Raw genomic sequence first — 55,605 nt, 5'->3', positions numbered from 1 at the left:
TGTCGAACGCGTTGGCCTTGAGCACGTTGGGGATCAGCCCCAGCTTTTCGGTGCAGATATCGAAATATTTCTGGGTGTCCTCGGGCAGCGGGTCGACCATCGGTAGGTCAAGTGCGGTAGGTGGTCTGCTGTCGGTCATGTGCGGGTCTCCTCCCCTTGCAAGATGCGGTAGTGATACTGGCCCACTACGGACATCCCAAGACCGGAATACAAGGCATTCGCCGCGTCATTTTCCCGCGTGCAAACCACGGCGAGCGTATCGGCCCCCTGTTTTGCCGCCCAATGGGCCGCGCCGCGCATCATCCATTTGCCGAGCCCCTGCTGGCGCTGATGCGGCAGGATCTCCAGCGCGTGCACCATCGCCACGCCGGTGTGGATGGCGACAAAAGCGGCGCCGCCCGGCTTGTCATTGAAGCGCGCCAAAAGCCCGGTCCGGGGCCCCTCGGCGCGGGCCATCACCGCCAGACGCGCCGGTCCGATCCCGGCCTCGGCCCAGATCTCGCGCATGATTGCCAGCGGCTCCCAGACCTCCAGCACGGTTACCCGTGGCATCGCGACATCGGTGAGTTGCGCCACCGGACAGGCATAGGCCGTCACCGGATCCTTGATCGCATAGCCGCGCGCCTGCAGCTGCGCATCAAGGGCGTCATCCCCCGGGCGGATCATGAAAAGCGGGCGCTGATCCATTGCGCGCATCGCCTCTTCCGCTGCCGTGATCTCGTTGTCGTCCACCGGCCGCTCGGCCGAGGCTGCCGACACCCGACTGCCGCCGCCCTGCCCCGTGCGCAAAAGCCAAGGCCCCTGTTCGTGATAACTGGCAGCCGGCCATGTGCCGTCGATCACATCGAACAGCCAGGGGGCGGTTTCAACGCTCATACATCCAGCTCCTGCGAAAGACGGGTCACAGCGGCATTCACCCTTGCGCCATCGCTGCCGCGCACGACGATATTGGCGCCGTACACCCCGTCTGTATGGAACGGGTAACAGCCGATCGACAGGTCCGAGAACTCTGCCGCCAGCGCGCCCAGCGTTCCGGCAATCTCGCCCTCGCCGCGCATCACCCGCACGCTTTGCGACATGAGCGGCGCACCGCCGATCAGCGTCGGCAGCAGGCCCGCCACCATCGCTTCGAACACCGCCGGAACACCGGCCATGACATGCACGTTTTCGATCGTGAATCCGGGCGCGGTAGACACCGGGTTGTCGATCAACACCGCCCCGTCCGGGATGCGCGCCATACGCAGCCGCGCCGTATTCAGCTCCAGCCCCGTGGCCTTGTAATGCGCCTCAAGCAGCGCGCGGGCATCGGCGCGCACGTCAATATGCGCGTCAAAGGCCGCTGCGATGCAATCGGCGGTGATGTCGTCATGGGTGGGGCCGATCCCGCCGCTGGTAAAGACGTGGTCAAAGCGCGCCGACAGCGCCTGCACGGCATTAATGATCGCCGGCGCGTCGTCGTTGACCACGCGCACCTCTTTCAGGTCGATCCCATGTTTGGTGAGTTCGCCAGCAAGGAAATACATGTTAGAGTCGCGCGTACGCCCGGACAGGATTTCATCCCCGATCACAAGCATTGCGGCAGTTGGATTAGCCATGGTGCCCCTTCCCTCGTTTCGCGGTCTTGAAGGGCCGCGTCGGCAGGTATAGGCCGGGTTTCATGCGCTTTCAAACCCCTCTTGTCCCGGCCCGGCTGATCCGCCGCTACAAGCGGTTCCTGGCCGATTGCACCCTTGCCGACGGACGCGAGGTGACAGCCCATTGCGCCAATCCCGGCTCGATGTTGGGTCTGGCCGAGCCCGGCATGAAAATCTGGCTAGAGCCGAACGACGACCCGAAGAAGAAACTGAAATTCGGCTGGCGGCTGGTCGATCATGAGAATGGCCACTTTACCGGGGTCGACACCTCGGTGCCCAACCGCGCGCTGCGCGCCGCGCTTGAGGCGCGCCAGATCGCGCCGCTGGCCGCCTACGGAACTGTACGACCCGAGGTGAAATATGGACAATCGAGCCGCATCGATTTCCTGCTCAGCGAGCCGGGCCTGCCCGACGCCTATGTCGAGGTGAAATCGGTGACGCTTTCGCGGGTGCCGGGGCTGGTCGAATTTCCCGACAGCAAAACCCTGCGCGGCACCAAACATCTGGAGGAATTGTCCGACATGGTGCGGGCCGGCCACCGGGCGGTAATGCTGTATCTGGTGCAGCGCACGGATTGCACCCGGTTCGATCTGGCCCGCGACATCGACCCTGTCTATGACTCGGCGTTTGAGCGGGCCCGCGCGGCCGGGGTCGAGAAACTGGTCTATACCACCCGGATCAGCCCCGAGGAAATCACCGTGAACACCCTGCTATAGCGCGCAAAACGGCCACCTCTGGCAACTTTGCTGCAAACGCATTAAATACGGCGCAACGGCAAAAGAATGGAGCCTCAATTGAATAACGAACTTCGGGGCCGCCTGACCAAAGACGGCATTCAAATACACGATCAGAGTGATTTCGCTGGCATGCACAAGGCCGGGCATCTGGCCGCGCAAATTCTGGACGAAATGGCCGAGCACGTGTTTCCCGGCCAGACCACCGGGGCAATCGACCGCATCATCGAAGACAAGGTGAACGCGGCTGGCGCAACCTCGGCCACGATCGGCTACAAAGGGTACAAGCACGCGAGCTGTATCAGCGTCAATCACGTGGTCTGCCACGGCATCCCCGGCGACAAAAAGCTGAAGGACGGCGATATCCTGAACATCGACGTGACCGTGATCGTCGATGGCTGGTTCGGCGATACCAGCCGGATGTATGTGGCCGGCAAGCTTAGCCGCAAATCCGAGCGGCTGATCCAGGTCACCCATGACTCGCTGATGAAGGGCATCGAAACCGTCAAGCCCGGCAATACCTTCGGCGATATCGGTCACGCGATCCAGGTCTATGTCGAAAGCCAGCGGATGAGCGTTGTGCGCGATTTCTGCGGCCACGGGCTTGGCCGGGTGTTCCATAGCCAACCCAACGTGCTGCACTATGGTCGCCCCGGCACCGGCGCGGTGTTGGAGGAAGGCATGTTCTTTACCATCGAACCGATGGTCAACCTTGGCCGCCCCGAGACCAAGACGCTGGCCGATGAGTGGACAGCGGTCACCCGCGACAAGTCGCTTTCGGCGCAGTTCGAGCATTCGGTGGGCGTGACGGCGGATGGTGTCGAGATCTTCACCCTGTCGCCGGCCGGAACATTTCACCCGACCTACGGCTGATCCACTGGCGCGGGGCCGCGTTCAGAACGCGTAGACCAGACCGATCTGAACCGACCCGCCCAGATCGGGATAGTATTTCGCGATCGTCCGCAGACCCAGGTGCGTGTCCCGCGACTGTCCCACCGCTAACCCGACCTGGATCGCGGTATAGACATAATCGCTTTGGTCGCTGCTTTTCGACGACAAGCGGATCAAGGCCGACGACAAGGTGGTGCGCGTATCGGTAAAGGTCCGACCTCCGCCCACTTCGATGACGGATTCCACCCTTCGTCCCGCATGATAGGAAACGCCGGCCTCGATCTCGACGCCTGTCGTGTTGAAAGAGATCGTCATCGGATCAACCAGAATACCGACCCCCTTTGGCAGAAAATACCTGCTTTTCCCCGCAAAAACGGACCCCCGCCCAAGGACCGAGAAACGGCGAGAAACCGATTTCTCCAGACTGACACTGGCCTGAAGCTTCCTGCTTTTCGTCCGCTGATAGGCCACGCCGCTTGCTGAACTGAGTGTGTCCTTGTCGATATTCAGGAACCCGGGGGGCGATGCGGCACTGGCAGGAGCAGCACTGGCAGGAACAGATCTGGCACCTCCACCGCTTGACCCCGCCAAAAACCGAGAGCCCGCAGTGTCGAGAGAGGGCGGGATGATATGCATGTCGTCTTCCAGCACCGAAACGGCATAGTCGATCCGGGCCGGATGATGCTGCAGGGAACACCCTGAGACAAAAGAAAAAGCCCCCAAAAGAAGCAAAAAAAATTTCATGTCAAAATTGTATGATGAGATAAAACTTTCAACAAACGGGTTTTTGGCTATCCTCTCCCAAATACTTGGCACTGGGAAGAGATTGAAATGGTTGACATCAGAGCGCGCGCCGGCTTTGCGAATTTTTTTGACACCGGTCGACTGACCGACTTCACGGCCCTCAACGACGTGAACAATGCCAGCTACCTGGAGGCGTTTGGGGTCTTCTCCGAATCTGGAAATTGGTCGGTAACCACCCTGTCCTCCAGCAAGATCGTCCTCGCGGCTGAAGATCCCTGGCTATCCGGTCTTTCGCTAGAGGCGCAGATCCTCGGCACGGGAATCGGCCCTGTCAGCAGTTTGGCAGCGCTTGACGACGCGATCAGGTCCGGGGTTGCAACCGGGGATTTCACGCAGATCAAGATATCCGGGTCCAAGTCCGCGCTCTGGGACGGCGATGACACGCTCAAGAACAAGACGTTCCTGACATTCGATTTCGCCGACGATGGCTATACCGTCACGTCCGGAAATCTTCGGATCGAGATACCGGGCACCCTGCCCAGCAGTCTGCAGGACATCTTCGCCATCGGACAGGTCGCCGACCAGGTCGCGGGCTACTCAAGCCTCACACCCGCGCAGCAGGCCAATGTCATCGCCCAAATGAACACGCTCGCCTCCGGCGGTTTTTCTGTCATCCTCAACGGTACGACCGTTCTTGAACTCGCTGTTTCGGCAACCGAAATATCGTTGTCCCAGATGGGCTATTCGCTCGTCCTTGAGGGCAGTTTCCCGACCATGGTCGGAGATGCCTTTGCCCTGCTGACAGACCTTTCCGCAGCGCTGGACAGCGGTGCGGATATCGATATCAGCAGGCCCACGGGGTATTCCATTGACGTCGTGAAGATCACCGACCCCGACAACAAGGTCGTGCTGACGACCGTCGGCGACCTCGGGACCTCCGACACCATTTCACTCGATACGATCCGGCTTGACGGCAAGACGGTCAACAATCTGGTGATGGGCGACAATACGGAAAACTACGTGAGCACATCCTTCGGGATGGACACCTGGACCCCCTACATCCCCGGAGATTACCTGGACGGCACAGCAGGCAGGGATCATATCTTCGGCCTCGGCGGAAACGATACCCTGTTTGGGCACAAGGGCAACGATGTCCTGTTCGGCGGCACGGGCAACGATTACTTGGATGGGGGCGCGGGGAATGATGTGCTCAACCCAGGCAGCAATCTGTCTGGTGACATGACGTGGGGATCGAAAGGCAACGACACCATTATCCTGACCGATTCCGGCATGGGGTTTCAGGAGATTACCTACCGGACCTTTGATCGCGGTGTCGACATCTCGATCAACGGAAAAACCAACACCGGCACGGTGACAAAGGGGGGCGCGGGAACGGATACGATCGTGGACGTCGCGGTCCCGATGAAGGCAGGCTGGACATCCGTTGCCGGTGGTTTCTCCGTGACTGGCTCAGATTTCGATGACAGTTTCGACATCGTAACAGCCCCGAAGAGTTGGACCGACGTGCATGGTTTTGATGGCAGCGACAGTTTCGATCTGACGCTTTCAGCGAACTCCATCTTGCGGCTTTCTTTTGTGGGGGGGCAGGGCGCCGAAGTCAATTTGAAGACCGGCGTCATCGCCAACGACAGTTGGGGCAACAGCGAAACCGTGAGCGTTCAAAACAAGGGGGGCCAGATCGAACTGAATGGCACCTACCACAACGACACGCTTGTTGGCGACAAATTCAGCAACAGGTTCATTTTGGGTCAAGGCGACGACGTGGCGAACGGGCTGGGCGGGCAGGATATGGTGCGCTATGACCGTTCGGGTGTCGGCTCGGTCGAAGTAAACCTGACCACGGGCACCGCAACCGGGACATGGTGGGACGGGGCCTTCACCCACACCTTGCTGAAAATCGAGGATGTCCGAGGCTCACACGACGGGAACGATACCCTTATCGGGAGCGCGGTCGCCAACAGGCTGGAGGGGCGCGGCGGGCGCGATACGCTTATCGGACGTGGCGGCAACGATATACTTCTGGGCGAAGACGGTCACGACCAATTGCTCGGCGGCGCTGGCCGGGACAAATTGTTTGGTGGCGCGGGCAACGACCGGCTGGATGGCGGCAACGGCAACGACATCCTGAAGGGAAACCTTGGGGCCGACGACTTTGTCTTCTCGGCCGGAAACGACCGCGTGTTCGGGTTTGGTGGCAAGGATCAGGTCGATCTTGGCAACGCGGTGGGCATCACCGGCTTTGTGGACCTCAAAAACCACCATATGGAGGAAAAGGCTGGCGACGTCATCATTACCGACGCCGATGGCAACACCATGACGCTGCTGAACACCGGTCTCGACACCCTCGACAAAGGTGATTTTATTTTCTGATGCCTCGGGGATGAAATGTCATCGTGGGCGGCTTTGCGTGATCGAGGTTCAAGCCCGGTTTCACGGAAGGACCGCCACGATCGGCATTTCAAAACCCGCAAAACCTGCCGCCCCTTAGCGAACCGTCAGCGACATCGCCTTTTGCACGTGATAGGGGGCGTCAGAAAGCCACGAATCGTTCTGTCCGTCACCAGAGGCATAAAGCGCCACAGCGCCCGCGAACAGGGTCGTAAGGGCAATCGCACCCAGCAGAGACACACGCAAACCAGTCATTATTCTCGCTCGTCTTGTTTTTGTTTTTCGGTCGTTTTTTGATCAGAAAGCTGAAATAGACATCTTTGTTGCAGGATACGAGGGGGGACGCGCCTGCCGTCGCGTCACAAAATCGTTACGCGCTCGATGCTCAGGGCGCACACAGGCCTTCTGCCCGGCCTTGGCATGCGTACAGAGGCTATCACCCCCCAACTTTCAGCGCATTGAAACCGACCACGGGCCAAGACGGGCGCCGGGACGGTGGGCTAGCTGCCCACCTCAAGCAGGGTTACATGGGTCTCGCCATAGCTCCGCCGCTCCAACAAGGTGAATCCCTCGGGCGGCTCCATCGGCGCGCTTTCTTCCCAGACCACCAGCGCCCCGGGGGCGAACCACCCCCCCGCCAGCGCCGCCGTCAGCGCCTTTTGCCCCATCCCCTTACTATAGGGCGGATCGAGGAAGATCAGATCAAAGCCGGGCGTATCGCAGGCGCCCAAACGGGTGGCATCGCGCCGGATCAGCCGGGTCTCATCCTGGCTGCGGGTCAGCTCGACGTTCTTGCCGATCAGCCCCTGTGCCACACGCCCGCTCTCGACGAAGGAGACATGCGCGGCCCCGCGCGACAGCGCCTCCAGCCCCAGCGCGCCGGTGCCCGCAAACAGGTCCAGCACCCGCGCGTCCGGGATCACCCCGAAATGGGTCAGCACCGAAAACAGGCTTTCGCGCACCCGGTCCGTGGTGGGGCGCAGATGCGCGCCCGCGTCACCCTTGCCGACCGCAGCCAGCGTGCGACCCCGGAATGTGCCCGCGATGATCCTCACGCCCGCATCAGTGCCTTGAGGTCGAAACCGGGGTCGCCCACCTGTGCCGGGTCGGCGGTCTTGCCCGCCTCGATCAGCCGCTTGCCGACCATAAAGGCGCGCGGATCGTTCATCGCATCCACCGCCAACAGCGTCTCGCCCTTGAAATACCAGAACGAGGCCACCTGCCCCTCGCCTTGCCGCGTCACGATGCGGTCAAACCCCGTGTTCAATCCGGCGATCTGCAATTTCACATCGTATTGATCCGACCAGAACCAAGGCTTGGGCACATAGTCCACCCCGGCGCCCAGCATGTTGGCGGCCACACATTCGGCCTGATCAATGGCGTTGGGCACGCTTTCCAGCCGCAGCCGCCCGCCCCGGTAGGGAAACGATGCGCAATCCCCCGCCGCCCAGACATGCGGGGCAGAGCTGCGGCCCAGCGCATCGGTCTTGATCCCGTTCTCGATCACAATCCCGGCCCCTTCAGCGAGCGTGGTGCTCGGCGTGATCCCCACACCGACGACGACGAAATCGACCGCCAGCTCGGCCCCATCGCTCAGCACCGCGCCGGTGACGCGACCGGTGTCGCCGACCAGATGGTCCAACCCGACGCCCTCGCGGATATCGACACCATGGCCGGTGTGCAGCGCGCGGAAATAATCGCTGGTTTCCGGGGCCGCGACCCGTTGCAGGATGCGTTCGCCCATCTCGACCAGCGTGACCTTGACCCCGCGTTTGGCACAGACAGCCGCGGCCTCAAGCCCGATATAGCCGCCCCCGACAATCAGCGCGCGTGCCCCCCCGACCACGGCCGGGGCCATCGCATCCACATCGGCCAACGTGCGCACGGTAAAGACCCCCTCCAGTTCGCCGCCGATCGCCGCCGGAAGATGGCGCGGATCAGACCCGGTGGTCAGCGCCAGTTCGTCATAGGCGATCACCTCGCCCGCGACGCTCACCGTCTGCGCGGCGGTGTCGATGGCGCTCACCTCCTGACCCAGCCGCAGGGTGATATCGGCCTCGGCGTAGAAACTTTCGGGCCGCAGATAAAGCCGTTCCAGCGCCATATCGCCCAGCAAATAGGCCTTGGACAGCGGCGGGCGCTGATAGGGCGGCACCGGCTCGGCCCCGATCAGGGTGATCGCGCCGCCATAGCCATCCTTGCGCAGCTTGGCCACCAGAGAGGCCCCGGCCTGTCCGGCTCCGATCACGACGATATGGCCCATCTGAAATTCCTGTCCGCTGGCTGTGGTCAATCTTTGGCAGGACACTATATGCACGACCGGATGGAACACAATCGCAATGGAAAGAGACACATATGAGCATCAAAGCCGGCGACCGCCTGCCAGAGGCAACGCTGATTCAGATCGGTGCCGACGGCCCCGAACAGATCAAGATCTCGGACAAGACCAAGGGCCGCAAGGTCGCCATTTTTGCGGTGCCGGGGGCCTTCACGCCGACCTGTCATTCCGCCCATTTGCCCAGTTTCATCCGCACCAAGGACGCCTTCGCGGACAAGGGCGTGGACGAGATCATCTGCATTTCGGTAAATGACCCCTTCGTGATGAAAGCCTGGGGCGAGGCGACGGGGGCGAATGCGGCCGGGATCAGCATGCTGGCCGACTCCCAAAGCGAATTCACCACCGCGATCGGGATGAATTTCGACGCCCCGCCCGCCGGTCTGATGGCGCGCTCGGCCCGCTATGCCATGCTGGTCGAAGATGGCGAAGTCACAGTGCTCAACGCCGAGGAAAACCCCGGCCAGTGCGAGACATCCGCCGGCGAAGGGCTGCTTGCCGCGCTCTGACTGCGCCCTGAACAACGCCGGAACGGCCCCCGCTCCGGCCCCATCTTACCGCAGCCCCGTCTTGCACCAAACCCGTCTTAAACCAGCGCGTCCATCTTGCGCGCGAGCTTGGCGTCCTGCGCGCTCAACCCGTCGACGTCATGGGTTGTCAGCACCACCTCTACCCGATTGTAAACATTGCGCCATTCCGGGTGGTGGTTCCATTTCTCGGCCCAGATCGCGGCGCGGGTCATCCAGCCGAAGGCATCGACAAAATTCTCGAACTCGAACATCTTGGCGATGGCATCACGCCCCTCGACCATATGCCAACCGTTCCGCATCAAGGGGTCCAACAGGGGGCCGCGCGTTTCCTCGGACAGTTTTTCGCTCATTCCTTTTCCTCCACGTTGACCTTTTTGAACGGGCCGTACTCAGTCAGGATTTCGATTTCCTCGCTCACCGCAGTGCGCTCGGCCTGCAGAAACTCCGCAACAGCCTCGGCAAAGCCCGGATCGCCGATCCAGTGCAAGCTGTGGGTCTGGCTCGGCAGATAGCCGCGCGCCAGCTTGTGCTCGCCCTGCGCCCCGGCCTCAACCCGCTTCAATCCGTGGGCGATGGCGTAGTCTATGGCGCGATAGTAACACAGCTCGAAATGCAAAAACGGGTGATGCTCGCACGCGCCCCAGTATCGGCCAAAAAGCGTCTCGCGCCCGATGAAGTTCAGCGCGCCAGCGATCCAGCGCCCGTCGCGTTCGGCCAGAACCAGCACGATGTCGTCGCGCAACCGCTCCTGCGCCAGATCAAAGAACGCCCGGGTCAGATAGGGAGAGCCCCATTTGCGCGCGCCGGTATCCTGATAGAACTGCCAGAACGCCTCCCAATGCTCGGGACGCAGGGCATCGCCCGTCAGCTCATGGATGGTGCCACCAAAGGCATTGGCCTGCTGGCGTTCCTTGCGGATATTCTTTCGCTTGCGCGAGGACAGCCCGGCCAGAAAGGCATCGAAATCGGCATACCCGTCGTTCAGCCAGTGAAACTGCTGGCTAGAGCGCGCCATCAGCCCCATTGCCACGCTCGCCTCGGCCTCCTCCCCGGTACAGAAGGTAACATGCAGCGAAGAGATGCGGTTATCGGCCGCCAATTGCACCGCGCCTTGCACCAGCGCCGATTGGCCGATGCCATCGTAACCGGGCCGCACCAGAAACCGCCGCCCGGTTGCGGGGGTAAAGGGCACCGCGATCTGCAACTTGGGGTAATAGCGCCCGCCAGCGCGCTCATAGGCATGCGCCCAGCTATGATCGAAAATATACTCGCCCTGACTGTGCGACTTGGCATACATCGGGGCCGCCGCGATCAGCATATCGTCAAGATAGGCGGTCAGATATTGTGGCTGCCAGCCAGTGCCGCGCCCGACCGAGCCGCTGTCCTCCAGCGCCTTGAGAAAGCGATGCGTGGTAAAGGGATCATCGGGGCGACCGCCTGTGGCCGCCTCGGGGCAGGCGCAGGCGTCCCAGTCCGCCGCCGTGATCTGCGACAGCGACGGCAAAACCTGAATTTCGATCTGCGCCTGATCCATCGTCCCTCCGGCCTCCCCCCTATTTGTGGTCACCGGGGCGGGGTTCAACCCGGGATCGCGGCGCGATACCCTTCGAAGGTGATATTGTCGGCCAGCTTGCGCGCTTCTGCCTCTGCTTCGGGCGACCGGATGGTCCAGCACAGCACCGGCACGCCATCGCCGTGCAGCGCGCGGACCCGCGGGCGGGACAGATCGCTCGCCTGATGGCTGATGAAGCTGGCGCCAACGCGGTCGAAATCGGGGATGTCGCGCAGCCGGTCGCAAGCCTCGCCCGACAGCGGCCAGTCGGTGGCATCATAGTTGCAGGTGGTCAGACCGCGCGCCAAATCGGGGGCCAGACGCGCCATCTCGGCCATGCTGTGCGGGTTGAACGACATCACCGCCACCGGCCCGCCATAGCCCGCCAGCGCCCGCGCGGCGGCGGCTTCCAGCGGGCCGACAGCTGGCCCCATGGCACCGTCCTGATCTTTCAGTTCGACCAGCAGCGGTGCACGGCCCGCGACCAGATCGAGGATCTCTTCAAACCGCGGGATCGTCTCGCCGTCGCCATGCAGCAGCGGGATCGCCGCGGCCTCCTCGGCGCTGCGCTGGCGCAATGGCCCGGCCTGCCCGGTCAACCGGGACAGATCATAATCGTGAAACACCATCGCCGCGCCATCAGCGGTCAGCTGCAGGTCGATTTCGATCCCATAGCCCGCCGCGATGGCCGCCTTGATCGCGGCACGGCTGTTCTCGGGGCGGCCTTGGGTGATATCGTGATAGGCCCGATGCGCCACCGGCAGGCGCAGCAGGGCGTCGGGGAGCACGGACAAAGCGGTCATCGGAGCTGGAAAATCCCTTCGATTTCGACCGCAACGCCCAACGGCAACGCCGCCGCCGATACGGCCGAGCGGGAATGCCGCCCGGCATCGCCCAACGCCTCGACCAGAAAGTCAGAGGCCCCGTTCACCACCTGCGGTTGCTGCGTGAAATCAGCGGTGGAGTTGACGAAACCGGTCAGTTTTATCACCCGCACCAGCAGATCCAGATCCCCGCCACAGGCGGCGCGCACCTGCGCCAGAAGTGCCATCGCGCAGCGTTGCGCGGCGGCGGCGCCCGCCTCTACATCCATCGTGTCGCCCAGCTTGCCGGTGATCAATTTGCCGGTTTCATCCATCGAAATCTGGCCTGAAACGTACAGAATGTCCCCCACCCGCACATAGGGAACATAGTTCGCCGCCGGTGCAGCGGCTGCGGGCAAGTTCACGCCCATCTGGTCCAGTTTGCCTTGTATGCTCATCGTCTCTCTCCTGTATTCGGGCCTGTATTCGGGCCTGTATGCTATTGCGGCCCGTAGTCGGGGCGAACAGCGATCCCAGATCAACTTTCGCGGAACGCCTTGGTAAAGTAATCCGCCAGCGGCTTCACAAGATAGGCCAGCGGCGAGCGGTCAGCGGTGCGCACATAGGCCTGCACCGGCATGCCCGGGATCAACACCTTGCCCTCGGGCAGTTTGTCCGTCTCGCCCTGGTCCAGAATGATCTCGGCGCGATAAAATGACCGACCGCTGGCATCGTCCTGAAAGGCATCCGCCGAGATCTGGGTCACCTTGCCGGTCAGTTCCGGCGTGTGGCGCTGATCCAGCGAAGACACCCGCAGACGCACCGGCTGGCCGACATGGATTTCGTCGATATGGATGGGATCGACCTGCACGGCAATCACCAGCGGGCGGTCTTGCGGCACAAGGAACAAGACCGGATCAGCCGCACGAATGACCGAGCGCGGCGTATGCACACGCATGCCGTAAACCACACCAGAGACCGGCGCCTTGACCTCCAGCCGCGCCAGTCGATCCTTGAGCGAGCGCCGTTGTTCCGCCAGTTCCAGCTCGCGATAGCGCAGGTCGCGCAGGCGGGTGATCGCCTCCTCACGCTGGGTCGTGCCCAGTTTGAGGATTTCGATCTCGATCTCGGTGATCCGGCCCTCGGCCTGCGCCTTGGAGGCTTTGAGTTCGCCCAGCGTCCCATCCAGATTGGCAGAGGTGCGGCGCAGATTCAAAACGGTGGTGGCCTGTGCCAACCCGCGATCCAGCAGAGATTGCTGGTTGGCCAATTCCTCTTCGATCAGATCGAGCTGGATCTTCAACGAGTCTTGCTGCGCCTCGATCCCCTCGATCTGGTTGGTGATCTGGCCGCGCCGTTTGTCCAGTTGGTCGATCTCGCGCGCGGTGGAGTCGCGACGCGCATGAAACAGCCGTCGCTGCCCCTCGATCAGTTCGGCCACCTCGGGGCGCCCCTCGGCGACCTCCAACAAGACGGGATCGAACGTCACATCTCTGGTCTCGTCACGTTCCGCCTCAAGCCGACCGCGCCGCGCCATCAACTCAAACAGCTGACCCTCGACAATCAAAAGTTGCGAGGCCAGATCCCGCGGGTCCAAACGGATGAGTGTCTGACCTTCCGCGACCAGATCGCCCTCATGCACGAGGATTTCCGCGACCTCACCACCGTCGAGGTGCTGCACCACCTGCCGGTTCTGCTCGACCTCGACCCGACCGCTCACCACCACCGCGCCAGCGATGGTGGACAGCGCCGCCCAACCGCCAAACCCACCGACCAGCACGAGCAGCGCCAGCAGACCGATCATCACCGGCCGTCGCGCCGACCAGCCGCGCCCGGCGACCGTCTTCGGCCCGCTCGGGGTGACCTTTGCCAAGTCCATCCTGGCCTTCTTTGCCAGATCGGTCTTGGCCTTCTTGGCCAGATCCGTGTCGGCGGCCTTCGTCAAATCTGTTCCGGTCATTTCATGCCGCCCATTCCGGACGATTTCATCAATTCCTGATGGTTCGTGACCATTTCGCGCAACACCTGTTCCTTGGGCCCAAAGGCGGTGCGGTGGCCGTCGTCCAGTACCAGCAGCATATCGCATTCCTGAATTGCCGAGGGCCGGTGCGCCATGATCAGCACCGATTTCCCGGCCGCTTTCATTGCCTTGATCGCATTGTTCAGCGCCATCGAGCCCTCGTTGTCGAGGTTCGAGTTCGGCTCGTCCAGGATCAGGATCACCGGATCGTCATAAAGCGCACGCGCCAGCGCCACGCGCTGCATCTGCCCGCCCGAAAGCCGCCCGCCCCCGGCGGTCACCCGCGTGTCATAGCCCTCGGGCAGGGAGACGATCAGATCATGCGCCGCCGCCATCTTGGCCGCCGCGACAACCTTTTCACTGTCCGGCACCGTCACCATCCGCGCGATATTCTCGGCAATCGTGCCGTCAAAAAGCTGCACCCGCTGCGGCAAATAGCCCATATGCTGACCCAGCACGTCAGGGGCGTATTGATCCAGCGCCGCCCCGTCCAGCCGCACAGTCCCGCCAGCCGGCTTCCAGAACCCGGTCAGGGTGCGCGCCAGCGTCGTCTTGCCCGACCCTGACGGCCCGATCACGCCCAGCGCTATCCCCGGGTCGACCTTGAAACTTACCGTTTTCAGCTTGGCCCGGGTATCTCCCGGCGGCACCACGGTCAGCGCATGCGCCTCAAGCCGCGCCGCCGGCTTGGGCAGGGCCGTGCGCGGTTGATCCGGCGGCGCCTTGCCCAACAGTTCACCAAGTTGCTGCCAACCCCTGCGCGCGCGCTGGATTTGCGGCCAGTGCCCGACAAGCTGTTCAATCGGTGCCAAGGCCCGACCCAACAGAATCGACCCCGCAATCATCACGCCCGCCGTGACCTCGCCCTGAAGCACAAGATAGGCCCCAAGGCCCAGCATCGCCGATTGCAGGAACATCCGCAGCGTCTTGGTCAGCGACGAAAAACTGCCGCCCACATCATTGGCAAGCACAGATTCCACCAGCGATTCGTCGCGGGTGTGGTTCCAGCGATCGAACGCCGCGCCGCGCATGCCCATCGACTGAATCGTCTCGGCCTCGTGGCGGATTTCTTCGGCCATCAACCCGGCGCGATGCGAGGAAATATTGGCCTGCTGCACCGGCTGGCGCGAAAAGATCTGGTTCAGCACGGTGATCAGCACCAGCAAGGTGCCACCCGAAACCGCGAGAATACCCAGCCAAGGGTGGAACAAGGAGATGCCAAAAAGAAAGAACGGCGTCCAAGGCAAATCGAACAGCGCCATAAAGGCCGGTGCCGCCAATATGCGCTGCACCGATTCAAGATCGGTCAGCCCGGTCTGCGCAGCGGGATCATTGGCCACCGCCGAGCGTTTCAGCATCGCCTCGAACACGCGCCGGTCCAGCGCGGCTTGAAACCGCGCCCCCACCCGTGCCATGATCCGGCCACGGGCATAGTCCAGAATCCCCATCGTACCGTACAGAAAAGCGACCAACAGCGACAGCGCCACCAGCGTCTCTTCTGACTGGCTGCCAAGCACCCGATCATAGACCTGCAACATATAAAGTGGCCCGGTCAGCATCAGAAGGTTTGCGAAGAAGCTGAACAAACCCACAGTCCAGAACAAGGCGCGACTTTGTCTCCGGGCGGCAACGAGTTCCGCGAATCCGTCGTGTACAGATCCGCTGGTACGATTTGGCGGTGGCATCGTCTTCCAATATCTATAAGGTCTGCAACGACCTAAAAGTGAGCATCAATTCGCTTTATGTGTTTGCGCCTGTTTCAATACGGCCACACATCCATTATTGCAGCGCATAGCACTTTTACCCGGCGCCTACGAGCCTACATTTCAGAAGTTGCCCCACGACCGCAAGTATCAACGGATTGTTTCACGGAATGAAATCTATGCAGCGCCCCCTCCTCGTCCTATCTGCGATCTTGTCCGTCGGGCTGCTGTCCGCCTGCGCCACCCGCACCCCGGAACAGAAAGCAGCCGGCGAGATCTTTGATCCCTACGAAAGCACCAACCGCTCGGTCCATTCCTTTAACCTGGTCGTGGACAAGGTTCTGTTCCGGCCGGCCTCCAAGGGCTATGTCACCGTGGTGCCCGAGCCGATCGTCGAAAGCTTTAACTATTTCGCCGAAAACTTGACGATGCCGGGCATGATTGTCGATTCCCTGTTACAGGGGAATTTGAAACAGGCCGGGACCGCCTTTTCTCGCTTCGTGATCAATAGCACCGTGGGCTTTGCCGGGCTGGCCGATCCGGCCTCGGATTTCAAGATCCCCGAGGTCGATACCGATTTCGGTGAGACGCTGCATGTCTGGGGCTTTGATGAAGGCCCCTACGTTGAACTGCCGCTTTATGGTCCCTCCACCGCGCGGGACGCGGTCGGCGTGGTCGTCAACCTGTTCACCAACCCGCTCGATTATACCGATCCGCGCCCAGCCGACAATCTCGGCACCTATGCCCAGATCGTGCGTCGCATGGGGGATCGGGGCCGCTATTCCGATACGGTCGATGCGATGCTATATGACAGCGCAGACAGCTATGCACAGCTGCGCTCGCTCTACCTCCAGAATCGACGCTTTGATCTGGAAGGTGAGAACACCGACCTCTACATTTCCCCTGACGAGATCAGCACCGAGGGTTTCTGAATGACTGTCAATATTTCGCGGCGCCACCTGATCGGAACAGCCTCTGCGGCGGCGGGCCTTGCCATGCTGCCCATTACGGCATCGGCTCTGAACCCCACCACGGCGCGCACCATGGTCGACAAGCTGGTGGCCGAGATCAACCGTGTGATCGACAGCGGCAAATCCGAATCCGCGATGTACCGGGATTTCGAGCGCATCTTTGAAACCTATTCCGATACCTCGTATATCGCCGCCTATGCCTTGGGCGTGGACGGGCGCCGCGCGTCCAGCACGCAAAAGCGCGCCTTTACCGACGCGTTCACCGGCTATATCTCGCGCAAATACGGCAAGCGGTTCCGGGAATTCATCGGCGGCAAGCTGGAAGTGGAGGATGTGCGCAAGGTCAAGAATTTCCTTGAGGTGCGCACCACCGCCTATCTGCGCGGGGAATCACCGTTCGAGGTGGCGTTCCACGTCTCTGACCGCACCGGGCGCGAGCTGTTCTTCAACATCTATATCGAGGGTGTGAACATGCTGCTGACCGAACGGACCGAGATCGGCTCCATGCTCGACGCGCGCCGCGGCGATATTGACGCGGTGATCGCAGACCTGAAACGCGCCGGCTGACCGCCGCACGACAGCACGACAGCCAAGAATGAGAGAGGCCGCGGCGGGAACGTCGCGGCCTCTCTCATTCTAGGTATCTAACCTCGGCCCCCACCACAGACAAACCGCGCGGGGGGGACGCCCGAAAGACGGCCCCCCTTTCAATGCGTCACCGCCCGATCAATTCGCCCCACCGCCAAAGATGCCGCGCAAGATCTGGTTGACTGCGCCACCGACGCCCCCCTCTGCGCCGCCATCGGCGGGTTGGCCCTCGGGCCGGTGCGGTGGAATCGGGCCGCGCATCGGCAACGGCTTCGGGGTCCGCCCCTCGTGCACGCGGACCATGGTTTCATGCCAGATCTCGGCCGGCAGGCCGCTGCCCGTCACACCCTTGAGCGGGGTGTTGTCGTCATAGCCCATCCAGACGCCGGTCACATAATCGGCGGTAAAACCGATAAACCATGCATCGCGCGCCTGTTGCGTGGTGCCCGTCTTGCCCGCAACTTGCCAATCCTTCAGTTGCGCGCGCTGCCCGGTGCCCTCGGAGACGACCTTTTCCAACATCCAGATCAACTGTTCGGCGGCTTCGGTGCGGATCACGCGTTCGCCGATTCCACCCGTCGCGCCAAACAGCGGCGCATCATCACCCATCAGCCGCAACTCGGTCAGGCCAAAGGGCGTCACCGAAGAGCCGCCGTTCAGGATGCCGGCATAGGCCCCCGTCATCTCGATCAGCGTGCTTTCAGAGGCCCCCAGCGCCAGCGCCGGACCAGCGGCCAGATCACTGTCGATGCCAAACTCGCTGGCCACGATCCGCACCTTGTCGCGGCCATATTTCTCTGACGTTTTCACCGCCGGGATGTTCAATGATTTTTTCAGCGCCTCGGTCAGCGTGACCGCACCGTAATGCTTGTGGGTATAGTTCTCGGGGCACCATTGACCCGAGCCCGGGATGTTCATGCAAAACGCCTCGTCCACCACCGTGTCCAGCGGCGAGGCCCCCAGATCAAGCGCGGTGGCATAGACGAAGGGTTTGAACGCCGAGCCGGTCTGGCGTTTGGCTTGGGTGGCGCGGTTGAAAACGCCCGACACCCGCGTCTTGCGTCCGCCCACCATGCCGCGCACAGCGCCATCGGCGCTCATAATCACGATTGCCGCCTGCGCCTTCGAGCCTTCGCTCACCTTTTCCTGAAACACGAACTTCATCGCCTCTTCGGCGGCGGCCTGGATATCCTGATCCAGCGTGGTCTTGATGATCACGTCCTCGGTGGTCTTGCCGCCGAAGAACTCCGGCGCCTCGTCCATCACCCAATCGGCGAAATAGCCGCCGGCGCGGGCCGCTGCGGCCTCGGACAGCTCGGCGGGTTGATTGCGTGCCTGTTCGGCCTCGGCTGTGGTGAGGAATCCCTGATCCTCCATCAGCCCCACGATGACCTTGGCCCGGTTCTGGGCGCGGGTCAGGTTGTTGGTGGGCGCAAAGCGCGTCGGCGCCACCAGCAGCCCGGCCAGCATCGCCGCCTCGGCCGGGGTCACCTCGGCCGCCGATTTGCCGAAATAGCGCTGGCTGGCCGCCTCGAACCCACGCGCGCCAGCCCCAAGAAAGGCCCGGTTCATGTAGATGGTCAGGATTTCGTCCTTGGTGTATTTGGTCTCCATCGCCATGGCATAGATCGCTTCCTTGACCTTGCGCCACAACGTTCCCTGACGACAGTTGGCCTCGTACTCGGCCTCGGTCTGGCCCGCCTGCGGGTCAAACGGCTCGCCCAGGCACAGCAATTTCGCCGTCTGTTGCGTGATGGTCGACCCGCCATGCCCAGACAGCGGACCGCGCCCCTCGCTCAAGTTGATACGCACGGCGCTGGCAACGCCGCGCGGGCTGAGGCCGAAATGGCGATAGAAGCGCTTGTCCTCGGTCGCGACGATCGCATGTTTGAGATAGGGCGAAACGGTGTCGGTCGTCACCACACCGCCGAACTGATCCCCGCGCCACGCAAATACGTTGCCTTCACGGTCCAGCAGCGTGACAGACCCGCGCGCCCGCCCGTCCAACAAAGTCGTCATCTCGGGCAGCAGGGTATAGTGATACCCGATGCCAGCGCCGATCAGCAGCGCAATCACCATCCCCATACGCCACGAAAAGCCCCAGATCAGCCCGAAGGCGCCACGGATCAGCCTGCCGAACCAGCCGATGAGACCACCGCCACCGCCACGGCCCCCCCGGCGCGGTGCGGGTTTGCGCCGCGCGGCCGCCTTGGGCTTTGCCCGCGCCCCTGTCTTGCCGCCCGTGCTCCGCGACGACCTGGATGCCTTGGCAGGCGTCTTTTTGCGCTCTGCCGAAGGATAGCGTCTATCCGCCACCAGCGGTGTGCGACGTGTCTTTTTGGCCATGCCCGATCCTGCTCGATCTGTGTTCTGTGCGCACGATACAGTGCCCGGCAGCATTTGTTGAGAGGCAGCAAGCCCCCATGACGTCGACTCTTTTCCGCCCATTTTTTGGGCATTATAAATGATTTGTGCAAAAAATGTGCAACAACTACGCGGGACGCGCGGATTTTCCGGGCATTGGCGTTCCCTTGACCATGCTGAATGGCGTTTCTTGCTTGGCGACTTGCAGGGATTCCTGCCGAAGGAAGGGGACAATCGTGAAATTGATCATTGCGACAATCAAGCCGTTCAAGCTGGAGGAGGTCCGCGAGGCGCTGACCGAAGCCGGTGTGCGCGGCATGATGGTGACGGAAATCAAAGGGTTCGGATCACAGTCCGGGCACACCGAAATCTATCGCGGTGCGGAATACGCCGTGAATTTCGTACCAAAGGTGAAGCTGGAAATCGTGGTCAGCTCCGGCATGGCCGATCAGGTGGTGGAAACCATCAGCAAGACCGCCAAGACCGGCAAGATCGGCGACGGCAAGATCTTTGTTTTGGACGTAGAGCAGGCGGTTCGCGTGCGCACGGGCGAAACCAACGAAGACGCGATCTAACGCGCCGCGCAAGGAAACAAGGGGAACCGAACATATGAAACTGATGAAAACAATCGCGCCGGTCGCCGCGCTGATGGCGCTGCCGTCACTGGGCCTGGCGCAAGACTCGGTGCCGGGGACGGATGCGTCCACGGATTCGATCTTTATCTTCAACACGCTGCTGTTCCTGATCGGCGGCTTTCTGGTGATGTGGATGGCGGCAGGTTTCGCCATGCTGGAAGCCGGTCTGGTCCGCTCCAAGAACGTGACCATGCAGCTGACCAAGAACATCGCGCTCTTCGCGATCGCCGGGGTCATGTACTATCTGATCGGCTACAACGTGATGTACCCGCTGGGGAACTGGTCGATCGGATCCGACGAGACCGGCGGCTATCTGGGTGCCTTTGGCGTGGCTGTCCTCGAAGCCGTGGGTGTCACCCGCGAAGCCGCAGACGATTACGGCTATGCCTCGACCGGCTCTGACTTCTATTTCCAGCTGATGTTCTGCGCCACCACCGCCTCGATCGTTTCGGGCACGCTGGCCGAGCGGATCAAACTGTGGCCGTTCCTGGTCTTCACCGTGGTCCTGACCGGCCTGATCTACCCGATCCAGGCGTCCTGGAAATGGGGCGGCGGCTTCCTTGACAGCCAACTCGGCTTCCTTGACTTCGCTGGCTCCACTGTCGTGCACTCGGTTGGTGGCTGGGCGGCTTTGGCCGGTGCGCTGATCCTTGGTCCGCGTCTGGGCAAATACAAGGATGGCATGGTGCACCCGATCCTGGGCTCGAACCTGCCGCTGGCGACGCTGGGCACGTTCATCCTGTGGATGGGGTGGTTCGGCTTCAACGGCGCATCGCAGCTGGCGATGGGCACCGTGGGTGACGCGGCCGACGTATCGCGCATCTTTGCCAACACCAATACCGCAGCCGCCGGGGGCGCCATTGCCGCGCTGATCCTGACGCAACTGCTGTACAAGAAGGTCGACCTGACCATGGTTCTGAACGGCGCGCTGGCGGGTCTGGTTTCGATCACCGCCGAACCGCTGACCCCATCGCTGGGCGCGGCCACGCTGATTGGCGCCGTGGGTGGTGTGCTTGTGGTCTTTGCGGTTCCGTTCCTGGACAAGCTGAAGATCGACGATGTGGTGGGTGCCATTCCGGTCCACCTGTTCGCCGGTATCTGGGGCACGCTCGCCGTGGTTCTGACCAACAGCGACGCCACCTTCTCGGGGCAGCTGTATTCGATCCTCATCGTCGGCGTCTTCGTCTTCGTGGTGTCGGGTCTGGTCTGGCTGATCCTGAAGGCGGTCATGGGCATCCGCGTCTCTGAAGAAGAAGAAGTGAACGGGCTCGACAAGGCCGAGTTGGGCATGGAAGCCTATCCCGAGTTCGCCAAAGGCTGACCCTCGTCGGTTCAGTCTGAAACATTGGCCCGGGCGGAAACGCCCGGGCCTTTTTTGTGTCTGGAAGGCAAAACGGACGCACGTGTCCGAAAGCCCCTGCCAACCGCCCCCGCCCACCGGGTCGCGTGGGAAGAAACGGGGAGGTCTCGGGCCATTCCGTACGCTCTTGACCTTAAGGCGCGCCGTCCCACGGGCGCAAAAGGCTCTGCGCGACTCTGCGCGGTTGTCAGCGCCCGGTGCGGGTACTAAAGAATTCGGTCATGACAGCACCGCTCCCCTCCCCCGCTTCACCGCTCAAGATCGGCACCCGTGGCTCGCCGCTGGCACAGGCGCAGGCCTATGAAACGCGCGACCGGCTTGCCGCCGCCTTTGACCTGCCGCTGACCGCCTTTGAGATCGTGGTGATCCGCACCACCGGCGACGACGCCGCCCAGATCGCAAAGGACCAGTCGCTGAAAACGCTGGGCGGCAAGGGGATGTTCACCAAGGAAATCGAAGAGCAGCTGTCGCAGGGCGGCATCGATATCGCGGTGCATTCGATGAAGGACATGCCGGTGGAACAGCCCGAGGGGCTGATCCTTGACTGTTACCTGCCGCGCGAGGATGTGCGCGACGCCTTTGTCTCGCCCGGCCTGACCGGTTGGGCCGATCTGCCCAAAGGGGCGGTGGCCGGCACCTCCAGCCTGCGGCGACGGGCACAACTGTTGAACCGGCGGCCCGATCTGAAGGTGGTGGAGTTCCGTGGAAATGTGCAGACCCGGCTGAAAAAGCTGGGCGACGGCGTGGCCGATTGCACCTTTCTCGCCATGGCCGGTTTGAACCGGCTGGGGCGGGCCGATGTCCCCGCGACCCCGGTGGCCCCCGAGGCGATGTTGCCCGCCGTGGCGCAGGGCGCGATCGGGATCGAGCGGCGGCAAAGCGATGCCCGCGTGGCCGCGATGCTGGAAGCGATCCATGACGGCGAGACAGCGCAGCGACTGGCCGCCGAACGCGCCTTTCTCGCCACGCTCGACGGGTCTTGCGAGACGCCGATTGCCGGGCTGGCGGAACTGTCCGGCGGCACGCTGCGGCTGCGCGGCGAGGTGCTGCGCCCCGATGGGTCCGAGGCCCTATCGGACGACGCAAGCTGTCCTGTCGAGGATGGCGCCGCGTTGGGCCGGGAGATGGCGCGCAAGCTGCTGCAGCGGGCAGGGCCGCATTTCTTCGACTGGCGGCACTAGCCCGCTCTGATGAACAGGAGGGGAAAGGGGGCGCTGCCCCCGCCGCGGCTAGGGCCGCGTCTCCCCCGGAGTATTTTCAGCCAGAAAAAGGTGGGGGGCCCGGCCTTTACATTCGCCCCACGGGCGCGTGCCTAGCGCAAGCCGTCTTCGCCGGTGACGTCCTCGACCTGCAGACCGCCCATGCGGTGATGGATGCGCCCGCCCCGGCTCATCGCCAGCGCGAAGAGCAGTTCATCAGCGCGGGGACCATCGGGCAGGCCCACCTCCATCGCGTCGAAATGGCTGCGCACATAGGCGGCATTGATATGGCCGAGCGGAATGTCGATGCGGGTGCCGGGGCCGCCGACCTTCATGGCCGAGGGCACGATCGCCTTGGCCGCGCCGAGGCGTTCGCGCATGGCATAGCCGCCGGGCACGTGCCACAGCGCGGTATGTTCCAGCTCGCCCGCCTCGCCCGCCAGCCCGGCCTTGCCATAGCCGTCGATTCCCTCGATTCCGCCCATCGCCTCGATCAACCGGTCGGTCATCATCAGGCCAAGCGGTTTGAGATCGTCCATCGCCGATTGCAGGTCTGCGACATAGCGGCCGGCAAAGGGGTTTTTCACGAGGGCGACGATAGCGGCGCGGCGGCGCGGGATGGCCGGGGGCGGGCCGCCTTCGTGGTGGATGTCTTCGATGAAGATCATGGTTTTGCGCAGGGGGAAGTCAGGCATCAATAGGCTCCTTGAAGGCGATGAGGTCCGCGGTGCCGAGCGTGCGGGTCTGTCCCGAAAGCGTCAGCAGGGCGGCATGGATCAGACCGCGCGTGCGGCAGGTTTCGGCAAAAGCATGGCCGCGAGTCAGGGCGCGGTCAATCTCGGATGCGGTAAGCGGCGCAACGCCCGTGGTCACCAGCCGGTCGCCAAGGTCGCTGTCGGGGGACAGATCGTGCGCAGACCTCCGGGTGATTTTTGGGTTGCCGGGCAGATCGACGGCATTGGCGATCAGGGTGGCAGCCGCGTCTGCCTGCGCGGCGGTCTGGGCCAGAACGGTAACGCTGTCGGCGATGCCGAGGGAATGGCTGCGCCCATGACGGCCCGAGGTGGCGATGCCGCGCACCGGGCCGCTGGACGGGAGCGTGACACGCCCCGGCACGCCGCCCGCGACCACGGCGGTAAAGCTTTCGCCCGCGGCAAGGTGCAGGGCGATATCCCCGCCGTTGTTGACGTAGGCGCGCGACAGATCGCCAGCGGCGGTCATGGCCTCCAGCACCGCGTCGGCCACGGCCCCCGCGACGGCGGCCATCGGGGTGATGAACGCGGGCAGAAACGGGGCGGTGGCACCGTGCATGCGGTGCGCGATTGCCCCATTTGGGCGCGCATCAGTCGGGGCGCGCAGCAGCGGCAGTTCGCGCACCAACTCGTCCAGAACGCTCTCGAAGCGGCTTGCGGCAGCGCGCAGGGCATTGGTGCGGCCCGGCCCTTTGGCATCGGTGATCAGGTCGATGGGGCCGTGGTGCAGGTGCAGGCGGCGTCCGTCGGGCAGAAAGGCGATTTGCGGGCTCTGCATGCTCAGCCCTTGTCGTGTGCGGGGCCGACCGCGCGGATATCAGCGCCGTAGTCTCCGCCGGTTTCGAGGATATCCTCGACCGTGCGGGCCTTGTCGTCATGGCCGCCCAGCGCGCGATAGTCGTCACGGCGCAGGGTAAATTCCAGCGGCGCGACGATGGCCGGTGTGGGAACATAACCAAAGGCATTGTCGGGCATCTGCGTCACGTCGGCCATGAGGGTGATGCCGCCGCCGGGCCAGACATAGGCCGGCGCACCACCGACGGTAACGCGGGTGCGATCCTCCTGCACCGACCGGGTCAGGCGGACCGGGTTCTTGGTGACGCCAGAGCGAAGCGAGCCGCCAGCCCCGCCCATGAACAGCACGGTACAAAGCGCCGGTTCACAGTTTTCCGCGATAAGATCGACCGAGGGGCGCAGGGTCTCGGGGAGATCCCGTCGTTGCGGCACCAGGTCCTCGTCCAGTACGAAATAGGCGTATTGTTCGCCCGTGGTGGAGACCATCAGCAGGGTCAATCCGGGGTGCGCGCCCTTTTTCGGATTCCAACCCCCGAGGATGGTCAGCGGATCGGTGACATTGGTGCCGCCCCAGCCCAGCCCCGGTTCGGCGACCTGAAAATAACGACCGGGGGTGGAGCGGCGGCCCAGTATGCGGATGCCTGTATCGGGCCAGCCCAGCACCTTACCCGCCTGATGCTCGCTGACCACGCCGGTGATGTGATCGTCGACAACGACAACCTCGTCCACCAACCCCTGCCATTGGTCGGCGAACATGCCGATGGTGGCCGAGCCACAGCCGACGCGCATGCGTTCCTCGCGCTGGCCGTCGACGATGGGGGGATGGCCGGCCTGAACGATGACCGTCGCGCCACCCTCGACGACAAGCTCCACCGCCTCGCGGTTGCACAGGCGCAAAAGGGTGTCGCAGGTGACACGCCCCTCGGGCTTGGAGCCACCTGTAAGGTGGTCGACACCGCCCAAGGACATCATCTGGGAGCCGTATTCAGAGGTGATCATCAGGCCCACCGCCTCGCCCTGGCTGCGGATCACCGCGCCCTCATGGCCAAGGTGGCGATCGGTGTCGATCTTCACCTTGACGCCGCAATAGGAAAAAATCGCCTCGGTCACCACGGTGACGAAATCGGCGCCGTCAACCTCGCGCGAGACGATGAAGGGCGCGGGTTTGTAATCGGGATATGTGGTGCCAGCGCCGACGGCGGTGACGAAAAGCGCGTCACCGGACAGGCTGTCGTCCCAGTTCGCCTTGAGAAAGGGTTTGATCTCACCGCCCTGTTCGATCCGGCGGTCGAGCACGGTGAGCGGGTCGCAGCGGATGATTCGACCGCCTTGGTTGGCGTAGCGGTCACAGGCGCCGATGCGACCCTCGGCGATATAGCACATCACTGGGCAGGCATCGCAGCGGATCTTTTCGGGCCGGGTCTTTTCGGGGCGGGGACGGCGGTCGGTCATGGGGTTTGCTCCGCCGCCCGTATTGCGGCCAGCACCCGATGCGGCAGCGCTGGCAGCCGGGTCACCTTGGCCCCGCAAGCATCGCGGATGGCATTGAGGATCGCGGGCGCAGTCGGGATCAGCGCGTGTTCGCCCAGCCCCTTGGCCCCGAACGGCCCCTCGGGGTCGGTCGCCTCGAGCAGGATGGTGTCGATCCGCGGCATGTCGCCGGCGGTGGGGATCAGGTAGTCGTGCAGGTTCTCGGTGCGGCCGGGGATGTAATCTTCCATCAGTGCAAGGCCCAGCCCCTGCGCGACGCCACCTTCGATCTGACCCTCGGCCAGCAAGGGGTTGATGACGCGGCCCAGATCATGCGCAGCGGTGAGGCGATGCACACGGACCGTGCCAAGGGCAAGGTCGACCTCAACCTCGGCCAGATGCGCGCCATAGCCATAGACGGCAAAGGGGGTGCCTTGACCGTTTTCGTCCAGTGGCTTGGTCGGGGGGTCATAGGTTTCCTCGGCAGCAAGCGCATATCCGTTGGCGTCCACGTCCAGCGCCGCGAGGTCGATCCGCCGCTGCTGCTCGCCCTCGGTGACCAGAACCGCACCGGGGGCGAGCGCGATCTGCGCCCCCTGCCCCATGTTGGACAGGGCGAGGATTCGTGCGCGCAGGGTTTCGCCCGCGCGCAGGGCGGCGTTGCCCGTCACCACGGTCTGGCGCGAGGCCGAGGTCTTACCGCAATCGGGGGTCAGCGCCGTGTCGGGGCCGATCAGCTCAAACGCCTGTACCGGCAGACCCAGCGCGTCGGCGCAGATCTGGGGGATCACCGTGTTCGACCCCTGCCCGATATCGGTCGCGCCCTGATGCAGCCGCAGCCGCCCCTCGGGCGTCAGCCCCAGCCGGACGGTCGAGGGGTTGGGCAGCGCGGTGTTGCCACAGCCATACCAGCAAGAGGCGACGCCGATGCCGCGCTTGCGCCCGGTTTGCGTGGCGTTGAACGCGGTGGCCTCTTGCGCGGCGGCCTCCCACCGGGGTTTCAGGGCGTCGAGACAGATCCCGATGCCGACGCCGTGCAGCTCTTGCCCGCAGACGCTGCGCCCGCCTTCGGGCAGCGCATTGAGGCGGCGAAAGGCGAGCCGGTCAATCCCGGCCTTGAGCGCAAGATCATCGAACAGCGTCTCTTGCAGGATCGCCGCCTGCGGCACGCCAAAGCCGCGAAACGCCCCCGAGACCGGACCATTGGTGTGCACGGCGCGGGCCTCGGCGTGATAATTGGGGATGCTGTAGGGGCCAGAGGCATGGACCGGGACACGCACCGCCACGGTGGGGCCCCAGCTGGCATAGGCGCCGGTGTTGAAATCGCCATCGAACTCCATCGCGGTCAGGCGACCGTCGGCGTCCACCGCTGCGCGGGCGCGCATCCGGGCCGGGTGCCGCTTGGTGGTCGAACTCATGCTTTCGCGGCGGCTGTAGGTCATCCGCGCCGGCAGGCCGGTTTTCAGCGCCACCAAGCCGATCAGCGGCTGCACCGAAAGATCGAGTTTCGAGCCGAAGCCGCCGCCGGTGGCAGAGGGGATGATGCGCACCCGCTCGGGCGGCAGACCAAGCACACGGGCGGTGTCGTCGCGGTCCATCACCGGGGCCTGAGTGCAGGCCTGAATCACCAGCGTATCACCCTCAAGCCAGGCCGCGCCTGCCTCGGGCTCGATATAGGCGTGTTCGACGTAAGGCGTTTCCGCCGCGCCCTCGGCCACATGGGCGGCGCTGGCAAACCCCGCCACCGGGTCGCCGCAATGGACCAGCCCGGAGATCAGAATATTGCCCTCACGCGCCTCGTGCAGGCGGGGGGCCTCCGGGGTGCGGGCTGTCGCACAATCCAGTATCTCGGACTGCGGGGACCATGTGATGGGGAAGCTGTCGGGGGCAAAGGCCTCGAGCGTCGTCTTGTCCCCGGCGACAAGCGCCACCGCCTCGCCGCGCATCCGTACCGCGCCCTCGGCCAGCGCGGGCTGATCGGCAAAGGCGGGGATGGTGCCGAAAACGTTCTGGCCGGGAATGTCGGCGGCGGTAAACACGCGCAGACCGGTTTGCGCCGCAAAGGCATCGAGATCGCCAAAGGTGAAGCTTGCAGCGAAATGCGGCGAGCGGATCGCGCGCACCCAAAGCGCCCCTGCGGGGGCGTAGTCGGCACCGAAAATCTCGGTGCCCGCGACCTTGGGCGCGCCATCGAGACGCTCCAGCCTTGCGCCGACCGCAGCGCCACTGGCGGGCGCGGCGGCGGTCACGGCCTGCGGGGTTACGCCAGCGGCATCAAGCACCGCGTCGATGATCTTGGCATATCCGGTGCAGCGACAAAGCACACCGCCCAGCGCCGCCTCGGCATCGCTGCGATCAGGCGGCGGACCGGGACGGGCCAACAGGGCGGCGGCGGCCATCAACATGCCGGGGGTGCAGATGCCGCATTGCGCCGCGCCATGACGCAGGAAGGCGGATTTGAGCCGCTCCACCGGCGCGCCCAGCCCTTCGACCGTGGTGATTTCGGCCCCTTCGGCGTGGATCGCCGGGGTGAGGCAGGCACAGACCGGCGCGCCATCCAGCAGCACGGTACAGGCGCCACAATCGCCAGCGTCGCAACCGACCTTGGTGCCGGTCAGGCCAAGCCCGTCGCGCAGCACCTCGGACAGCCGCCGACCGGGGGCGGTGTCAATCTGCGTGGCAGCCCCGTTCACGGTGAGGGTGAGCGTCGGGATATCCTTCATTGCAGATCCTCCACAGCCAGCCCCACGGCGCGGCGCAACAACGCCACCGCAGCGTGACGGCGATAGGCGGCATCGCCGCGCATGTCGTCGATCGGCGAAAGCGCGGCAGCGACCGCGCGCGCGTCGATGGCATCGGCCAGATCGGCCAATGGCAGACCGATCAGGGCGCGCTCAACAGCGGCAAGCCGGGTCGCGACCGGGCCACAGGCCCCGATGGCAAGCGCAACCTGCGTCGCGCGCCCGTCGCGGGCCACGATCCGGGCGGCCACCATGGCGATGGAGATTACCAGATACTTCCGCGCCCCCAACTTGAGAAAGCGGCTGGCCCCCTGCCCGGCGGCGCGTGGGATATGAACGGCAGTCAGAAGTTCGCCGGGCTGAAGCGCCGTGGCGCGCGGGCCGGTAATGAAATCGGACAAAGGCAGCTGGCGGGTGCCGGTGGACGCCGCAAGTTCGACGGTGGCGTCCAGCGCCAGCAGTGGCGGCACCCCGTCGGCGGCGGGCGAGGCGTTGCACAGATTGCCCGCGATTGTCCCGGCGTTCTGGATCTGGGTCGAGCCCACCTCGCGCGCCGCCTGTTTCAGCATATCGAACCCGGGCGACAGATCGGCCCCGGCGATGTCGGCCCATGTCGTGGTCGCCCCGATGCGCCAGCCGTCGTCCGTGGTGTCGATACCGCGCAGAGCCGCGATACCGGTGATGTCGAGCACGGGCCCGTCGAGGGCGGGGCGTTCGGTGGCCGGGAACAGATCGGTGCAGCCGGCGGCGATCACGGCGGGCGCAGCGGCCAAACCGTCGAGCGCCTCGTGCAGGTTTGCCGGGCGGTGATAGAGGCTCATGGCTGGACCCTCGCACTGGTGTTGGATGGCGTTTATTGTTCGTATACAAGCAGAGTGTGAGACAGCGCCCCGGCCCTGTCAACATTCCCGGCACGAAGGATGGCGCGCGATGGGTGATGAGACAAAAAACGGGCAGCCCTATCATCTGGACAGCCAAGTGGGGTTCACCATGCGGCAGGCGAACCAGCGGCACCTGTCGATATTCGCGCGCCACATCCCCGCGCTGACCCCGACGCAGTTTGCCACGATCGCCAAGCTGTGCGAACTGGGTCAGGCCAGCCAGAACGCGCTGGGGCGCGCCACGGCGATCGATGCGGCGACGATCAAGGGGGTGGTGGACCGGCTGCGGCGGCGCGATCTGGTCGCCTCCTCCCCCGATCCCAACGATCAACGCCGCGTGTTCCTGACCCCCACGGACGCGGGGCGGGCGCTGTATGCCTCGGTGATCCCGGCGGCCCATGCGGTGACAAGCGAAACCCTGTCGCCGCTAGAGCCAGAGGAGCGGGAGGTTTTCCTGCGGCTGTTGCGCAAGATGATCTGAGCGGATGATGATGGCGCTGCGCGCCATGCCTTCGGCGAGAGTATTTTTTGACAAAGAGAAGTGGGGGGCCTTCCTCTGTAGCCCACCCGTTGCCGGTGAGAAGGGCGCGCATGTCCGGGGCTCCGCCCGTTCGGCGCTGAAAAAGGTCCACTGGACCTTTTTCCGGGCGCGCCTCACTCCACCACGTTGAACGCCGGGCCGTAGGGGTATCCGGTGATGTTATCATTGCCGTCTTCGGTGATCACCAGAATGTCGTGTTCGCGATACCCGCCGGCGCCGGGCTGGCCCTGAGGCAGGGTCAACATCGGCTCCATGCTGATCACCATGCCCGGTTCCAGCACGGTGTCGACATCCTCGCGCAGTTCCAGCCCGGCCTCGCGGCCATAGTAGTGCGACAACACGCCAAACGAGTGGCCATAGCCGAAGCTGCGGTATTGCAGCAGGTCACGCTCGGCAAAGAAGGCATTGATGGCTTGAGTCACCTCGGCGCAGCTGATCCCCGGTTGCAGCAGCGACATGCCGTATTCATGGGCGGCGACGTTGGCCTCCCAGATTTTCAGGCTGGCCGCATCGACCTCGCCAAGGAACAGGGTGCGTTCCAGCGCGGTGTAATAGCCCGAGATCATCGGGAAGGTGTTCAGCGACAGGATGCCGCCGCGCTTCAACCGGCGAGAGGTGACCGGATTGTGGGCACCGTCGGTATTGAGGCCGGACTGAAACCAGACCCAGGTGTCGCGGTATTCGGCATCGGGGAAACGATGCGCGATCTCAAGCTCCATCGCGTCGCGGCCCGCCATGGCCACGTCAATCTCGCGCGCGCCCACTTTCACCGCGTCGCGGATGGCGTAGCCGCCGACATCGGCCACCTGCGCACCGGCCCGGATCAGCGCGATCTCGGCCGGCGATTTATGCATCCGCTGACGCATGGTGGCCGGGGCCAGATCGACCATCGTGATGGGGGTGAGAAAATCCTCAAGCTTGTCGCGCTGCATCAGGGTGAGGTGATCGCCCTCGTATCCCACGACACCGTTCGGGCCGGTGACCGAGAGCACGGCGCGCCAGAAATTGTCGCGGGTCCAGTCGGTATAGGTGATGGCATCGCAAAAGCTGCGCCGCCATGGCTGGCCGGCGTCGATACCGGCGGAAAGGATCACGGCCGCATCCTCGGTCACCACCAAGGCATAGGGGCGACCAAAGGAACAATAGAGAAAGCCGGAGTAATAGGCGACGTTGTGCATCGAGGTCAGCACGACGGCGGTTGCACCGGCCTCGTCCATCGCAGTGCGCAGCCCGTTGAGACGGGCCTGATATTCGCTGTCGGCAAACGGCAGCGGGGCCTTTTCGCCCGCCTTCTTGTCGGTGTGGAAACGGAAAAACTCAGGGCGTTCGGTCATCACAGACCCTCCTTTGCAGAAAGGTCCCGGCGTACAGGACGGAAAAGCGGGCGGTTCCCCATGCTCCGCAACATCCGCGCGGGGAATGCGGCGACGCCATCGCCAAGCCCGAGGCCAGACTGGCCCAGCCCCTTGGCTGGCGCAAGCCCGTTTGCGACAGGATCACGCTTGAAACAGGCTTTGCAGCGCGGAGGGCTCTGCTCTACCAAGGGGGCAGATGGACACCCCGGCGCGCTGGGGCGACCAAACATGTTGATCGGAAACCGGAGGAGACCCGCCATGCTCGACGCACCCACCAACCTGAAATCCCTGCTGAAAGATCCCAGCCTGCTGGCGACCGAAGCCTATATCGACGGCCAATGGGTGGCCGGTGAGAACGGCACATTCGCTGTGACCAACCCGGCGCGCGGCGACGTCATCGCCGAGGTGGCCGACCTGAGCCGCGCCCAGGTGGCGGGCGCCATCGACCGCGCCTATGTGGTGCAAAAAGAATGGGCAAGCTGGACCGGCAAAGAACGCGCCGCCGTGCTGCGCAAATGGTTCGACCTGATGATCGAGAATGCCGATGATCTTGCGACGATCCTGACCGCCGAGCAGGGCAAGCCCCACGCCGAGGCCAAGGGCGAAATCGTCTATGGCGCCTCCTTCGTCGAATTCTTTGGCGAGGAAGCCAAACGGATCTATGGCGAGACGATCCCGGGCCACCAGCGCGACAAGCGGATCACGGTAATGAAGCAACCGATCGGGGTCGCTGCCTCGATCACGCCGTGGAACTTTCCCAACGCGATGATCACCCGCAAGGCCGCGCCGGCTCTGGCCGCTGGCTGTGCCTTTGTCGCCCGCCCGGCCGCCGAGACGCCGCTGTCGGCGCTGGTGCTGGGGGTTCTGGCCGAGCGCGCGGGCATCCCGGCGGGCGTGTTCAACGTGCTGCCCTCGTCACGCTCCAGCGAGATCGGCAAGGAGTTCTGCGAAAACCCACAGGTGCGCAAGCTGACCTTTACCGGGTCGACCGAAGTTGGCCGCATCCTGTTGCGCCAAGCTGCCGATCAGGTGATGAAATGCTCGATGGAGCTGGGCGGCAACGCGCCCTTCATCGTGTTTGACGACGCCGATCTGGACGCCGCCGTCGAGGGCGCGATGATGTGCAAATTCCGCAACAACGGCCAGACCTGTGTCTGTGCCAACCGGATTTATGTGCAGGCGGGGGTTTATGACGCCTTTGCCGAAAAGCTGAAAGTGGCGGTTGAGAACCTGAAGGTCGGCGATGGTCTGGACGCGGGTGTAACCACCGGGCCGCTGATCAATCAGGACGCCATCGAGAAGGTGCTGGAGCATCTGGGCGACGTCACCGAAAAGGGCGGAGCAGTGCTGACCGGCGGCCACCGCTCGAACCTGGGCGCGAATTTCTTTGAGCCGACAATTGTCACCGGCGTCACGCAGGCGATGAAAGTGGCCAAGGAGGAAACCTTTGGCCCCCTCGCCCCGCTGTTCAAGTTCGAGGATGTGGACGAGGTGATCGCGATGGCCAACGACACCATCTTTGGCCTTGCCGCCTATTTCTATGCCAAGGATCTGAGCCGGGTCTACAAAGTGGCCGAGACGCTGGAATATGGCATCGTTGGTGTCAACACCGGCATCATCTCGACCGAGGTTGCGCCGTTTGGCGGGGTCAAGCAATCCGGGCTGGGCCGCGAGGGTAGCCATCACGGCATCGAGGAATTCCTCGAAATGAAATACGTCTGCATGGCGGTTTGATTGAAAAGCCCCCGCATCCGATCAAAGCCGGATACGGGGGCGATTGCGCGCCCTTGAGACCGGGCGCGCAAAACCCTTGATGGTCCTCGCGCCGGACATCTGCCCGGCGCGAGGACAGGGTTCCCAGTTAGTTCACCGGCGTGTTTTCGGCCTCGGCCTCCAGCACTTCGGAAGTGACCGGGCTGGTCGAAGCGATCTCGATCCGGCGCGGTTTCAGGGCTTCGGGCACTTCCCGCTTGAGATCGATATGAAGCATACCGTCCGCGTGGCTGGCGCCGGTGATGCGGACATGATCGGCCAGCGTAAAGCGACGCTCAAACGCGCGGGTGGCGATGCCACGGTGCAGATAGGCGCGGTTGTGATCCTCTTCGGCCTTTTTGGCCGAAACAATCAGCGCGTGTTCACGGACCTCGACCGACAGGTCGGCCTCGGAGAAGCCCGCCACCGCGATCGAAATGCGATAGGCATCGGCGGCAGTCTTTTCGATGTTATAGGGCGGATAGCTGGGCTGGCCCACGTCATTGGCCAGTATCCGGTCCATCAGATCGGCGATCTGGTCAAAGCCGACAGTGGCCCGATGCAGCGGTGCAAAATCAAACGTACGCATATGTCGTCATCCTCTTGGTTCGAGCGATTCACGAAGAGCCCTCCGAAACGGACGGGCAAGAACAGATCCGGACCCCAAACAGGCGATCCGGACATGAAAAATGTGGGAAGCAGATAGGCGGGTTTCAAGCCCCGGGCGCGGGACGAAAACGGGTCTTAGCCGCCGGGGCGGATGAACTTCGCGCCGGTGTCACGCCGCACGCCGCCCACAACCACGCGGTTGCTGTCCGGTGCCGGGGCCAAGGCATAGCCGCGCCCGGCCTTCATGATCGCCCGCAAAAGCGCCAGTGGTTCGCCAAGTTCGGTCCCCAGCGCCACCCGGTCGCCGCGCACTTCGGCCTTGGCTGAAACAACCGAGACAATGCGCGGCGTGGCGCCCTCGAACGAAAAGATCGGTGCCCCGGATGAGCCGAAGTCAACATCGCAGGACATCACCAGAATACCCTGCTGGCGGGCCATCACGCCGCAGACCTCTTGCAGTGCCGGCGCTTCGGAGCGGTCGCGCGCATAAGAGACGACGCCAACCTCATCACCCGCGGCGGGGCGCGTGGCGGTGTCGAACGGGGTCACGGTGGTGTTGCGGATCGGATGCTGAAGCTGCAGTAGTGCCAGATCGCGGCGCACCCGTTCGGGCGAGACATCGCTGTCATAGACATAATCGGGATGCACGACCGCGCGGCGCACCTGACGATAGGCCGAGGCGCGCCCGTTGCGCCAGCCGGCAAGGAATTCGATCCGCTGCGGGTCAATGCGCGCTTTGCTGGCCTTGTCGAACAGGCAATGCGCCGCCGTGAGCACCAGATCGGGCGCGATCAAGGTGCCGGTGCAAAAGCCCAAGCCGCCGATATCAAGCCGCCCGACCGCCTGCCAGGCCCGGCCGGCATCAAGGCTTTCAAGCTGTTGCAGCCGCGAATCATCGGCCTGCGCCAATGCGGGCAGAACCACCATCGCCAATGCCGCAAACCAGTGTCGCACATGCCTCTCCGTCTTGTCCTGAACGCCCAATCGTTGGGATCGGTCTAGGGGCGCGGTTGGGCGAAATTAGGGCGCGGGGCAGGCAATTACCCGCGCAGGTCTTGCACCGCCGGATCGCGCCCCGCAAGCGTGGGCGGCAACGGCCCGCCCGTGGCCCAGTCAAGCAGTTCAACCGTATGCACCACCGGAATGCCGGTGCCCGAACCGATCTGCATCATGCAGCCGATATTTCCCGCCGCGATGACATCAGGATTTTTCGCCTCAAGCGTGCGGATCTTGCGCGTCTTGAGTTGGCCCGAAATTTCCGGCTGCATCAGGTTATAGGTGCCCGCCGAGCCGCAGCACAGATGGCTGTCAGCAGGTTCGACCACGGTAAAGCCCGCGCGCTTCAGCAAGGTCTTGGGGTGCGTCTTGATCTGTTGCCCGTGCTGGAGCGAACAGGCAGCATGATAGGCCACGGTCAGGCCCCGGTCGCTGCCCTCGGGCAGGTCGAGCTTCATCAACACCTCGCTGACATCCATCGCCAGCGCGGCGACGCGGGCGGCGTCCCCGGCCAGAGGGTCCTGCGCGAACATATGGCCGTAATCCTTGACCGTGGTGCCGCAGCCCGAGGTGTTGATGACGATGGCATCCAGCCCCTCGCCCTCGATTTCAGCCGTCCAGGCGCGGATGTTCTTTGCGGCGCTGGCATAGCTGTCGTCGGATTTTCCCATGTGATGGGTCAGCGCGCCGCAACACCCGGCACCTTTCGCCACCACCACTTCGCAGCCCAACCGCCGCAGCAGGCGGATGGTGGCGTCGTTGATATCGGTGTTCAGCGCCTTTTGCGCGCAGCCGGTCATCAGCGCCACGCGCATCCGCTTCTCGACCTTGGGCGCGAAACTTTGCGGGCTGTCATTGCGGCTGACCGGCGGGATCACGCGGGGCGCCATGTCGAGCATCGCGCGCAGCCGCGCATCCGGGATCAGGCCGCGAAAGGGCCGCGCGATCTTGGCCCCCAGCAGCGCCAACCGGAACCGCCCCGGATAGGGCAAGATCCGCGCCAACAGCCAGCGCAGGGCGCGGTCATGCCAAGGGCGGTCATAATGTTTCTCGATATAGGCGCGGGCATGATCGACCAGATGCATGTAATGCACGCCCGAGGGGCAAGTGGTCATGCAGGCCAGACAGGACAGGCAGCGATCGATATGGCGCACGGTCTTTTCATCCGGCACACGCTCGTTCTCAAGCATGTCCTTGATCAGATAGATGCGCCCGCGCGGGCTGTCCAACTCATCGCCCAACACCTGATAGGTCGGGCAGGTCGCGGTGCAAAAGCCGCAATGCACACAGGCGCGCAGGATCTCGTTGGCGCGCGCGGTGCCGGGGTCGCTCAGCTGTGCTTCGGTGAATTCGGTTTTCATCAGCCCATCAGCCCCGGATTGAAAATGCCGCGCGGATCGAATTTCGCCCGCAGCCCGGCCTCGATCGCCGCCAGCGGCGCCGGCTGCGGCTGAAACATACCCAGCCGAGCGCGGGTCTCGGGAGCGGCGCGCATCAACGTCGCGTGCCCGTCATAGGCCCCCCCGCGCGCGCGCATGTCGCAGCCTTCGGGCACAAGCGCCCAGATCAGCCCACCGCCCCAGTCGAACAACAGCGCCTCGGCCTCAAGCCGCGCGGTCAACTCCGGCGCCTGCGAGGGTTTGCACGAGATCCGCCAGACATCCCCCAAGGCATCCCGGAACGGCGCCACATCGCGGAGCGCAGCCCAGAGCAACGCGGATTTCGCCGGGTCGTCCACAAGATCCACTGCGCCCGCGGCGGCCAGAAGCGTCGACAGCTTTCCAGCGCGATAGGCGACCGAATCGGCGAAACCCTCGATCCGCAACAGCGCCGCCCCCTGCGCCGGATCATAGCCCGCGCCCGACACCTCGTAAGGCGCACCAAGTGCTGCGGACAGCAGCTGCACCGCCGACCCGGCCCCGTCCACGGCAAAGCGCAGCGTCGCCTCGGTCTCCGGCCTCGGCAGAACCTTGAAGGAAACTTCCGACAAAACCCCCAGCGTGCCCCAGCTACCGGCCATCAGCTTGACCAGATCATAGCCGGTGACATTCTTCATCACCCGGCCGCCGTTCTTAATCGCCTGCCCCATGCCATCGACATAGCGCACCCCCAGCAGGAAATCGCGCGCCGCGCCCACCTGCACCCGGCGCGGGCCAGAGATATTGGCGGCAAAGATCCCACCGATGCTGGGCGCACCAACAGTGCTCAACAGCGCGCGATGGTCCATCGGCTCAAACGCAAGGCGCTGGTTTTCACTGGCCAGCGCCGCCTCGATCTCGGCCAGCGGTGTGCCCGCCTGCGCCACCATGGTCAGCGCGCCCGGATCATACAGGGTGATCCCGCTCAGCCCCGCAACGCTCAACAGCTCCCCCGCCTGCCCGGTCAAACGGGTACCGCCACCGCGAATCGCCAGCGGCCCCTCGGCTTGCCGAACGGCGTCACATAGGTCAGCTTCACTTTGTGGCGTCATCATCATCTTCTTCTTGGTTAAAATACTCTGGGGGGCGCGGGGGGCGACGCCCCCCGTCATGCCGCAGCCATCGGGCGCGCACGCCGGGTTTCGGTCACCTCCAGCGGAAACACCTTGGCCGGGTTCAGCAGCCAAGCGGGATCAAACACATCCTTGACCGTCAACTGCGCCTCCAGATCCACCAGATCATACTGGAACAACATCAGATCGCGTTTCTCGACCCCGACGCCATGTTCGCCGGTCAGGCATCCGCCCACTTCGACACAAAGCTTGAGGATTTCCGCGCCGAACGCCTCGCAGATTTCCAGATCACCCGGTTTGTTGGCGTCGAACAGGATCAGCGGGTGCATGTTGCCATCGCCTGCGTGGAACACATTCCCCACATCAAGGCCGAACTCTTTCGACATCTCGCCGATCCGGCGCAGCACCATCGGCAGGGACGACACCGGGATGGTACCGTCAAGGCACATGTAATCATTGATCTGCCCCATGGCCCCAAAGGCAGATTTCCGCCCCAGCCAGATCCGGCCCGCCTCGTCCTCGTCCGCCGCCTCGCGCAGTTCGACCGGATGGTGACGTGCGGCGATCTCCTTGATGAGGGACAGTTGATGCGCGATTTCCGGGTCCGATCCCTCGACCTCGATGATCAGCAGCGCCTCGCAATCGGGATAGCCGGCATGGGCGAACGCCTCGGTCGCGCGGATGCAGGGGCGGTCCATGAATTCGATCGCCACCGGCAGCACACCGGCCTTGATGATGTCGCTGACGCAGGCGCCGGCCACTTCGGACTCGTCAAACCCCATCAGCACGGGCAACGCGCCTTCGGGCTTGCGCAGGATGCGCAGGGTGGCCTCGGTCACCACGCCCAATTGCCCTTCAGAGCCGCAGATCACCCCCAACAGGTCAAGCCCCCCGGCATCAAGGTGGGCGCCGCCAAGCTCGATCACGGTGCCGTCCATCTGCACCAGCGTCACCCCCATCAGGTTGTTGGTGGTCACCCCGTATTTCAGGCAGTGGGCGCCGCCGGAATTCATCGCAATATTGCCGGCAATGGCACAGGCCAGCTGGCTCGACGGGTCGGGGGCATAGAAAAACGATTCCTCCTCCACAGCCCCCGTCACCGACAGATTCGTACGTCCGGTCTGGACCCGGATGATGCGGTTGTCGTAATCGGTCTCAAGCACCGCGTTCATGCGCGCGACGCCAAGGATCACGCTGTCGGCGGTGGGCAGCGCCCCACCGGCAAGCGATGTGCCCGAGCCACGGGGAACCACCGGCACCCCCTCCTCGTGGCAGATGCGCAGGACATCCGACACCTCTTGCGTCGAGCTGGGCAACACTGCCAACATCGGCGCGCAGCGATAGGCGGTCAGCGCGTCGCATTCATAGGCGCGCGTTTCCGCCGGATCGTCGATCAACGCGACCGGCGGCAAAACCTGCGACAGGCGCGCGACCAACCGGTCCTTGCGCGCCAGAACCCCGGCGTCGGGCAATGGCATCTGCATGGGCACCCTTCCACTTTTGGTAAAAATATATTACCAATTTGACCGGATGACAAGTGGAATAGATCGGGCATAGGGTGATTTCGTGATTTGGATTGACCGCCTTTCCTTGTTCTCGGCGCTGGATTTCGCCGCGCTCGCCCTGCTGGTGCTGGGCTGGGCAGGTATCGGCTGGAGAATTGAAAATCCGAGCCCCGGCAACCCCTCGGTCGCCGAAATCATGGGCGGATTCCGGCGCGAGTGGATGCGCCAGATGATAACCCGGCAACCGCGCATCTTTGATTCCAGCCTGATCGGCAATCTGCGGCAAAGCACGGCGTTCTTTGCCTCGGCCACGATGATCGCGCTGGGGGGCGGCATGGCCTTGGTCCGCAATCCAGAGCCGGTGACCGCGCTGGCCAGCGATCTGGCGCTCAGCGCGCAGCCCACCGTGATCTGGGAAATGAAGATGCTGGTGACGCTGCTGTTCCTGACCAGTGCCTTTCTGAAATTCGTCTGGGCCAACCGGCTGTTCGGCTATTGCTCGGTCGTGATGGGGGCGGTGCCCAATGATCCAAAGGACCCGCTGGCGCTGGCACGGGCGGATCAGGCGGCCGAGATCAACATCACCGCCGCGCGCAGCTTCAACCGGGGGCTCAGGACGATCTATTTCGGGCTGGCCTCGGCCGTGTGGCTGCTTGGCCCCGAGGCCTTGATTGCGGCGGTGCTGCTGACGCTGGCGATGATCCACCGGCGCGAATTCAGCTCTGCCTCGCGGGCGGTGCTGTTGAAAGGGCCGACAGACACGCGGACGTGATTTTCCCGCGCCGCGTAGCCGGATAGACTGGCATCATGAAACGCCTGATGCCCCTCTCCCTCGCCCTATGTGCCCTCGCCCTCTGCGGGTTGACCGCGCCACGCCCTGCCCGCGCCGATCCGCCTATGGTCGAATCGGTCCACGCCCAGCGCAGCGGCGAGACGTGGCGGTTTGACGTGACGCTTGCGCATCCCGACTCCGGCTGGGATCATTACGCTGATGGCTGGCGGGTGCTGGACATGGCGGGAAACGAGCTGGGGCTGCGCGTGCTGGCGCATCCGCATGTGGCCGAACAGCCCTTTACCCGCTCGCTTGGCGGTGTCGCGATCCCTGAAGGCACCCCGCAGGTGCAGATCCAGACGCGCTGTCTTGTTGATGGCTGGAGCGATCACACCACGGTCGTGCCCCTGCCCTGACCGCGCGCTTCTTCTTTCCCTTTTGGGCGCAGCCCGTGTCACCCGCCCCAGCCCAAATCCAGCCCAAATCCAGAAAGCTCAGACCCGGTGATAAGGGCTGCCAGCCAGAATCGTGGCGGCGCGATACAGCTGTTCGCTCAACATCACCCGCGCCAGCATATGCGGCCAGACCATCTTGCCGAAAGAGAGGCTGAAATCCGCCTCGGCGCGCAGCGCCGCATCGATCCCGTCGGCGCCCCCGATCACCAATGCCAGATTGCTCCGGCCATGATCGCGCCAATCGGCCAGTTTGCCGGCGAAATCGGGCGAAGAGAGCAGCTTGCCACGTTCGTCCAGGGTACAGATCACCGCGCCGTCGGGCACCGCCTTGCGCAGGAGCGTGGCCTCGGCGGTCATTCCGGCATTCTTGCGGTCGTCCACCTCGACGATCTCAGCCGGGCCAAGACCCAGCGCGCGACCGGTCCGCTCGAACCGTGTCAGGTAGTCATCGATAAGTGTTTTCTCGGGGCCGGCCCGCAAACGACCGACCGCGCAAATTCGGATGCGCATTCAACGTCCAATCTGGCAACATCCAATCTGGCAACATCTGATCCGGGGCCCGCACGGAACGGCGGGCCGGCGCGGATTCAACTTTCAGCGGCGCCCTGGGGCAGCCACATCTTTTCCAACTGGTAGAAATCGCGCACTTCGGGACGGAACAGATGCACGATCACGTCGCCGGTGTCGATCAACACCCAGTCGCCGGAATCCTTGCCTTCGACCTTGGCGATAAGGCCAAATTCCTGTTTCAGGCGATCCGCCAGTTTTTCCGCCGTCGACGTCACCTGACGCGAGGACCGCCCGGAGGCGATCACCATATAGTCGCCGAACGAGGTGCGACCGCGCAAATCAACCTGAACGATGTCTTCCGCCTTGTCAGACTCGAGCGAGGTAAGAATGCGCGCAAGCAGCTCTTCACTGTTTGGCAGGGTCCGGGCCGCCATCACGCTGGCCTGATCATCAGCGGGCTGGGCCGCTTCTGCATGAGTTGACAGGACATAGTCCTCCTTCTTGCTCGCCGGTGTGTCCCCCGGCGCAGGGTGCCTTAAAGGTAGCAAGCCGGAGACGGAATTTCAATGAAACCCACGTGACAGGGCCGCCATGGCGGTAATCGGCCCCCTTACCCGTCTGCGGGCCGCTCTGCAAGACGTGTTGGATCATTCAGGTGACGGACTTCGCGCTGCGGGAACGGAATCGAGATGTCGTTGGCCTGAAACGCATCCCACAGCGCCAGGAACACGTTGCCCCTGATATTGCTGAGCCCGTCTGCGGGATCAGTGATCCAGAACCGCAGGGTATAATCGACGCTGCTGTCGCCAAAGCCGGTGATATGACAGACCGGCGGGTTCGGCTGGCTGAGCACGCGGTTCACGGATTTGGCCGCCTCGATCGCCACCGCGCGCACCTTATGCGGATCGGACCCATAGGCGGCGCCAAAGTCGATATCCAGCCGCACCAGCTTGTTGGTATAGGACCAGTTCACCACCTGCGAGGTGATCAGATCCTCGTTCGGGATCAGGTATTCCTTGCCGTCGCGGGTGACGACCGAAACATAGCGCGCGCCCAGCGAATCGATCCAGCCAAAGGTATCCCCAAGCGAGATCACGTCGCCGGGTTTGATCGAGCGATCCAGCAAGATGATGATTCCCGACACCAGATTCGACACCACTTTTTGCAGGCCAAAGCCGATCCCGACGCCGATCGCGCCCGACACCAGCGCCAGACCACTCAGATCAAAGCCCAGCGCGCGGATACCGGTGACAACGACAATGCCGTACAGGGTGACCTGCACCGCTTTGATCGCCAGCACCCGCATCGAGGGGGACATGTCCTCGTTGCTTTGCAGGTTGCGGGTCGCGGATTGGGTCAGCAGCCGCGCCATCGTCGTCAGCGCGGCGACCAGCAGAAAGGCCTTGAGCACGCTCAACATCGAGATCCTGAGATCGCCCATCTGGAAAGCGACCGAGCCAAGGAACGTCACGACATCATCGGTCAGCTCCAGCGCATAAAGCGTGGCATAGATCCACAAGCCCCAGGTCAGAAGCCGCCGCAAAGACCGATTCTGCACCAGCCGCGACACAAACGCGATGACCAGCCAAGCGGTGGCCAATGTGGCTGCGATCCCAACGAGATAGCTGCGCGATGGCCAGGTCACCTGACGCATCACGGCATAGACAGCCCAAGACCCGGCGACAAAGTAGATCAGCATCAGACGATGGCGAATCTGCACCAGCATCCGCAGCCGGTATTTCGGCCAGCCCTCGCGGTCGCGGGTCCAGTCCTGAACCCGGGCCGCGGTCAGCTTTCGCATCAGCCAGGCTAGCACGATCAGCCCCAGAACGATCAGGATCTGGTTCTGACGCCAACCCGGCGTCAGGAACATCTCCGCCAGATCCCGGCCCTCGCCCAGCAGCGCAAGGATCTGTTCGGCGATGCCGGGGGATGCGGGGTCTTGATCCATGCACGGGCCTCCTTCAGCACAGGTTGGAACGGATCGCGCCGTCTGACAAGGCACCGCAACGGTGGCCCCGGCGGTTTCGCACCTTGATCGAACCCGGCGGCGGTTGTATCTGGAACGGCATGAAGCCCGACACCGCCCCCAATTTCGATTGCGATCTTCAGGACCGCGCGCGACTGCGCGAACGGTTCTTCGGGGCTGCCCGCACTGTTCTGGCCCGGCTATAATACCGGCCCGCCAGCCCACGCTCGCCATTTTCATGCAAGAACGGGAGAGGACTGATGTCCCCCAAGACCCTTTATGACAAAATCTGGGATGCCCATCTGGTCGACACGACCGAGGACGGCACCAGCCTGCTGTATATCGACCGCCACCTTGTCCACGAGGTGACCAGCCCGCAGGCCTTTGAAGGGCTGCGCATGGCCGGGCGCGAGGTGCACGCGCCGGACAAGACCATCGCCGTGCCCGACCACAACGTGCCGACCACGCCGGATCGAGTTGACGGGATCAAGAACGAGGAAAGCCGCATTCAGGTCGATGCGCTGGACAAGAACGCCCGCGATTTCGGCATCAACTATTACCCGGTGGACGATATCCGTCAGGGCATCGTGCATATCGTCGGCCCGGAACAGGGCTGGACCTTGCCGGGGATGACCGTGGTTTGCGGCGACAGCCACACCGCCACCCACGGCGCCTTCGGGTCGCTGGCGCATGGCATCGGCACCTCGGAGGTCGAGCATGTGCTGGCCACCCAGACACTGATCCAGACCAAGTCCAAGAACATGAAGGTCGAGATCACCGGCAAGCTGCACCCGGGCGTCACCGCCAAGGACATCACGCTGAGCGTCATCGGCAAGACCGGCACCGCCGGCGGCACCGGCCATGTGATCGAATATTGCGGCGAAGCGATCCGCGATCTGTCGATGGAAGGCCGCATGACCGTCTGCAACATGGCGATTGAGGGCGGCGCGCGCGCCGGGCTGATCGCGCCGGACGAAACCACGTTTGAATACATCATGGGTCGGCCGCACACCCCCAAAGGCGCCCAGTGGGAGACCGCGCTGGCCTGGTGGAAAACGCTTTATTCCGATGACGATGCGCATTGGGACAAGGTCGTGACGCTGGATGCAGACGAGATCGCACCGGTCGTCACTTGGGGCACCTCGCCGGAGGACGTGCTGCCGATCACCGCAACCGTGCCTGCACCAGAGGATTTCACCGGCGGCAAGGTTGATGCGGTCCGCCGGTCGCTGGAATACATGGGCCTGACCCCGGGCATGAAACTGACCGATATCGAAATCGACACGGTCTTTATCGGGTCGTGCACAAACGGGCGGATCGAAGATCTGCGCGCCGTCGCCGAGATCGTGAAGGGCAAGAAGGTCAAAGAGGGCATCCGCGCCATGATCGTGCCAGGCTCGGGCCTTGTCCGCGCCCAGGCCGAGGAAGAGGGGCTGGCCGAGATCTTTCTGGCGGCCGGGTTCGAATGGCGTCTGGCCGGGTGTTCCATGTGCCTTGCGATGAACCCCGACCAGCTGGAGCCCGGCGAACGCTGCGCTGCCACCTCGAACCGCAACTTCGAGGGCCGTCAGGGCCGGGGCGGGCGCACCCATCTGCTGAGCCCGGCAATGGCCGCCGCCGCCGCGATCACCGGTCGGCTGACGGATGTGCGCGAGATGATGACCGCGCCGGAACCGGCCTGAGGCGATGCGCGCCGTTTCGCATACTCTGGCGCCCCCGGCGCCGGGTTCAGACCGCCGCGCCGGACAGTGCGCGCGTGGCGGTCTCGAAACTGCGCGCGCGCTCCGCGACCGGAAAATCATGCGTCGACTGGACCGCCATGGCACATTGCTTTGGCGTCATCTGCGCGATTGCGAGATCGACATCAAAGGGCGCATCCGCCGTCGCGGGCCAGAAAGAGTTGCAGTAGGACTCGGACTCGGCGGCAAGCCCTTGGTCCTGTGCGATCAGATCGGCATAGAGCCCATAGATGAAATACTCCGAGATCGTCCCATGCCGCAGCAGAACCTCGTGATAGGGGCGGCCATGCGCCGCCTCGATATGCGCGATCATCTGGCGCACCACGTCGGTGTTCCAGAGAACGCAGTTCTCGATGTAATGCGTGGCGAAACCGGCCGGAACGGGAATGCCAAGGCACTGTGCGGCCGCCTCGACCCAAGGACGGTGCGCCTCGATGGCCCCGGCCTCGGGCGCGTGGAAAAAGCGCGTCCGGCCCTCGGAATCAAAGGCATCCGCCGTCGCAAGCCTGCGGACGAAAAAGACATCGCTGTCCACATGCATGAGCCCGCGGGCCGTGCAGTGGCGCGACACTTCGATCTTGAGAATCTGCTGGATCATCCAGCCGCGCACCAAATCGAACCGAGGCGTCAGGTAGAGTGGACGCCGCAACGCGCCGCTGAGAAACGACAGCAAGGCAAGCTGACGCGGCAGCGCGAACAGGCGCAGCGGCAGAATGCTTTCCTGCGCGACAATCTCGCGCTGGTCGGTCGCGAAACGGCGAAAGGTGGCACAGTCCTTGCCGGGCACGACGACCATATGACGTATGTCCTGATCCACATGCCGATCGACCGAGTGCGCGAGCACCTCGAAAATATCGATGTCACGCGCCATCGAGCAGGTGAGCAAGACCAGCCCGTCAGAGGGGGCGTCAGCATTCATTGCGATGTCCTTTGTCCGTGTTCGTCAGCAGAATCGGCAAAGCCAGACCACAAATCAACCCATTACCAGGATTGTCGCGCCCCTGTGCGCGACTGAGCTTCGAGGAAAACCCATGGAAAAATTCACCAAAATCACTGGCATCGCGGCCCCGATGCCGCAGATCAATATCGATACCGACATGATCATCCCCAAGCAGTTCCTGAAGACGATCAAGCGGTCGGGACTGGGCGTGAATCTGTTCGACGAGATGCGCTACAACAGCGACGGCAGCGAAAAGCCCGATTTCGTCCTGAACAAACCCGCCTATCGCAAGACCGAGGTTCTGGTGGCGGGCGACAATTTCGGCTGTGGTTCGTCGCGCGAACATGCGCCGTGGGCGATCAAGGATTTCGGTATCCGCTGCGTCATCGCACCCGGATTTGCCGACATCTTTTTCAACAACTGCTTCAAGAACGGCATCCTGCCGATCACGCTGCCGCAAGAGCAGATCGACGTGCTGATGAAGGACGCGGAAAAGGGTGCAAATGCCCGCATGACCGTGGATCTGGAGGCGCAGACCGTGACCACCTCGGACGGCGAGGTATTTCCCTTCGCGGTCGATGCGTTCAAGAAACACTGCTTGCTGGAAGGGCTGGACGATATCGGCCTGACGCTGGCCAAAGCCACCGAGATCGCGAGTTTCGAGACCAAGGCCGCAGTGCAACGCCCCTGGGTTTAAGCCCGGCGGGGGCCGCCGCAGCCGCGACCACGGGCCAACTTACGGATCTGTGCGAGGTGGTGTAAGCAAAGAGCAACCACCTCGCACAAAAAGGATCGGATCAATGAGCGACTGGCTGAAATGGGTTCTGCTCGGGCTGCTATCGATTGTTCTGGGTGGGCTTGCCTTGGGCAATGTCGCACTGGCTTCGATGGCGATCGCGACGATGACCGGTGCCTTGTTTTTGGTCGCCGGGGTCTTCCAACTTGCCGCCGGCTTTTCCGTTAGCGGCGCGGGGCCAAAGGCCTTTGCCCTGCTGCTGGGTCTGGTTCTGGCGTTTCTCGGCTGGTCCTTTCTGGCCAACCCGCTCGAAGGCATGATCTCTCTGACCATGCTGATCGCATTCCTGCTCGCCCTCAGCGGCATCACACGTATTGTATTTTCTCTCCAGATGCGGGGCACCGGCCTGTTCGGGCTGATGCTGCTGTCGGGCCTCGTTCCGCTGCTGTTCGCGATCTACATCTGGATGAATTTCGACATGGCGACGATGACGCTGCTGGGGGTGCTGCTGGGAATCGAGTTGGTTTTCAACGGCATCGGCCTGCTGATGATCGGTTTCTTCGTGAAGCGTCTGAAGACACGGCTTTAACCCGATGGCTTGCATGGGATTGCTTGCGCGGGCCGGGGGATCGGGCCACTGGCCTGTGCCCCCCCTTGTGCCCCACTACGGCCGCTCGCCCACAAGATGTGGGTTCCGCCCCCCAGATTCGCTCTTCTCCGGGGGCGGATCCCCCAGCAAATTGATGCAAAGTCGCACCAGTTCTTTCATGTTTTTGCCGTAAATTCAGCCTTTTGTACCAAGGCGGCTTGAGCCGATGCCTGAAAGACGGCACAAATATGACACAAATGAGGCGCTCCGCCCGGTTGGGCGGACTCAAGTTGGAACAAAGGCGCGGCAACGTATCGGCCTGTCCAGTTTGAAGGGATCGAACAGTGTTTGCACGCATCGCAGGAGCGATATTGCGGGCAGTCTTGGTGGCTGTTGTCGTGGCGAGTCCTTCGCTGCTGCTGCCCGAGGCATCCTCGGGCACGCCTGAGGTGGTGACTCTGCTGGCGTTGCTGGCAGCGCTGCTGACCTTTGCCGAATACAATTCCAACTATCCCAGCATCGTGGAGTTTCGCGGCGCGCCGCCCTTGAACAGGATGCGCTTTGCCGCCGTTGCGACGATGGTCCTGGCGCTGACGCTGATCGCCAAGCATCAGGTAGAGCCGAGCAATCTGACCGCGCTGTTCTCTGGCGTGGGCCGTCTGATCGGCGGGCTGACCGATTTCCCCTATTCGCCGGTTCGGCTGGTGGTGCTGATGCTGCCCGCCACGACCTTGCCCGAGGTGCTGGATTCAGTTCGGATCGCGGCCGGCGTCACCTATGTCATCGCGCTGATCGTGATCGCGGCGTTCGTATTTGCAGTGCGCATCTTGGGCTGGCCGACCATGAACGGGTCGTTCAACGTCTGGATCAACCTGCCGCTTTTCGACCCGACAGCGGGCGGCGATGTGGTGCATCGGTTGCAGCGCGACGGGCAGATCAACGTGATCTTGGGCGTGTTGTTGCCCTTTGCGATCCCGGCCGTGGTCAAGCTCGGCTCGGATATGATCGGACCGCTGGCGCTGGACGATCCGCAGACGCTGATCTGGGCGGCCTGCGCTTGGGCCTTTCTACCGGCCAGCATGGTGATGCGCGGAGTGGCGATGCTGCGGATTGGCGAGTTGATCGAAGAAAAACGGCGCCACGCCTATACCCCTGGCGATGGTGAGACCGCGCAGACCGCATGAGCCGGGCGGTCGCCCTTTTTTGGTCTGTCCTTTTGGCCCTGACCTCTGCTCCGCTGTGGGCCGAATCGCTGCGGGTGGCGAGCTTCAACACCGAGCTACAACGCGCCGGACCCGGCCTGTTGTTGCGCGACATCAGGCGCGACGAGGACGCCGGGATCGCCGCTGTCGTCGCGGTGATCGCCTTGGCAGATGCGGATATTCTGGCCTTGCAGGGGGTCGACTGGGATTACGAGGGGCAGACGCTGGCGGCCTTGGCGGATCGTCTAGCCGAGGCCGGAACGCCCTATCCGCACCGGCTGGCCTTGCAACCCAACAGCGGCCGCGCGTCAGGCCTGGATCTGGATGGCGACGGCAAAACCAACGGCCCCGGCGATTCGCAGGGCTATGGCGCATTTACCGGACAAGGCGGGATCGCTGTGCTCTCCCGATTTCCGATCCGCTTGTCGCAGGTACAAGACTTTTCCGACCTGCTGTGGCGCGATTTTCCCGGCGCGCTGTTGCCGACCCATCCCGATGGCAGCCCCTTTCCGTCAGATCCCGCGCAGAGCACGCAACGGCTGTCCTCCACCGGGCATTGGGTGGTTCCGATCACCCTTCCCGACGGCAGCACGCTGACGCTGTTGACCTTTCAGGCCGGCCCGCCGGTGTTTGACGGGGCAGAGGATCGCAATGGCCGACGCAACCAAGACGAGGTCATATTCTGGTCGCACTATCTTGACGGGGCCTTTGGTCTGCCGCCCACCGGCCAGTTCGTGATCGCGGGCGGTGCCAATCTGGATCCACAAGACGGGGCCGGACGGCATGAAGCGATCCGCGCGCTGCTGCACGATCCCCGCCTGATCGACCCGCGCCCGGCCAGTGACGGCGCCGCGCAGGCGGGCGATCAGGGCCATCACGGACCTGACCGGCTTGATACGGTGGACTGGGACGGGCCCGGTCGGCAGCGGGTCGACTATGTTCTGCCATCCTCAGACTGGGCGGTTCAGGGCACCGGCGTGCTTTGGCCCGGTCCCGGTGCCCCCGGCCATGGCGAGGTGCAGCGCGCCAGTCGCCATCGGCTGGTCTGGGTGGATCTCGGGCGGTAGACCGGCCAGCATCACTGCGCGCAGATCGCTGCCCTCGAAGCCCGGCAACAGGCGGGCGAATTTCTCACCCGAGAGCCGGTGCGGCATGCTCCAGAGATAACCCATTTCCAGCACTTCACGGGCAAGTTCCCAGACCGGCGCGCTCAGGCGCATCACCCACCACGCAAACGGCTTTACCCGCAGCGGGCGATGCAGCTCGGTCTCCAGTTTTGCGCGCAGCTCGTTGACGGTGAAACTGTGGCCGGGGAATGGAACGTCCTCGAATGTCGCAAGGTGGTCGCGCCGCTCGACCAGCGCGACAGCCGCGCGGGCCCAGTCGGGCATATAGGCATAGGGTTGGATCGCGTCCGGATCGCCCATCGCCGTCACCCGGCCCCGCTTGACCGCCCGCAACATCAACAGGCTCATCACATCGCCGTTGCGGTCGGGGTCGATGAAGTTCCCGGCGCGCAGGATCAGGGTTTTCACGCCGCTGTCGCGATAGGCGCGCTCCATCTCGACCCGGACCGTCCCCTTGCGCGAACAGGGGGTCTGGGGCGTGTCCTGGTCGATATCATCCGAAACGCGCCCGAAATTGTACACATTTCCGGGGATCACGACCATCGCGCCAGAGGCACGCGCGGCGGCGATCACCCGGGCCGTGATCGCCGGGATGATCCCGGCCCAGTCGTGATAGTTCGGCGGGTTCATCCCGTTGACGATCACATCGCAGCCCAGTGCGGCCCTCGTCATGTCGTCACGGGCACGATCGAACAGGCGAACCTGCCAGCCAGCCTCGCGAAAGGCGGTGTCACTATGGCGCCCGATCTTGCCCGAGGCCCCGAGAATAAGAACAGTCTTGGTCATGGAATTGCTCCGTTGCTTGTCTGTCTGACGGGAAGGTGGGCGAAACGAATTCGTTTTGACATTGCCTAAAATCGACGCCCTGATATTCATATCTGCATGACTAGACCCTTGGACTGGACCCTGTTGCAAAGCTTTGCCGCCGTGGCAGAGACCGGTTCGCTGTCGGCTGCGGCCCGACGGTTGGGTCAGAGCCAACCGACACTCGGGCGCCATATCCGCACACTGGAGATGGCGCTGGGGGTTGAGTTGTTCACGCGCGGGCCCAAGGGGCTGCTTCCCACCGAGGCCGCGCGCGGGCTGTTCGGGCCGGCGGACCAGATGCGAGAGGCAGCAGCCCGTCTGCGGCTGGCCGTCGACGGACAGGATGCCGGGCTGGCCGGCACAGTGCGGCTGACCGCCTCGACCGTGGTGTCGCATTTCATCCTGCCGCCGATCCTCGTCGACATCCGCCGCAGCCATCCGGAGATCCAGATCGATCTGGTGCCGACGGACGGCTCGGAAAACCTGCTGTTCCGCGAGGCCGACATCGCCCTGCGCATGTATCGACCGACGCAACTCGATATCGTCACCAGCCATGTCACCGATCAGGAAATGGGCCTGTATGCCGCGACCGGGTTTCTGGACCGGGTCGGGCGGCCGCAGACGCTGGAGGATCTGGTAAAGCTGGATTTCGTGGGCTTTGACGCCAACGACACGATCATCCGCTTCATGCGCGACATGGGGCAGGATGTCGGGCGCGATTTTTTCGCAATGCGTTGTGACGATCAGGCGGCCTATTGGCAGCTTGTGCGGGCGGGCGGCGGCATTGGCGGCATGCAAGTGATGATCGGGGGTGGGGATCCGGGGGTTGAGCGCGTGATGCCCGACCTGCCCCTGCCCCGCCTGCCGGTCTGGCTGGCCGCGCCAGCGGCGCTGCGCCAGTCTCCACGCCTCCGGCTGGTTTGGGACAAGCTGGCCGAGGCGCTGCGCGCAGGGCAGACCGGACGCAGGGCCGGACCGCCATAATCCAGCCCGTCGCATCTGAGCAGGCCTGAAGCGGTGTTCGGGCCATTGCAGCACGGGATTCCGGGCGCGGCGCACACAGGACGAGAGAAACGACAGACGAAACGGCGTTTTCCCGGCCCTTGACGGCAGGTGATATTGACCGTGGGGAAGCAGCGGGTTACGCCCTGCGGCAACCCAGAAAAAGGAGTGCCACCCATGTCCAATCCTTCGCTTCTCATCCTGCCCGGTGACGGTATCGGCCCCGAAGTCATGGCCGAGGTCACCAAGATCATCGATTGGTACGGTGCCAAGGGCGGTCTGAAATTCGACGTAAGCGAGGATCTGGTCGGCGGCAGTGCCTATGACAAATACGGCGTGCCCCTGACCGATGAGACCATGGCCAAGGCGCAAGAGGTCGACGCGGTGCTGTTGGGCGCCGTGGGTGGCCCGAAATACGATACGCTGGATTTCTCGCTGAAGCCCGAACGCGGCCTGCTGCGCCTGCGCAAGGAAATGGACCTGTTTGCCAACCTGCGCCCGGCCCAGTGTTTTGACGCACTGGCCGACTTTTCGTCGCTGAAAATCGACGTGGTCGCCGGGCTTGACCTGATGATCGTACGCGAACTGACCGCTGGCCTGTACTTCGGCGAGCCGCGTGGCATCTTCGAGGAAGGCAACGAACGCGTTGGCATCAACACCCAGCGCTATACCGAAAGCGAGATCGACCGAGTCGCGCGCTCGGCTTTCGAGTTGGCGCGCAAGCGTGGCAACAAGGTCACCTCGGTCGAGAAGGCCAACGTGATGGAATCCGGCGTGCTCTGGCGCGAGGTGGTACAAAAGGTCCACGACGAGGATTACCCCGATGTCGAGCTGAACCACATGTACGCCGACAACTGCGCCATGCAGCTGGTACGCGCGCCCAAGCAGTTCGACGTTATCGTCACCGACAACATGTTCGGCGATATCCTGTCGGATTGCGCGGCGATGCTGACCGGGTCGCTGGGCATGCTGCCCTCGGCCAGCCTTGGCGCGCCGATGGCCAATGGGCGGCCCAAGGCGATGTATGAACCGGTCCACGGGTCGGCACCGGATATCGCCGGACAAGGCAAGGCAAACCCGATCGCCACCATCCTGAGCTTTGCCATGGCGCTGCGCTATAGCTTCGATCAGGGGGCTGAGGCAGACCGTGTGGAAGCCGCCGTCGAAACGGTGCTGGCCAGCGGCCTGCGCACTGCCGATCTGCTGGGCGAAGAGGGCGTGCAGCCGGTCTCGACCAGCGAGATGGGCGATGCCATCGTCGCCGCACTGGACGCCAGCCTCTGATCTGAGGCGTCAGCTATCCGGCGGGGCCTCTTGTTGCAGGCCCCGCCGCGCGATCCGGTCATAATGGCCAATCCGCTCGGCATGATGCACGCTACGCTGGAGCCAGCGCATCGCATCGGTACGGGCAAACACCTCGGCCAGCGTATACAGACCGGCATGTTCGCCCAGAAGCAAACCGCGCCGGTGCCGTCCGGTCCGGTGTTCGGCCAAATCCTGCAGCCGCGCCAGATGATCGGATTCCAGATCGCGCGCATCAGGCGCGGCCGCCCGGCCAAGAATCCCCCCCATCAGACATGCGGCGCGACGCAGGCTGGGATCCTCAAACAGAGTCGCCATGTGGTTCGTCTGCCCGGCCCGGTGCGACAATCGACGCAGGTGGTCGGCCTCGTGCAGCAAAGCGGAATAGACCTCTTCCTCGACCGGCAGATCGGGGGGCAGACGCACAATGGCAAGGAACTGCTCCAACTCGTCGATGGCCTTGCCCATCTCGGGGCCCAATGTGGCGATCACGCGATAATCGGGGCTGTCGCGCAGTGCTGCTGACAGGGCGGCAAAGATGCGCCCGGCGATCAGCGCCGAGGCGGTGCGCGCCGCCGTCAACGCCGTGCGCGCATCTGACAGCAACGCCCGGTCCAACCCGAGCACGAGCCCAGCGCCGGGCCCTGCGTCATCAGGCACCAGCCGCCGGATCAAGGCTGTGAACGGCCCGGTCAACGGCAAAAACAGCGCCGTGCCCAACACGTTGAACCCGGTATGAAACACCAGCAGCGCTGTCAGCGGGCCGGTCAGCGCCGACAAACGCTCCAACGGCGGGCCCAGCGCCAGCAGCAGCGGAAAGGCAATGCCCGAGGTGATGACATTGAAGCCCAGATTGGCCACCGCCGCCTGACGCATCACCCGCGCGCCCCCAAGCGAGGCCAGCAGCGCGGTGAAGGTGGTGCCGATATTCATCCCCACCACCAGCGCTGCCGCCTGCATCAGGTTGATCGTGCCACCCTGCAAGACCACCAGGGCCAAGGCCACGGTTGCGCTGGAGGACTGGATCAGGAGGGTCAGCACCAGCCCCGCAAACACCAGCGCCAACAGCCCCCAAAGCCCGCCCTGCGGCAGGAACTCGGGGCGCAAAAGCGCGGTGGCCCCCGCCATTGCCCCCTGCATCATGTCCAGCCCGATCAGCAGCAGGCACAGCCCAGCCACCACCTGCCCGGCCCGCGCCAATCTGCCTCGGCCAAGCAGGATCAACAGGCTGGCCGGCAAAAGCGCCACCATCGCCACCGTTTCAAGCTGCAGCTTGAGCCCCAGGATCGAGACCAGCCAGCCAGTGGCCGTGGTGCCGATATTGGCACCATAGAGCACCCCCATGGCCTGCGGCAGGCTCATCAACCCGGCACCGACAAAGCCCACCGTCATCACCGTGGTGGCGCTGGACGACTGGATCAACGCGGTGGCCGTGGCCCCGGTCAGCACCCCGCGCAACGGCGTGGTGGTGAACCGCGTGAGAACACTGCGCAGATTTGATCCGGCAATATCCTTGAGCGCGCGGGTCATCACATCCATGCCCAGCAGGAACATGCCGACGCCGCCAATCAGAAGGAAAATATCCGCGTTCATGCGCCCTCCTCCCGGCACCAAAGGATGCCCCGCTCCCGCCCGACTAACAAGCCGCACCCCAAGACGAAATCGGTGATATTCTCCTTGCAAATCTTTTGGGAGACGTATAGTCCCGCCCGCACGGTCGGAGTGTAGCTCAGCCTGGTAGAGCACTGTCTTCGGGAGGCAGGGGCCGGAGGTTCGAATCCTCTCACTCCGACCATATAAACAAGGGCCCCGAGGGGCCCTTCGTCGTTTTCAGATCTGCCGATTTCTGGGGCGCGCCCCAGAAATGGTTGATATCCAGGCTAAATCAACGCCTCTTTCGTCCCGGCGATATTGATAAAATGAGCAGGTGGATCCAGCCCGTCTGCATGGTCAAAGCATGAAAAATCCGGCCCTGACCGGGGCACATCAACATTGGGATCCGAATTCCGATACAGAAGACCTTTTGTCAGGCGCCCGATGCCGCTGCCTTTGACAGGGCTTCCTTAACGCTCTGATACAGCGACGATTTGAACGCCTGATCCTGCGCGTGCAGCTTGTAGAGTTCGAGCTCCTCCTTCCTGCGACGCAGCATCACATCCTTCATGATCTTCTCGAAGGCGATATCTCGCGAATACGGATCGGAGTTTTCGCTGAATTTGTCTTCATAGTCCGGATGCGCCTGAACGCTTTCGACGATGTTCAGAAATTTCACCCGTTGCTCCTCTGGGGTGACGCTCCAGCCTTGGAACCAGCGCTCGTTGAAGCTCCGGATGATTTCTTCGAGGGGGTCCTCCTGAACCTCCTCTCCTCGGTAACCTCGCGGATTCGGGTTCTGTGGGGCGAGTTCGGCATCGGACGCATCCAGCCCAATCGACTGGTTCAGCTTTGTCCGTTCCAGCCCGTAGGATGACAGGTCGACAGTTTCCAGAAGCTCGTCCAGCGCATCCTAGTTCGGGTCTTGGATCTTCAGCTTCGGGACCAAGAACTTCAGGAACCAGAACAGCTTTTCCCAGTCCGGCACCTCGAAGGGCATGATCGAAGCCATCTGCCCATAGATCTTCACGAACTGCTTGGCCTTGATCTTGTAATCGATCTTGTCGTTATCTTCGAGGTCCAGTTCCTCGTTGAACCGCTCGGCCACCGTGTCGATCAAAGCGCGTAGAACACTTTCTTCACGTCATACGAGTGCAGCAAATAGTGCAGGAACTTTGGATCAATCTCAGATTTCGGGCGCCAATTGATGTAGGCTGAAGTGATGATCCCGGTATCGCGCGCCAATCCGGTGCGCAAACTTGTCATGTCGTTCTGAAGGTCCGTGCCCCGAATGATGATATCGCCCGATTGGACGACCTGATAGGTCTCGAAGCTCTCCGGTACGAGGCCAGTCAGCTTATCTTCGTCTTTCACGATGACTCTGCCGTAACTAAGGGAAAGCACGGTACTCTCCTTCATTCCGATGTTCTTTTCTTTACTCTCGTAGAGGCACTGTCGGCCGGGCTCGACAGACCACGACGTCGGGACTTTGCCAATCCAATCGATGCCGCTGTCCCGATAGCTCTCGTACTTCGGATAAGCCGCGATGTTCATTCCGCCGGCTCCAGCTTGGTCGCCACCTCGACGCCCAAAATATCCGCAATGAGCCCGTCGGCCTTTTCCTCCAGCGCGAGGATCGGCGGCAGACAGAATCTCCTCCCAAATGGCTTCGCCGGCCTCGGGTTCCGCGAGCGCGACCACATGCGAGCGCATCTCGTCCGTCAGCTCACAAATTTCCTCGACCGCCGGGGAGGCGGGGTCGATATGTTTGAAACATTCGGACTCAAGGGTCTCCGGATCATCGCAGCGGTCGAGCGACAGAAGCCGGTGTAGTTCAACGAGTTCCCGACGCAAGCGACGGGTGAGACGCGGTGCGTCGACAAGATCCTCGAGCAGGCGGGCGGTACGCCGCACGGCGGGTTTCCCACCGAGAAGAGCAGCCGCATTTACAAGCGCTTCGGCGCGGTCGAGAAGAAACCGCATGAGCGCGGTTTGGACGGATGTCTGGTCAATAGAGGGAGCCGGGTTTGTGGCAAGAGCAAATTACAGGGCCTTTCAAGAGCCATTATTGCGCGTTGAGCGTCTCGGCATCGCGCCGGACAACTGCCGCCAACCAGATACCTACATGTCGCACATAGAACTGAAGCCGTCCGCGTTGCGTGCACGCGTCGCACAAATCCGGAAACCGATCATTCGATTGTCGGAACGCGTGCAACGGGTGCGCCCCTGCGACCTTGAGGCTTTGCTGATCCAACTGGAAACTTGAGACATTCCACATTCTTCGGAAGAAATCGAACGTTCCTGTCCCATAACGGTTTTTTCAGCCGGTCAGCCTGCTTGGCGCGGAACACGAACACCGAGCCCCTCTCGGTGAATGTTCCATTCACCTGCCGGAAACAGGAGGACGGAACCATTTTCAGAGCCGATTGCACCAGCCGACGAGGCCGTCATGGCCCCTCCTGAAGTCGTCCGGCTTTGTCGCCAACAGAAAACGACCCGTGG

55 protein-coding genes and 1 tRNA gene (1 of these 56 cut by a window edge) are annotated in these 55,605 nt (G+C 63.4%); 22 read left to right on the top strand and 34 right to left on the bottom strand.

Annotated features, from left to right (window positions below; all coding sequences use genetic code 11):
• The 3 genes in view from E1B25_RS08210 to E1B25_RS08200 are tightly spaced (each overlapping or abutting the next) and all read right to left on the bottom strand, a layout consistent with a single transcriptional unit that may run on beyond the window.
• Positions 1 to 139: the 5' portion of a peroxidase-related enzyme gene (locus tag E1B25_RS08210; protein WP_132828285.1), read on the bottom strand. Its footprint begins 434 nt before the window's first position; the window shows 139 of its 573 coding nt (coding positions 1-139); its start codon is at positions 137 to 139; its stop codon lies beyond the left edge, outside the window.
• Positions 136 to 876, bottom strand: a complete 741-nt coding sequence (locus tag E1B25_RS08205; protein ID WP_132828283.1) for a GNAT family N-acetyltransferase — start codon at positions 874 to 876, stop codon at positions 136 to 138. Before E1B25_RS08205 ends, E1B25_RS08210 begins: the two co-directional genes overlap by 4 nt.
• Complete coding sequence (locus tag E1B25_RS08200) at positions 873 to 1,595, bottom strand: competence/damage-inducible protein A (RefSeq protein ID WP_132828281.1); 723 nt, start codon at positions 1,593 to 1,595, stop codon at positions 873 to 875. Before E1B25_RS08200 ends, E1B25_RS08205 begins: the two co-directional genes overlap by 4 nt.
• A 62-nt stretch (positions 1,596 to 1,657) precedes the next feature.
• On the opposite strand from E1B25_RS08200, the gene sfsA reads away from it, so the two are divergent.
• Both sfsA and map read left to right on the top strand, forming a co-directional pair.
• Positions 1,658 to 2,350, top strand: coding sequence for a DNA/RNA nuclease SfsA (sfsA, locus tag E1B25_RS08195; RefSeq protein WP_132828280.1), 693 nt, complete (start codon positions 1,658 to 1,660; stop codon positions 2,348 to 2,350).
• Positions 2,351 to 2,428: 78 nt separating this feature from the next.
• Positions 2,429 to 3,241 (top strand): type I methionyl aminopeptidase, encoded by an 813-nt coding sequence (map, locus tag E1B25_RS08190; protein WP_245510649.1) that lies wholly within the window; start codon positions 2,429 to 2,431, stop codon positions 3,239 to 3,241.
• A gap of 21 nt (positions 3,242 to 3,262) precedes the next feature.
• On the opposite strand, the gene E1B25_RS08185 is transcribed toward map, so the two are convergent.
• On the bottom strand, positions 3,263 to 4,003 hold the full coding sequence (locus E1B25_RS08185) for a hypothetical protein (RefSeq protein ID WP_132828276.1): 741 nt from the start codon (positions 4,001 to 4,003) through the stop codon (positions 3,263 to 3,265).
• A gap of 87 nt (positions 4,004 to 4,090) precedes the next feature.
• On the opposite strand from E1B25_RS08185, the gene E1B25_RS22740 reads away from it, so the two are divergent.
• Positions 4,091 to 6,394, top strand: a complete 2,304-nt coding sequence (locus tag E1B25_RS22740) for a calcium-binding protein (protein ID WP_132828274.1) — start codon at positions 4,091 to 4,093, stop codon at positions 6,392 to 6,394.
• Positions 6,395 to 6,508: 114 nt separating this feature from the next.
• On the opposite strand, the gene E1B25_RS22120 is transcribed toward E1B25_RS22740, so the two are convergent.
• The 3 genes from E1B25_RS22120 to E1B25_RS08170 all read right to left on the bottom strand — a co-directional run bounded on the left by E1B25_RS22120 (position 6,509) and on the right by E1B25_RS08170 (position 8,675).
• Positions 6,509 to 6,667 carry a hypothetical protein gene (locus E1B25_RS22120; protein WP_165937584.1) on the bottom strand — a complete coding sequence of 53 codons (159 nt, stop codon included), beginning with the start codon at positions 6,665 to 6,667 and terminating at the stop codon, positions 6,509 to 6,511.
• A 245-nt stretch (positions 6,668 to 6,912) separates the two neighbouring features.
• Positions 6,913 to 7,467: a 16S rRNA (guanine(966)-N(2))-methyltransferase RsmD gene (gene rsmD / locus E1B25_RS08175; RefSeq protein ID WP_132828272.1), complete on the bottom strand. Its 555-nt coding sequence runs from the start codon at positions 7,465 to 7,467 to the stop codon at positions 6,913 to 6,915.
• Positions 7,464 to 8,675, bottom strand: coding sequence for an NAD(P)/FAD-dependent oxidoreductase (locus E1B25_RS08170; protein WP_132828538.1), 1,212 nt, complete (start codon positions 8,673 to 8,675; stop codon positions 7,464 to 7,466). Before E1B25_RS08170 ends, rsmD begins: the two co-directional genes overlap by 4 nt.
• Positions 8,676 to 8,767: 92 nt before the next feature.
• On the opposite strand from E1B25_RS08170, the gene E1B25_RS08165 reads away from it, so the two are divergent.
• On the top strand, positions 8,768 to 9,256 hold the full coding sequence (locus E1B25_RS08165; RefSeq protein WP_132828271.1) for a peroxiredoxin: 489 nt from the start codon (positions 8,768 to 8,770) through the stop codon (positions 9,254 to 9,256).
• 77 nt (positions 9,257 to 9,333) lie between these two features.
• Here E1B25_RS08165 and E1B25_RS08160 read toward each other — a convergent pair whose 3' ends face one another.
• The 6 genes from E1B25_RS08160 to E1B25_RS08135 form a co-directional block, all read right to left on the bottom strand.
• Complete coding sequence (locus E1B25_RS08160) at positions 9,334 to 9,627, bottom strand: 4a-hydroxytetrahydrobiopterin dehydratase (protein ID WP_132828270.1); 294 nt, start codon at positions 9,625 to 9,627, stop codon at positions 9,334 to 9,336.
• Positions 9,624 to 10,811, bottom strand: coding sequence for a GNAT family N-acetyltransferase (locus E1B25_RS08155; RefSeq protein ID WP_132828269.1), 1,188 nt, complete (start codon positions 10,809 to 10,811; stop codon positions 9,624 to 9,626). The genes E1B25_RS08160 and E1B25_RS08155 overlap by 4 nt, the downstream gene beginning before the upstream one ends.
• 44 nt (positions 10,812 to 10,855) lie before the next feature.
• Positions 10,856 to 11,632 carry a glycerophosphodiester phosphodiesterase family protein gene (locus E1B25_RS08150; protein ID WP_132828268.1) on the bottom strand — a complete coding sequence of 259 codons (777 nt, stop codon included), beginning with the start codon at positions 11,630 to 11,632 and terminating at the stop codon, positions 10,856 to 10,858.
• Positions 11,629 to 12,090: a RidA family protein gene (locus E1B25_RS08145; RefSeq protein WP_132828267.1), complete on the bottom strand. Its 462-nt coding sequence runs from the start codon at positions 12,088 to 12,090 to the stop codon at positions 11,629 to 11,631. Before E1B25_RS08145 ends, E1B25_RS08150 begins: the two co-directional genes overlap by 4 nt.
• Positions 12,091 to 12,170: 80 nt before the next feature.
• Positions 12,171 to 13,511, bottom strand: a complete 1,341-nt coding sequence (locus E1B25_RS08140) for an HlyD family type I secretion periplasmic adaptor subunit (protein ID WP_132828537.1) — start codon at positions 13,509 to 13,511, stop codon at positions 12,171 to 12,173.
• Positions 13,512 to 13,588: 77 nt separating this feature from the next.
• On the bottom strand, positions 13,589 to 15,337 hold the full coding sequence (locus E1B25_RS08135) for a type I secretion system permease/ATPase (RefSeq protein WP_132828266.1): 1,749 nt from the start codon (positions 15,335 to 15,337) through the stop codon (positions 13,589 to 13,591).
• 197 nt (positions 15,338 to 15,534) lie between these two features.
• Here E1B25_RS08135 and E1B25_RS08130 point away from each other — a divergent pair, with 197 nt between their 5' ends.
• Positions 15,535 to 16,287: an MlaA family lipoprotein gene (locus E1B25_RS08130; RefSeq protein ID WP_132828265.1), complete on the top strand. Its 753-nt coding sequence runs from the start codon at positions 15,535 to 15,537 to the stop codon at positions 16,285 to 16,287.
• A complete protein-coding gene (locus E1B25_RS08125) occupies positions 16,288 to 16,893 on the top strand; it encodes an MlaC/ttg2D family ABC transporter substrate-binding protein (RefSeq protein WP_132828264.1) in 606 nt (201 codons plus the stop codon).
• A gap of 159 nt (positions 16,894 to 17,052) precedes the next feature.
• Here E1B25_RS08125 and E1B25_RS08120 read toward each other — a convergent pair whose 3' ends face one another.
• Entirely contained in the window at positions 17,053 to 19,260 is a 2,208-nt protein-coding gene (locus E1B25_RS08120) for a transglycosylase domain-containing protein (RefSeq protein ID WP_132828263.1), read from the bottom strand.
• 254 nt (positions 19,261 to 19,514) lie between these two features.
• Here E1B25_RS08120 and E1B25_RS08115 point away from each other — a divergent pair, with 254 nt between their 5' ends.
• From E1B25_RS08115 to hemC, 3 genes are all read left to right on the top strand, one after another.
• Positions 19,515 to 19,853, top strand: coding sequence for a P-II family nitrogen regulator (locus tag E1B25_RS08115; protein ID WP_132828262.1), 339 nt, complete (start codon positions 19,515 to 19,517; stop codon positions 19,851 to 19,853).
• A gap of 34 nt (positions 19,854 to 19,887) precedes the next feature.
• Complete coding sequence (locus tag E1B25_RS08110) at positions 19,888 to 21,234, top strand: ammonium transporter (protein ID WP_132828261.1); 1,347 nt, start codon at positions 19,888 to 19,890, stop codon at positions 21,232 to 21,234.
• A gap of 260 nt (positions 21,235 to 21,494) precedes the next feature.
• Entirely contained in the window at positions 21,495 to 22,454 is a 960-nt protein-coding gene (gene hemC, locus E1B25_RS08105) for a hydroxymethylbilane synthase (protein ID WP_132828260.1), read from the top strand.
• Between the two features lie 131 nt (positions 22,455 to 22,585).
• Here hemC and E1B25_RS08100 read toward each other — a convergent pair whose 3' ends face one another.
• The 5 genes from E1B25_RS08100 to E1B25_RS08080 are packed head-to-tail and all read right to left on the bottom strand — an operon-like array spanning position 22,586 to position 29,051.
• Positions 22,586 to 23,167: an amino acid synthesis family protein gene (locus tag E1B25_RS08100; RefSeq protein ID WP_132828259.1), complete on the bottom strand. Its 582-nt coding sequence runs from the start codon at positions 23,165 to 23,167 to the stop codon at positions 22,586 to 22,588.
• Positions 23,160 to 24,002 (bottom strand): UPF0280 family protein, encoded by an 843-nt coding sequence (locus E1B25_RS08095; RefSeq protein ID WP_132828258.1) that lies wholly within the window; start codon positions 24,000 to 24,002, stop codon positions 23,160 to 23,162. The genes E1B25_RS08100 and E1B25_RS08095 overlap by 8 nt, the downstream gene beginning before the upstream one ends.
• A 2-nt stretch (positions 24,003 to 24,004) precedes the next feature.
• Complete coding sequence (locus E1B25_RS08090; RefSeq protein WP_132828257.1) at positions 24,005 to 25,471, bottom strand: 6-hydroxynicotinate reductase; 1,467 nt, start codon at positions 25,469 to 25,471, stop codon at positions 24,005 to 24,007.
• Entirely contained in the window at positions 25,468 to 28,212 is a 2,745-nt protein-coding gene (locus E1B25_RS08085) for a molybdopterin-dependent oxidoreductase (RefSeq protein WP_132828256.1), read from the bottom strand. Before E1B25_RS08085 ends, E1B25_RS08090 begins: the two co-directional genes overlap by 4 nt.
• Entirely contained in the window at positions 28,209 to 29,051 is an 843-nt protein-coding gene (locus E1B25_RS08080) for an FAD binding domain-containing protein (protein WP_132828255.1), read from the bottom strand. The genes E1B25_RS08085 and E1B25_RS08080 overlap by 4 nt, the downstream gene beginning before the upstream one ends.
• Positions 29,052 to 29,160: 109 nt before the next feature.
• On the opposite strand from E1B25_RS08080, the gene E1B25_RS08075 reads away from it, so the two are divergent.
• Positions 29,161 to 29,592, top strand: coding sequence for a MarR family winged helix-turn-helix transcriptional regulator (locus E1B25_RS08075; RefSeq protein WP_132828254.1), 432 nt, complete (start codon positions 29,161 to 29,163; stop codon positions 29,590 to 29,592).
• A gap of 173 nt (positions 29,593 to 29,765) precedes the next feature.
• On the opposite strand, the gene E1B25_RS08070 is transcribed toward E1B25_RS08075, so the two are convergent.
• A complete protein-coding gene (locus tag E1B25_RS08070) occupies positions 29,766 to 30,986 on the bottom strand; it encodes an aminopeptidase P family protein (RefSeq protein WP_132828253.1) in 1,221 nt (406 codons plus the stop codon).
• Between the two features lie 279 nt (positions 30,987 to 31,265).
• Between E1B25_RS08070 and E1B25_RS08065 the strand changes: the two genes are divergently transcribed.
• Positions 31,266 to 32,741, top strand: coding sequence for an NAD-dependent succinate-semialdehyde dehydrogenase (locus tag E1B25_RS08065; protein WP_132828252.1), 1,476 nt, complete (start codon positions 31,266 to 31,268; stop codon positions 32,739 to 32,741).
• A 127-nt stretch (positions 32,742 to 32,868) separates the two neighbouring features.
• Here the strand turns inward: E1B25_RS08065 and E1B25_RS08060 are convergent, their stop codons facing one another.
• From E1B25_RS08060 to E1B25_RS08040, 5 genes are all read right to left on the bottom strand, one after another.
• Positions 32,869 to 33,348, bottom strand: a complete 480-nt coding sequence (locus E1B25_RS08060) for an Hsp20 family protein (RefSeq protein WP_132828251.1) — start codon at positions 33,346 to 33,348, stop codon at positions 32,869 to 32,871.
• 155 nt (positions 33,349 to 33,503) lie between these two features.
• The gene (locus E1B25_RS08055) at positions 33,504 to 34,295 is read right to left on the bottom strand and encodes a trypsin-like serine peptidase (RefSeq protein ID WP_132828535.1); all 792 of its coding nucleotides are present in this window, start codon (positions 34,293 to 34,295) and stop codon (positions 33,504 to 33,506) included.
• Between the two features lie 113 nt (positions 34,296 to 34,408).
• Positions 34,409 to 35,725, bottom strand: coding sequence for a glycolate oxidase subunit GlcF (gene glcF, locus E1B25_RS08050; RefSeq protein ID WP_132828250.1), 1,317 nt, complete (start codon positions 35,723 to 35,725; stop codon positions 34,409 to 34,411).
• A complete protein-coding gene (locus tag E1B25_RS08045; protein WP_132828249.1) occupies positions 35,725 to 36,834 on the bottom strand; it encodes an FAD-binding protein in 1,110 nt (369 codons plus the stop codon). Before E1B25_RS08045 ends, glcF begins: the two co-directional genes overlap by 1 nt.
• Before the next feature lie 56 nt (positions 36,835 to 36,890).
• Positions 36,891 to 38,339, bottom strand: a complete 1,449-nt coding sequence (locus E1B25_RS08040) for an FAD-linked oxidase C-terminal domain-containing protein (protein WP_132828248.1) — start codon at positions 38,337 to 38,339, stop codon at positions 36,891 to 36,893.
• Between the two features lie 82 nt (positions 38,340 to 38,421).
• Here E1B25_RS08040 and E1B25_RS08035 point away from each other — a divergent pair, with 82 nt between their 5' ends.
• Both E1B25_RS08035 and E1B25_RS08030 read left to right on the top strand, forming a co-directional pair.
• Positions 38,422 to 39,132, top strand: a complete 711-nt coding sequence (locus E1B25_RS08035; protein ID WP_132828247.1) for a DUF599 domain-containing protein — start codon at positions 38,422 to 38,424, stop codon at positions 39,130 to 39,132.
• A gap of 35 nt (positions 39,133 to 39,167) precedes the next feature.
• Positions 39,168 to 39,548: a hypothetical protein gene (locus tag E1B25_RS08030; RefSeq protein ID WP_165937583.1), complete on the top strand. Its 381-nt coding sequence runs from the start codon at positions 39,168 to 39,170 to the stop codon at positions 39,546 to 39,548.
• Positions 39,549 to 39,626: 78 nt separating this feature from the next.
• Here E1B25_RS08030 and rlmH read toward each other — a convergent pair whose 3' ends face one another.
• From rlmH to E1B25_RS08015, 3 genes are all read right to left on the bottom strand, one after another.
• On the bottom strand, positions 39,627 to 40,097 hold the full coding sequence (gene rlmH, locus E1B25_RS08025; protein ID WP_132828246.1) for a 23S rRNA (pseudouridine(1915)-N(3))-methyltransferase RlmH: 471 nt from the start codon (positions 40,095 to 40,097) through the stop codon (positions 39,627 to 39,629).
• 77 nt (positions 40,098 to 40,174) lie between these two features.
• The gene (gene rsfS, locus E1B25_RS08020; RefSeq protein WP_132828245.1) at positions 40,175 to 40,531 is read right to left on the bottom strand and encodes a ribosome silencing factor; all 357 of its coding nucleotides are present in this window, start codon (positions 40,529 to 40,531) and stop codon (positions 40,175 to 40,177) included.
• Between the two features lie 176 nt (positions 40,532 to 40,707).
• Positions 40,708 to 42,048, bottom strand: coding sequence for a mechanosensitive ion channel family protein (locus E1B25_RS08015; protein WP_132828244.1), 1,341 nt, complete (start codon positions 42,046 to 42,048; stop codon positions 40,708 to 40,710).
• Between the two features lie 278 nt (positions 42,049 to 42,326).
• Between E1B25_RS08015 and leuC the strand changes: the two genes are divergently transcribed.
• A complete protein-coding gene (gene leuC, locus E1B25_RS08010; RefSeq protein ID WP_132828243.1) occupies positions 42,327 to 43,748 on the top strand; it encodes a 3-isopropylmalate dehydratase large subunit in 1,422 nt (473 codons plus the stop codon).
• A gap of 46 nt (positions 43,749 to 43,794) precedes the next feature.
• Here leuC and E1B25_RS08005 read toward each other — a convergent pair whose 3' ends face one another.
• Entirely contained in the window at positions 43,795 to 44,724 is a 930-nt protein-coding gene (locus E1B25_RS08005; protein WP_132828242.1) for a DUF6492 family protein, read from the bottom strand.
• Positions 44,725 to 44,836: 112 nt separating this feature from the next.
• Here E1B25_RS08005 and leuD point away from each other — a divergent pair, with 112 nt between their 5' ends.
• The 4 genes from leuD (at position 44,837) to E1B25_RS07985 (ending at position 48,339) form a co-directional block, all read left to right on the top strand.
• Positions 44,837 to 45,442 carry a 3-isopropylmalate dehydratase small subunit gene (gene leuD, locus E1B25_RS08000; protein ID WP_132828241.1) on the top strand — a complete coding sequence of 202 codons (606 nt, stop codon included), beginning with the start codon at positions 44,837 to 44,839 and terminating at the stop codon, positions 45,440 to 45,442.
• 103 nt (positions 45,443 to 45,545) lie between these two features.
• Positions 45,546 to 46,070, top strand: coding sequence for an HdeD family acid-resistance protein (locus E1B25_RS07995; protein WP_132828240.1), 525 nt, complete (start codon positions 45,546 to 45,548; stop codon positions 46,068 to 46,070).
• A 398-nt stretch (positions 46,071 to 46,468) separates the two neighbouring features.
• Positions 46,469 to 47,254, top strand: coding sequence for a hypothetical protein (locus E1B25_RS07990; RefSeq protein ID WP_342635587.1), 786 nt, complete (start codon positions 46,469 to 46,471; stop codon positions 47,252 to 47,254).
• A 32-nt stretch (positions 47,255 to 47,286) separates the two neighbouring features.
• Complete coding sequence (locus E1B25_RS07985) at positions 47,287 to 48,339, top strand: endonuclease/exonuclease/phosphatase family protein (protein WP_245510648.1); 1,053 nt, start codon at positions 47,287 to 47,289, stop codon at positions 48,337 to 48,339.
• Here E1B25_RS07985 and E1B25_RS07980 read toward each other — a convergent pair.
• Entirely contained in the window at positions 48,223 to 49,185 is a 963-nt protein-coding gene (locus E1B25_RS07980; protein ID WP_132828237.1) for an NAD-dependent epimerase/dehydratase family protein, read from the bottom strand. The genes E1B25_RS07985 and E1B25_RS07980 overlap by 117 nt on opposite strands.
• A gap of 96 nt (positions 49,186 to 49,281) precedes the next feature.
• On the opposite strand from E1B25_RS07980, the gene E1B25_RS07975 reads away from it, so the two are divergent.
• Together E1B25_RS07975 and leuB are read left to right on the top strand one after the other, a co-directional pair.
• Complete coding sequence (locus E1B25_RS07975; protein ID WP_132828236.1) at positions 49,282 to 50,190, top strand: LysR family transcriptional regulator; 909 nt, start codon at positions 49,282 to 49,284, stop codon at positions 50,188 to 50,190.
• A 195-nt stretch (positions 50,191 to 50,385) separates the two neighbouring features.
• The gene (gene leuB, locus E1B25_RS07970) at positions 50,386 to 51,492 is read left to right on the top strand and encodes a 3-isopropylmalate dehydrogenase (RefSeq protein ID WP_132828235.1); all 1,107 of its coding nucleotides are present in this window, start codon (positions 50,386 to 50,388) and stop codon (positions 51,490 to 51,492) included.
• Between the two features lie 9 nt (positions 51,493 to 51,501).
• On the opposite strand, the gene E1B25_RS07965 is transcribed toward leuB, so the two are convergent.
• A complete protein-coding gene (locus E1B25_RS07965) occupies positions 51,502 to 53,103 on the bottom strand; it encodes a Na/Pi cotransporter family protein (protein ID WP_132828234.1) in 1,602 nt (533 codons plus the stop codon).
• A gap of 125 nt (positions 53,104 to 53,228) precedes the next feature.
• On the opposite strand from E1B25_RS07965, the gene E1B25_RS07960 reads away from it, so the two are divergent.
• Positions 53,229 to 53,305 (top strand) — tRNA-Pro (locus tag E1B25_RS07960).
• 231 nt (positions 53,306 to 53,536) lie between these two features.
• On the opposite strand, the gene E1B25_RS22345 is transcribed toward E1B25_RS07960, so the two are convergent.
• The 3 genes from E1B25_RS22345 to E1B25_RS07950 all read right to left on the bottom strand — a co-directional run bounded on the left by E1B25_RS22345 (position 53,537) and on the right by E1B25_RS07950 (position 55,086).
• Positions 53,537 to 53,782 carry a hypothetical protein gene (locus tag E1B25_RS22345; RefSeq protein WP_206338518.1) on the bottom strand — a complete coding sequence of 82 codons (246 nt, stop codon included), beginning with the start codon at positions 53,780 to 53,782 and terminating at the stop codon, positions 53,537 to 53,539.
• 234 nt (positions 53,783 to 54,016) lie between these two features.
• The gene (locus tag E1B25_RS22340; protein ID WP_206338517.1) at positions 54,017 to 54,223 is read right to left on the bottom strand and encodes a hypothetical protein; all 207 of its coding nucleotides are present in this window, start codon (positions 54,221 to 54,223) and stop codon (positions 54,017 to 54,019) included.
• Entirely contained in the window at positions 54,220 to 55,086 is an 867-nt protein-coding gene (locus E1B25_RS07950; protein WP_132828233.1) for a restriction endonuclease subunit S domain-containing protein, read from the bottom strand. Before E1B25_RS07950 ends, E1B25_RS22340 begins: the two co-directional genes overlap by 4 nt.
• On the opposite strand from E1B25_RS07950, the gene E1B25_RS07945 reads away from it, so the two are divergent.
• A complete protein-coding gene (locus tag E1B25_RS07945; protein ID WP_132828232.1) occupies positions 55,085 to 55,369 on the top strand; it encodes a hypothetical protein in 285 nt (94 codons plus the stop codon). The two genes, E1B25_RS07950 and E1B25_RS07945, sit on opposite strands and share 2 nt — an antisense overlap.
• The last annotated feature ends 236 nt before the right edge of the window (positions 55,370 to 55,605 follow it).

The sequence above is a fragment of the Antarcticimicrobium sediminis genome (assembly GCF_004348975.1).
GTDB lineage: Bacteria > Pseudomonadota > Alphaproteobacteria > Rhodobacterales > Rhodobacteraceae > Antarcticimicrobium > Antarcticimicrobium sediminis.
This window is presented reverse-complemented; position numbering and strand designations above follow the sequence as displayed.

What these genes read in the sequence shown, in the direction of transcription:
- E1B25_RS08030 (WP_165937583.1), top strand. Translation starts at nt 39,168, where the DNA reads ATGAAACGCCTGATGCCCCTCTCCCTCGCCCTATGTGCCCTCGCCCTC.
- glcF (WP_132828250.1), bottom strand. Translation starts at nt 35,725, where the DNA reads ATGAAAACCGAATTCACCGAAGCACAGCTGAGCGACCCCGGCACCGCG.
- leuB (WP_132828235.1), top strand. Translation starts at nt 50,386, where the DNA reads ATGTCCAATCCTTCGCTTCTCATCCTGCCCGGTGACGGTATCGGCCCC.
- E1B25_RS08070 (WP_132828253.1), bottom strand. Translation starts at nt 30,986, where the DNA reads ATGACCGAACGCCCTGAGTTTTTCCGTTTCCACACCGACAAGAAGGCG.
- E1B25_RS08055 (WP_132828535.1), bottom strand. Translation starts at nt 34,295, where the DNA reads ATGGTGGTTCTGCCCGCATTGGCGCAGGCCGATGATTCGCGGCTGCAA.
- E1B25_RS08140 (WP_132828537.1), bottom strand. Translation starts at nt 13,511, where the DNA reads ATGGACTTGGCAAAGGTCACCCCGAGCGGGCCGAAGACGGTCGCCGGG.
- E1B25_RS07950 (WP_132828233.1), bottom strand. Translation starts at nt 55,086, where the DNA reads ATGCGGTTTCTTCTCGACCGCGCCGAAGCGCTTGTAAATGCGGCTGCT.
- E1B25_RS08090 (WP_132828257.1), bottom strand. Translation starts at nt 25,471, where the DNA reads ATGACCGACCGCCGTCCCCGCCCCGAAAAGACCCGGCCCGAAAAGATC.
- E1B25_RS07945 (WP_132828232.1), top strand. Translation starts at nt 55,085, where the DNA reads ATGAGCGCGGTTTGGACGGATGTCTGGTCAATAGAGGGAGCCGGGTTT.
- E1B25_RS22120 (WP_165937584.1), bottom strand. Translation starts at nt 6,667, where the DNA reads ATGACTGGTTTGCGTGTGTCTCTGCTGGGTGCGATTGCCCTTACGACC.
- E1B25_RS08125 (WP_132828264.1), top strand. Translation starts at nt 16,288, where the DNA reads ATGACTGTCAATATTTCGCGGCGCCACCTGATCGGAACAGCCTCTGCG.
- E1B25_RS08165 (WP_132828271.1), top strand. Translation starts at nt 8,768, where the DNA reads ATGAGCATCAAAGCCGGCGACCGCCTGCCAGAGGCAACGCTGATTCAG.
- E1B25_RS07975 (WP_132828236.1), top strand. Translation starts at nt 49,282, where the DNA reads ATGACTAGACCCTTGGACTGGACCCTGTTGCAAAGCTTTGCCGCCGTG.
- E1B25_RS08135 (WP_132828266.1), bottom strand. Translation starts at nt 15,337, where the DNA reads ATGCCACCGCCAAATCGTACCAGCGGATCTGTACACGACGGATTCGCG.
- E1B25_RS07995 (WP_132828240.1), top strand. Translation starts at nt 45,546, where the DNA reads ATGAGCGACTGGCTGAAATGGGTTCTGCTCGGGCTGCTATCGATTGTT.
- E1B25_RS08060 (WP_132828251.1), bottom strand. Translation starts at nt 33,348, where the DNA reads ATGCGTACGTTTGATTTTGCACCGCTGCATCGGGCCACTGTCGGCTTT.
- E1B25_RS08080 (WP_132828255.1), bottom strand. Translation starts at nt 29,051, where the DNA reads ATGAGCCTCTATCACCGCCCGGCAAACCTGCACGAGGCGCTCGACGGT.
- E1B25_RS08150 (WP_132828268.1), bottom strand. Translation starts at nt 11,632, where the DNA reads ATGACCGCTTTGTCCGTGCTCCCCGACGCCCTGCTGCGCCTGCCGGTG.
- E1B25_RS08130 (WP_132828265.1), top strand. Translation starts at nt 15,535, where the DNA reads ATGCAGCGCCCCCTCCTCGTCCTATCTGCGATCTTGTCCGTCGGGCTG.
- E1B25_RS08100 (WP_132828259.1), bottom strand. Translation starts at nt 23,167, where the DNA reads ATGCCTGACTTCCCCCTGCGCAAAACCATGATCTTCATCGAAGACATC.
- E1B25_RS08205 (WP_132828283.1), bottom strand. Translation starts at nt 876, where the DNA reads ATGAGCGTTGAAACCGCCCCCTGGCTGTTCGATGTGATCGACGGCACA.
- E1B25_RS08075 (WP_132828254.1), top strand. Translation starts at nt 29,161, where the DNA reads ATGGGTGATGAGACAAAAAACGGGCAGCCCTATCATCTGGACAGCCAA.
- E1B25_RS08015 (WP_132828244.1), bottom strand. Translation starts at nt 42,048, where the DNA reads ATGGATCAAGACCCCGCATCCCCCGGCATCGCCGAACAGATCCTTGCG.
- E1B25_RS08145 (WP_132828267.1), bottom strand. Translation starts at nt 12,090, where the DNA reads ATGAGCATACAAGGCAAACTGGACCAGATGGGCGTGAACTTGCCCGCA.
- E1B25_RS07965 (WP_132828234.1), bottom strand. Translation starts at nt 53,103, where the DNA reads ATGAACGCGGATATTTTCCTTCTGATTGGCGGCGTCGGCATGTTCCTG.
- E1B25_RS08085 (WP_132828256.1), bottom strand. Translation starts at nt 28,212, where the DNA reads ATGAAGGATATCCCGACGCTCACCCTCACCGTGAACGGGGCTGCCACG.
- E1B25_RS08065 (WP_132828252.1), top strand. Translation starts at nt 31,266, where the DNA reads ATGCTCGACGCACCCACCAACCTGAAATCCCTGCTGAAAGATCCCAGC.
- leuD (WP_132828241.1), top strand. Translation starts at nt 44,837, where the DNA reads ATGGAAAAATTCACCAAAATCACTGGCATCGCGGCCCCGATGCCGCAG.
- E1B25_RS08155 (WP_132828269.1), bottom strand. Translation starts at nt 10,811, where the DNA reads ATGGATCAGGCGCAGATCGAAATTCAGGTTTTGCCGTCGCTGTCGCAG.
- E1B25_RS08120 (WP_132828263.1), bottom strand. Translation starts at nt 19,260, where the DNA reads ATGGCCAAAAAGACACGTCGCACACCGCTGGTGGCGGATAGACGCTAT.
- rlmH (WP_132828246.1), bottom strand. Translation starts at nt 40,097, where the DNA reads ATGCGCATCCGAATTTGCGCGGTCGGTCGTTTGCGGGCCGGCCCCGAG.
- hemC (WP_132828260.1), top strand. Translation starts at nt 21,495, where the DNA reads ATGACAGCACCGCTCCCCTCCCCCGCTTCACCGCTCAAGATCGGCACC.
- E1B25_RS08045 (WP_132828249.1), bottom strand. Translation starts at nt 36,834, where the DNA reads ATGACGCCACAAAGTGAAGCTGACCTATGTGACGCCGTTCGGCAAGCC.
- E1B25_RS08040 (WP_132828248.1), bottom strand. Translation starts at nt 38,339, where the DNA reads ATGCAGATGCCATTGCCCGACGCCGGGGTTCTGGCGCGCAAGGACCGG.
- E1B25_RS08200 (WP_132828281.1), bottom strand. Translation starts at nt 1,595, where the DNA reads ATGGCTAATCCAACTGCCGCAATGCTTGTGATCGGGGATGAAATCCTG.
- leuC (WP_132828243.1), top strand. Translation starts at nt 42,327, where the DNA reads ATGTCCCCCAAGACCCTTTATGACAAAATCTGGGATGCCCATCTGGTC.
- E1B25_RS22740 (WP_132828274.1), top strand. Translation starts at nt 4,091, where the DNA reads ATGGTTGACATCAGAGCGCGCGCCGGCTTTGCGAATTTTTTTGACACC.
- E1B25_RS08005 (WP_132828242.1), bottom strand. Translation starts at nt 44,724, where the DNA reads ATGAATGCTGACGCCCCCTCTGACGGGCTGGTCTTGCTCACCTGCTCG.
- sfsA (WP_132828280.1), top strand. Translation starts at nt 1,658, where the DNA reads ATGCGCTTTCAAACCCCTCTTGTCCCGGCCCGGCTGATCCGCCGCTAC.
- rsfS (WP_132828245.1), bottom strand. Translation starts at nt 40,531, where the DNA reads ATGGCGGCCCGGACCCTGCCAAACAGTGAAGAGCTGCTTGCGCGCATT.
- E1B25_RS08185 (WP_132828276.1), bottom strand. Translation starts at nt 4,003, where the DNA reads ATGAAATTTTTTTTGCTTCTTTTGGGGGCTTTTTCTTTTGTCTCAGGG.
- E1B25_RS07980 (WP_132828237.1), bottom strand. Translation starts at nt 49,185, where the DNA reads ATGACCAAGACTGTTCTTATTCTCGGGGCCTCGGGCAAGATCGGGCGC.
- E1B25_RS08095 (WP_132828258.1), bottom strand. Translation starts at nt 24,002, where the DNA reads ATGCAGAGCCCGCAAATCGCCTTTCTGCCCGACGGACGCCGCCTGCAC.
- E1B25_RS08160 (WP_132828270.1), bottom strand. Translation starts at nt 9,627, where the DNA reads ATGAGCGAAAAACTGTCCGAGGAAACGCGCGGCCCCCTGTTGGACCCC.
- E1B25_RS08110 (WP_132828261.1), top strand. Translation starts at nt 19,888, where the DNA reads ATGAAACTGATGAAAACAATCGCGCCGGTCGCCGCGCTGATGGCGCTG.
- E1B25_RS08170 (WP_132828538.1), bottom strand. Translation starts at nt 8,675, where the DNA reads ATGGGCCATATCGTCGTGATCGGAGCCGGACAGGCCGGGGCCTCTCTG.